General features: G+C 38.1%; 52 protein-coding genes and 1 rRNA gene (1 of these 53 only partly in view). 43 read left to right on the top strand and 10 right to left on the bottom strand.

Translation table 11 applies throughout. The features are described from left to right. Positions 1–104 (top strand): 23S ribosomal RNA (locus H8700_RS11070); the annotation flags it as partial. Between the two features lie 227 nt (positions 105–331). Here the strand turns inward: H8700_RS11070 and H8700_RS11065 are convergent. From H8700_RS11065 to H8700_RS11055, 3 genes are all read right to left on the bottom strand, one after another. Continuing rightward, on the bottom strand, positions 332–835 hold the full coding sequence (locus H8700_RS11065; RefSeq protein WP_022140801.1) for a shikimate kinase: 504 nt from the start codon (positions 833–835) through the stop codon (positions 332–334). A gap of 269 nt (positions 836–1104) precedes the next feature. Then, positions 1105–2445, bottom strand: a complete 1341-nt coding sequence (locus H8700_RS11060; protein ID WP_249305682.1) for a cytidylate kinase family protein — start codon at positions 2443–2445, stop codon at positions 1105–1107. Positions 2446–2519: 74 nt separating this feature from the next. Next, the gene (locus tag H8700_RS11055) at positions 2520–2942 is read right to left on the bottom strand and encodes a MarR family winged helix-turn-helix transcriptional regulator (protein ID WP_249305681.1); all 423 of its coding nucleotides are present in this window, start codon (positions 2940–2942) and stop codon (positions 2520–2522) included. Positions 2943–3233: 291 nt separating this feature from the next. Between H8700_RS11055 and H8700_RS11050 the strand changes: the two genes are divergently transcribed. Next, positions 3234–3632: a C-GCAxxG-C-C family protein gene (locus H8700_RS11050; RefSeq protein ID WP_249305680.1), complete on the top strand. Its 399-nt coding sequence runs from the start codon at positions 3234–3236 to the stop codon at positions 3630–3632. Positions 3633–3768: 136 nt separating this feature from the next. After that, positions 3769–4287: a peptidylprolyl isomerase gene (locus H8700_RS11045; RefSeq protein ID WP_249305679.1), complete on the top strand. Its 519-nt coding sequence runs from the start codon at positions 3769–3771 to the stop codon at positions 4285–4287. 1 nt (position 4288) lies between these two features. Here H8700_RS11045 and H8700_RS11040 read toward each other — a convergent pair whose 3' ends face one another. Next, entirely contained in the window at positions 4289–5584 is a 1296-nt protein-coding gene (locus tag H8700_RS11040; protein ID WP_249305678.1) for a ribonuclease H-like domain-containing protein, read from the bottom strand. Between the two features lie 539 nt (positions 5585–6123). Between H8700_RS11040 and cls the strand changes: the two genes are divergently transcribed. The 4 genes from cls to ruvB all read left to right on the top strand — a co-directional run bounded on the left by cls (position 6124) and on the right by ruvB (position 9829). Beyond that, positions 6124–7824, top strand: coding sequence for a cardiolipin synthase (cls, locus tag H8700_RS11035; RefSeq protein WP_249305677.1), 1701 nt, complete (start codon positions 6124–6126; stop codon positions 7822–7824). A gap of 20 nt (positions 7825–7844) precedes the next feature. After that, positions 7845–8099 carry a MerR family transcriptional regulator gene (locus H8700_RS11030; RefSeq protein ID WP_022140808.1) on the top strand — a complete coding sequence of 85 codons (255 nt, stop codon included), beginning with the start codon at positions 7845–7847 and terminating at the stop codon, positions 8097–8099. 93 nt (positions 8100–8192) lie between these two features. Further along, on the top strand, positions 8193–8813 hold the full coding sequence (gene ruvA, locus H8700_RS11025; protein WP_249305676.1) for a Holliday junction branch migration protein RuvA: 621 nt from the start codon (positions 8193–8195) through the stop codon (positions 8811–8813). A 17-nt stretch (positions 8814–8830) separates the two neighbouring features. Next, a complete protein-coding gene (gene ruvB, locus H8700_RS11020; protein ID WP_249305675.1) occupies positions 8831–9829 on the top strand; it encodes a Holliday junction branch migration DNA helicase RuvB in 999 nt (332 codons plus the stop codon). A gap of 43 nt (positions 9830–9872) precedes the next feature. On the opposite strand, the gene H8700_RS11015 is transcribed toward ruvB, so the two are convergent. Then, a complete protein-coding gene (locus tag H8700_RS11015; RefSeq protein ID WP_249305674.1) occupies positions 9873–11057 on the bottom strand; it encodes a glycosyltransferase in 1185 nt (394 codons plus the stop codon). A gap of 625 nt (positions 11058–11682) precedes the next feature. Here H8700_RS11015 and dapF point away from each other — a divergent pair. From dapF to H8700_RS10935, 16 genes are all read left to right on the top strand, one after another. Beyond that, positions 11683–12528: a diaminopimelate epimerase gene (gene dapF, locus H8700_RS11010; protein ID WP_249305673.1), complete on the top strand. Its 846-nt coding sequence runs from the start codon at positions 11683–11685 to the stop codon at positions 12526–12528. A gap of 123 nt (positions 12529–12651) precedes the next feature. Continuing rightward, positions 12652–14121, top strand: a complete 1470-nt coding sequence (locus H8700_RS11005) for a UDP-N-acetylmuramoyl-L-alanyl-D-glutamate--2,6-diaminopimelate ligase (RefSeq protein ID WP_249305672.1) — start codon at positions 12652–12654, stop codon at positions 14119–14121. 134 nt (positions 14122–14255) lie between these two features. After that, positions 14256–16496 carry a replication restart helicase PriA gene (gene priA / locus H8700_RS11000; protein WP_249305671.1) on the top strand — a complete coding sequence of 747 codons (2241 nt, stop codon included), beginning with the start codon at positions 14256–14258 and terminating at the stop codon, positions 16494–16496. A gap of 26 nt (positions 16497–16522) precedes the next feature. Then, positions 16523–17002, top strand: coding sequence for a peptide deformylase (def, locus tag H8700_RS10995; protein WP_022140815.1), 480 nt, complete (start codon positions 16523–16525; stop codon positions 17000–17002). A gap of 36 nt (positions 17003–17038) precedes the next feature. Next, positions 17039–17992, top strand: a complete 954-nt coding sequence (fmt, locus tag H8700_RS10990; RefSeq protein ID WP_249305670.1) for a methionyl-tRNA formyltransferase — start codon at positions 17039–17041, stop codon at positions 17990–17992. 25 nt (positions 17993–18017) lie between these two features. Then, complete coding sequence (rsmB, locus tag H8700_RS10985) at positions 18018–19379, top strand: 16S rRNA (cytosine(967)-C(5))-methyltransferase RsmB (RefSeq protein WP_249305669.1); 1362 nt, start codon at positions 18018–18020, stop codon at positions 19377–19379. Positions 19380–19392: 13 nt separating this feature from the next. Further along, complete coding sequence (gene rlmN, locus H8700_RS10980) at positions 19393–20475, top strand: dual-specificity RNA methyltransferase RlmN (RefSeq protein ID WP_249305685.1); 1083 nt, start codon at positions 19393–19395, stop codon at positions 20473–20475. Continuing rightward, positions 20453–21175 (top strand): Stp1/IreP family PP2C-type Ser/Thr phosphatase, encoded by a 723-nt coding sequence (locus tag H8700_RS10975; RefSeq protein WP_022140819.1) that lies wholly within the window; start codon positions 20453–20455, stop codon positions 21173–21175. The genes rlmN and H8700_RS10975 overlap by 23 nt, the downstream gene beginning before the upstream one ends. Positions 21176–21247: 72 nt before the next feature. Further along, a complete protein-coding gene (pknB, locus tag H8700_RS10970) occupies positions 21248–23329 on the top strand; it encodes a Stk1 family PASTA domain-containing Ser/Thr kinase (protein ID WP_249305668.1) in 2082 nt (693 codons plus the stop codon). Next, complete coding sequence (gene rsgA / locus H8700_RS10965; protein WP_022140821.1) at positions 23329–24207, top strand: ribosome small subunit-dependent GTPase A; 879 nt, start codon at positions 23329–23331, stop codon at positions 24205–24207. Before pknB ends, rsgA begins: the two co-directional genes overlap by 1 nt. Positions 24208–24221: 14 nt before the next feature. Continuing rightward, positions 24222–24881, top strand: coding sequence for a ribulose-phosphate 3-epimerase (gene rpe, locus H8700_RS10960; protein WP_249305667.1), 660 nt, complete (start codon positions 24222–24224; stop codon positions 24879–24881). After that, entirely contained in the window at positions 24871–25614 is a 744-nt protein-coding gene (locus H8700_RS10955; protein WP_249305666.1) for a PilZ domain-containing protein, read from the top strand. The genes rpe and H8700_RS10955 overlap by 11 nt, the downstream gene beginning before the upstream one ends. Before the next feature lie 17 nt (positions 25615–25631). Next, positions 25632–26288 (top strand): thiamine diphosphokinase, encoded by a 657-nt coding sequence (locus tag H8700_RS10950; protein ID WP_249305665.1) that lies wholly within the window; start codon positions 25632–25634, stop codon positions 26286–26288. 79 nt (positions 26289–26367) lie between these two features. Next, entirely contained in the window at positions 26368–27267 is a 900-nt protein-coding gene (locus H8700_RS10945) for a LysR family transcriptional regulator (RefSeq protein ID WP_249305664.1), read from the top strand. 261 nt (positions 27268–27528) lie between these two features. Then, the gene (gene metE / locus H8700_RS10940) at positions 27529–29793 is read left to right on the top strand and encodes a 5-methyltetrahydropteroyltriglutamate--homocysteine S-methyltransferase (protein ID WP_249305663.1); all 2265 of its coding nucleotides are present in this window, start codon (positions 27529–27531) and stop codon (positions 29791–29793) included. Positions 29794–30180: 387 nt separating this feature from the next. Then, on the top strand, positions 30181–30720 hold the full coding sequence (locus tag H8700_RS10935) for a phosphatase PAP2 family protein (RefSeq protein ID WP_249305662.1): 540 nt from the start codon (positions 30181–30183) through the stop codon (positions 30718–30720). Here the strand turns inward: H8700_RS10935 and H8700_RS10930 are convergent. Both H8700_RS10930 and H8700_RS10925 read right to left on the bottom strand, forming a co-directional pair. Then, a complete protein-coding gene (locus H8700_RS10930) occupies positions 30708–32066 on the bottom strand; it encodes a threonine/serine exporter family protein (protein WP_249305661.1) in 1359 nt (452 codons plus the stop codon). The two genes, H8700_RS10935 and H8700_RS10930, sit on opposite strands and share 13 nt — an antisense overlap. Before the next feature lie 27 nt (positions 32067–32093). After that, on the bottom strand, positions 32094–32891 hold the full coding sequence (locus tag H8700_RS10925; protein ID WP_249305660.1) for a DUF4866 domain-containing protein: 798 nt from the start codon (positions 32889–32891) through the stop codon (positions 32094–32096). 118 nt (positions 32892–33009) lie between these two features. On the opposite strand from H8700_RS10925, the gene H8700_RS10920 reads away from it, so the two are divergent. The 7 genes from H8700_RS10920 to H8700_RS10890 all read left to right on the top strand — a co-directional run bounded on the left by H8700_RS10920 (position 33010) and on the right by H8700_RS10890 (position 38200). Then, positions 33010–33900, top strand: coding sequence for a LysR family transcriptional regulator (locus H8700_RS10920; RefSeq protein WP_249305659.1), 891 nt, complete (start codon positions 33010–33012; stop codon positions 33898–33900). Positions 33901–33996: 96 nt separating this feature from the next. Then, positions 33997–34977 carry a diaminopimelate dehydrogenase gene (locus H8700_RS10915; protein ID WP_249305658.1) on the top strand — a complete coding sequence of 327 codons (981 nt, stop codon included), beginning with the start codon at positions 33997–33999 and terminating at the stop codon, positions 34975–34977. 120 nt (positions 34978–35097) lie between these two features. Continuing rightward, entirely contained in the window at positions 35098–35229 is a 132-nt protein-coding gene (locus H8700_RS10910; protein ID WP_330606366.1) for a hypothetical protein, read from the top strand. 10 nt (positions 35230–35239) lie between these two features. Next, entirely contained in the window at positions 35240–35842 is a 603-nt protein-coding gene (locus H8700_RS10905) for a CHASE domain-containing protein (RefSeq protein ID WP_249305657.1), read from the top strand. Positions 35843–35881: 39 nt separating this feature from the next. After that, on the top strand, positions 35882–37012 hold the full coding sequence (locus H8700_RS10900) for a diguanylate cyclase domain-containing protein (protein WP_249305656.1): 1131 nt from the start codon (positions 35882–35884) through the stop codon (positions 37010–37012). 283 nt (positions 37013–37295) lie between these two features. Beyond that, complete coding sequence (locus tag H8700_RS10895) at positions 37296–37538, top strand: holin (protein WP_249305655.1); 243 nt, start codon at positions 37296–37298, stop codon at positions 37536–37538. 32 nt (positions 37539–37570) lie between these two features. Then, positions 37571–38200, top strand: a complete 630-nt coding sequence (locus H8700_RS10890) for a M15 family metallopeptidase (protein WP_249305654.1) — start codon at positions 37571–37573, stop codon at positions 38198–38200. Positions 38201–38431: 231 nt separating this feature from the next. Here H8700_RS10890 and H8700_RS12600 read toward each other — a convergent pair whose 3' ends face one another. Further along, a complete protein-coding gene (locus H8700_RS12600) occupies positions 38432–38635 on the bottom strand; it encodes a LytTR family transcriptional regulator DNA-binding domain-containing protein (RefSeq protein ID WP_408610859.1) in 204 nt (67 codons plus the stop codon). Positions 38636–38787: 152 nt separating this feature from the next. Between H8700_RS12600 and H8700_RS10885 the strand changes: the two genes are divergently transcribed. The 6 genes from H8700_RS10885 (at position 38788) to H8700_RS12640 (ending at position 41253) form a co-directional block, all read left to right on the top strand. Then, the gene (locus H8700_RS10885) at positions 38788–39078 is read left to right on the top strand and encodes a nucleotidyltransferase family protein (protein ID WP_249305653.1); all 291 of its coding nucleotides are present in this window, start codon (positions 38788–38790) and stop codon (positions 39076–39078) included. Next, positions 39065–39475 (top strand): HI0074 family nucleotidyltransferase substrate-binding subunit, encoded by a 411-nt coding sequence (locus H8700_RS10880; protein WP_249305652.1) that lies wholly within the window; start codon positions 39065–39067, stop codon positions 39473–39475. The genes H8700_RS10885 and H8700_RS10880 overlap by 14 nt, the downstream gene beginning before the upstream one ends. 133 nt (positions 39476–39608) lie before the next feature. Next, positions 39609–40211 (top strand): Type 1 glutamine amidotransferase-like domain-containing protein, encoded by a 603-nt coding sequence (locus H8700_RS10875; protein ID WP_024739662.1) that lies wholly within the window; start codon positions 39609–39611, stop codon positions 40209–40211. A 54-nt stretch (positions 40212–40265) separates the two neighbouring features. Next, positions 40266–40784, top strand: coding sequence for a ClbS/DfsB family four-helix bundle protein (locus tag H8700_RS10870; RefSeq protein WP_002304342.1), 519 nt, complete (start codon positions 40266–40268; stop codon positions 40782–40784). A 50-nt stretch (positions 40785–40834) separates the two neighbouring features. Further along, positions 40835–41134 (top strand): GNAT family N-acetyltransferase, encoded by a 300-nt coding sequence (locus H8700_RS10865; protein WP_249305651.1) that lies wholly within the window; start codon positions 40835–40837, stop codon positions 41132–41134. Next, positions 41083–41253: a GNAT family N-acetyltransferase gene (locus H8700_RS12640; RefSeq protein ID WP_503588297.1), complete on the top strand. Its 171-nt coding sequence runs from the start codon at positions 41083–41085 to the stop codon at positions 41251–41253. The genes H8700_RS10865 and H8700_RS12640 overlap by 52 nt, the downstream gene beginning before the upstream one ends. 323 nt (positions 41254–41576) lie before the next feature. On the opposite strand, the gene H8700_RS10860 is transcribed toward H8700_RS12640, so the two are convergent. Together H8700_RS10860 and H8700_RS10855 are read right to left on the bottom strand one after the other, a co-directional pair. Beyond that, positions 41577–41966, bottom strand: a complete 390-nt coding sequence (locus H8700_RS10860) for a putative toxin-antitoxin system toxin component, PIN family (protein WP_249305650.1) — start codon at positions 41964–41966, stop codon at positions 41577–41579. A gap of 8 nt (positions 41967–41974) precedes the next feature. Beyond that, a complete protein-coding gene (locus H8700_RS10855; protein ID WP_249305649.1) occupies positions 41975–42148 on the bottom strand; it encodes a hypothetical protein in 174 nt (57 codons plus the stop codon). 723 nt (positions 42149–42871) lie between these two features. Here H8700_RS10855 and H8700_RS10850 point away from each other — a divergent pair. The 7 genes from H8700_RS10850 to H8700_RS10820 all read left to right on the top strand — a co-directional run. After that, positions 42872–43195 (top strand): HU family DNA-binding protein, encoded by a 324-nt coding sequence (locus H8700_RS10850; protein WP_249305648.1) that lies wholly within the window; start codon positions 42872–42874, stop codon positions 43193–43195. Between the two features lie 5 nt (positions 43196–43200). Further along, entirely contained in the window at positions 43201–43500 is a 300-nt protein-coding gene (locus H8700_RS10845; protein ID WP_249305647.1) for an HU family DNA-binding protein, read from the top strand. Next, positions 43484–43648 (top strand): hypothetical protein, encoded by a 165-nt coding sequence (locus H8700_RS10840; RefSeq protein ID WP_249305646.1) that lies wholly within the window; start codon positions 43484–43486, stop codon positions 43646–43648. Before H8700_RS10845 ends, H8700_RS10840 begins: the two co-directional genes overlap by 17 nt. Beyond that, a complete protein-coding gene (locus H8700_RS10835; RefSeq protein WP_249305645.1) occupies positions 43645–44220 on the top strand; it encodes a hypothetical protein in 576 nt (191 codons plus the stop codon). The genes H8700_RS10840 and H8700_RS10835 overlap by 4 nt, the downstream gene beginning before the upstream one ends. Before the next feature lie 392 nt (positions 44221–44612). Further along, positions 44613–44798 carry a hypothetical protein gene (locus H8700_RS10830; RefSeq protein WP_249305644.1) on the top strand — a complete coding sequence of 62 codons (186 nt, stop codon included), beginning with the start codon at positions 44613–44615 and terminating at the stop codon, positions 44796–44798. A gap of 168 nt (positions 44799–44966) precedes the next feature. Beyond that, entirely contained in the window at positions 44967–45905 is a 939-nt protein-coding gene (locus H8700_RS10825; protein ID WP_249305643.1) for a hypothetical protein, read from the top strand. Between the two features lie 326 nt (positions 45906–46231). Further along, positions 46232–46328, top strand: the beginning of a protein-coding gene (locus H8700_RS10820; protein ID WP_249305642.1) for a hypothetical protein. 980 nt of this gene lie beyond the right edge of the window; 97 of the gene's 1077 nt are visible here — the first part of the coding sequence; the start codon lies at positions 46232–46234; its stop codon lies off the right edge, out of view.

Raw genomic sequence — 46328 nt, 5'->3', positions numbered from 1 at the left:
AAATCCAGTAAGACCCCTTAAAGACTATGAGGTAGATAGGGCAGAGGTGGAAGTGCAGTAATGCATGGAGCTGACTGTCACTAATAGGTCGAGGGCTTAACCAAGAAAGCATGGAAAGCGAAACGGATGGAACAGTATGTAGTTTTGAAGATATCAGATAGATAAAGTCATTACGTTTATGTAATGGCTTTTTTTTATGGAATAGGAAACTGCTCGTACAGTAGTGGTACACCAGCAAGAATTGCTTTAGCAATTCTTGGAGTGCAAAGCGCTGGCTTTGCACTTTTTTATTGTTCTCCGTTAGTGTTTGATACTATCTGTTGAATTGTGTTTATTTGTTTAGCTTTTTTGCGATCAACCCTACAATCTCACGAATAGAAATATCAGAACAGTTGATCGTAATATCGGCATATTTTTCATATAAAGGAGTACGTTCCCGGTAAAGATCCAGAAGCGTCTGCTCGGGACGCATAGATACACCGCGTTCTTCAAGATCACCAAGTCGTTTGACCAGATCGTCAAATGGAAGACACAGATAAATTATGGTTCCGATGCTGCTTAAATGCTGCATAGCCTCTTTTCCATACACAACACTGCCTCCTGTTGCTATGATAGAATGAGAAACATCCAGCTGTGCATTGATTTTATTTTCGACTTCATTAAAGCCATCCAATCCTTTTTGTGAAATGATTTCATGAAGAAGCATATGCTCTTTTTCCTGAATCACCAGATCAGAATCGATAAAAGTATATCCAAGCTTTTTGGCTAAAACTACGCCAATCGTACTTTTCCCTGCACCGGGCATACCGATTAAAATGATATTATTTGTATTCATATGTATTTTCCTGCTATCTTGTAATTACCTGACTTATTGAGTGACTTTTACAAAAATAGATTTTCCTTTCTGTCAATTTTATTTTGTTGATTTTGTTATCCGTGATAGATTCTATTACGGTGTTGTACATGCGTATGATATCAATAATAAAAATATTTGCTCGTAAATATAGATAAGCCTGAAAAACCAAATGACGGGTTTGTTTTCGTCCGGTTTTCCAGGCTCATTATAGCAAAAATCACGGATGGATTCTATCTTTATTTATTATATTATTTTATTTCTCTTCGTTCTATCATATCGGAAAGTAGATTGATACTTGCATCAATTCCGAGAAAATCAGATTTTAAATAAAAGTCATAGTTATCCATATCTTTCCAATGCTTGTGTGTAAAATAATAACAATGATTAGAACGTTCATGTTCGACTTTTTTGATTTTTTCTTTTGCTTCTTTGGCATTTAACCGATCACGCTTCATAACACGTTCTATTTTTGCTTCTTTGGTTGCACCGACAAAAATTCGGAAAACAGGATAGTCTTTTTGCAAGATAAAGTTTGCCAAACGTCCAACGATCACACAGGATTCTTTGCTTGCAATGTCACGAATGATTTTAGATTGCACTTCAAAAACCTGTTCCACAAGTGGTAATTCTTCCTGTGGCATGGGTTGGATATACCAGAAATAGAGAGAATGAGCAGCAGTATTTTTGACTTTTTGTTCATTTTCGGAAATGACTTTCTCTGATAAACCGCTTTCCTGTGCTGCTTTGTGGATCATGTCAAGATCATAATAGGGGATATGTAACCGCTTGGCAAGCTGTTTTCCGATTTCACGTCCGCCACTGCCATATTCTCTTGCAATTGTTACAACAAGATGTTGCTTAGAAGTATTCTGTGGTGCACTGGTAAGATCCTGAACCAAAGAATCTGCTGTCTGACCGACCGGAGTCATTGTTTCTTTGGTTTGTAAGATGGAATCCAAAGGTGCTTTTAAATACTTGGTAAATGCTTTTACTATCATACCTGTTAAAAGAGCTGAAAGAACAGTACCTTCTCTTGTTCCTACGATCTTAAGATCAAAGAAGAAGAGAGAAAGAAGAATTGATAAAATAACACATAAAATATCAAAACCGATCTTGATATTTCCGAAGTTCTTTTTGGTCGTATCGGATACAGCTTTTACAAAAGCTTCACCGGAATTCATGATTACATTGGCGATAACAGAAAGAGAAATTCCGAAACCAAGGATGATAATTCCAAGCAATACCATAATAAGCCGTAAAAAATAGTTCGTTACGGGAAACGATGCTACCAGATACATTCCAAGGTCTGTAAACCAGCCAAAAAGGAAGGAAAGCGGTATTTGCAAAAGCTGGATCAGTTGAAAATTTTTTTGTAATAGAAGGATCTGTCCTAAGATCAAAACGCAGTTCCAGACAATCAGCAACGTACCAAGTGAAAATGCAGGAAACTTGCAATTCACAACATTTGCTACAGAAGAAATAGGTGATACACCGAGTTCTCCATGTTTTGTAAATGCGACACCGAGTGCCGAGAAAAACAGACTGATAATAAATAAAATATATCGTTTTGTTTGTTCTTTATAATTCATGATGCATCCTCTTTTCTTTGTATAAAATAATATGATTTCTTTTGGTGAGTAATTAATAGGAGATAAAATACCTTTTAGGAAGTTTCTTTCATGTTGTAATGAATTTTTTGCAACAGATCCATCAATTGCTTCTGCTCCTGTCTGGTGAAATTTTGCAAAGCTTTTTCTTCAAGGGATGCAAAAGCTTTGTTTACTTCCTGCGCTTGGGTTCTGCCCTTGGGAGTCAGATAGACATGCAGGCTTCGACGATTCTGATTTTCTGTCTTACGCTGGATCAGGCCTTTCTTTTCCATACCATTCAGGACGGAAGTGAGCGTGGCTGGCTCGATATAGCAGGCTGTAGCCAGTTCTTTTTGTACGGAACCGTCATGTGAGAGAAGATATTCTAAGACTTTTGGCTGACCGGATGTTAATCCTGTATTACGGATTCTGCCAAGCAGATCTTTTTGAAAAAGCATATGATCTGCCATGATCATATGATGTAAGGAATTGTTCATAAGGAAACCTCTTTTCTGCATTTTTGAATGGAAAATAAAATAGTGCATGATCATCAGTTTATCAGAACATGCATTTCCTTTTTGCAATTGTAAAAAGTATTTGATTTACAGATAGGAATAAATAATTAGAAATCAAATAATTAGAGAACTAACTTTTATATTATCTTGAATATTTTGGCAATTGTCAAGTGGAGAATAAAACAAAGGACAAAAAATGTGTTATACTTAACAGGAAAAAAGTCTTAGCAGACAAAAGAAAATAATTACAATACATAGAAAAGAGGAAATCGTATGGCTATGAATATACAGGAAAGAGCAGATCAGGCAGCAAAGTTAAAGGCAACAGGAGTCTGTAATTGTACACAATCAGTTTTAAAAGTATTTGAAGACAAGATTCCAATGGAGGAACAGGAAATTATGAAACTGACAGCCGGTTTTGCAGCAGGAATGGGGTGCCTTGAAAGTACATGTGGTGCGTTAATCGGTGCTGTCATGGTATCTGGAATGTTGACAGATGGTCAGGGAACTATGCTTTATGCAAAAGAACTTGTGAATCGCTTTCAGGCAAAGAGTGGCGCAACAATCTGTAAAGATCTAAAAGGACTCGAGAGTGGAAAGCCTTTATGTGAATGTCCGGATTGTGTCCGCAATGCTGTTATGGCATTAGGGGAGATTTTAGAGGAACAGTAAAAGAAAGTAGAAAGTAGATCAAAGAAGTGGTAGACAGTAAACAGAGACAGCACTTGTTTACAGAATACATTCTGATTTGCTATAATAAAAAAATAAAAAGAATAGCTTTACTATTCTAAGTGATATGGAGGTAGTTATGGTACAAAATCCAATTGTAACATTTGAAACAACAGAAGGTGTGATCAAAGCGGAATTATATCCTGAAATCGCACCAAACTCTGTCAACAATTTTATTTCATTGGTTCAAAAAGGTTTTTATGATGGTGTGATCTTTCATCGTGTGATTGCTGGTTTTATGATCCAGGGCGGTGATCCTGACGGAGTAGGAACCGGAGGACCCGGATATTCGATCAAGGGAGAATTTGCACAGAACGGCTTTGAAAATAATCTTCGTCATACAGAAGGAGTTCTTTCTATGGCACGTTCCCAAATGCCGGATTCAGCAGGATCGCAATTCTTTATCATGCATAAAGATGCACCACATCTTGATGGTGCTTATGCAGCATTTGGTAAAGTAACAGAAGGAATGGATGTCGTAGATAAGATCGCAATGACGGAAACCGATTACATGGATGCACCGGTTGTACCAAAAGTAATGAATAAAGTAACCGTTGAGACCTTTGGTGTAGAATATCCGGAACCTGAAAAATTATAATTTAAATGCATTCTGCTTTTGCAAAGAATGGAAGTTCATGAAGCAGCAAAGAATGCCAGAAAGTATCGCTTTCTTTTTCTTCCGGTAAGCGAAAGAACGCAAGCTTATCCTGATATTCTTTTTGAAAAAGGGGAGAGAAGTTATTTGAACTCTCTTCTTTTTTTGATTTTTTTTGAACCGCCAGACTTGGTATAAAAATACCGTTTTGATGAGTATAACAGGTTGCTTTTGTTGCTCTTTTACGGAAAGACGGATCGACGAATTTCGCTACACTCTTGTGAATTGCCATATCTTCTTTGATCAGGTAATAATATTCTTTGTAGTTCGGAAAGAAGAATTTTAACGAATCTGTTATAATAGGTATTGTGAGGCTTAATTGATCGTTATTTATGAGCAGATTTGCCTGTTGTTGTAAAGAGAGTACATTACTTTCAGGATAACACACAGACATACTTACTTTTTTAGGAAAAGAAAATTTCAGTAAAAAGGTAAGTGTAACCGTTGTGTCAGTCTGCTCAAGCTGGTAACCGGTCTTTTGTAAATTAGAATTGTTTTGATCGTTTTGGGAATCAGAGAATGTCGTTGGTATTGGCAGGTCTCTGTCAGAATGTCTTTTACAAACGAGGATATCAGTATATTTTTCCGGATCAAAAAGATCGGAATAAAGAAGCAGGCTGCATACATTTAACATCATTGCAATATCATCATGATTATGTAATAGAAGCAGTTCTTTTAAGGAATCTGCTTTTTGTGGGTTTAAGATTTTTTTTTGCATATACTCGGAATAAACCGATATCAGGTCGCCACCGGAAAAAGTATCTTCTCTTTGAATCCCCAGCCATTTTTCAACAGAAGTCTGATTACAGCGAGCCAGTCCGAGACATTTTTTGAGAGGACGGATCTTTTTTAATAAGTCGATTGAAAAAAGAGATGCGGTATCAGAAAGAATCTGCATACAATGATCGCTTGGTGTGATCGAATGCTTTTCACACTTTTTTAATATATAAGGAATATCAAATGTCTGACCATTAAAATGATACAGATAAGAATATTGTTCGAGTTTCTGAAAGAAGCTTTCTAATAGCAAAGGCTCACTTTGATAATCGTCAGCAAACCATTGGCAAAGTTCCCAGTGTTCCTCTTCCTGATTAAAATACATCATACCGATCAGGTAAAGAGAAGAAGCTTTTGGAGACAGTCCGGTCGTTTCAATATCAAAAAAGGCAGTCTTTTGGGTATTGTGAAAGAATGGATAGGAAAAGACCGGATCCGGAATGGGGCTGATAATTGTCTGCATAGTGTTCTCCTTTTTTTTTGTGCTGGTCAGACTCGCAAAATCGCTCTTGCAGAGCTTCTCTTTCTGCTTCGCAGAAATTTTGCTCGTTGAAACATGCATGAAAAGGAAATGCCTGCTTTGTTGTCACTTGCTTTTCTTTTGCCACAGTCAGACTCGCAAAATCGCTCTTGCAGAGCTTCTCTTTCTGCTTCGCAGAAATTTTGCTCGTTGAAACATGCATGAAAAGGAAATGCCTGCTTCGCAGTCGCTTCCTTTTCTTTTGCATGTTTCATTATATCATGAATTCGAAACACAAGAAAGCTTGTTTTCTTGTGCAGAATTCATGAACAACAAAATCATTAAGCACGAAGTGCGTCAAGCATGTAATGCTTGGATTTTGGAGTTATTATATCGTCAAGTCGAAATCCAGGAAAGCTTGCTTTACCGGAAACAATGAGATATAATTTGTACTAGTGCTTTGAATACGGGAGTATTCCAAACAACCGAAAAAAGTGGATAAAAAGAAGAAATCCATGATTTGATATTGAAAGGATGATTGGATGGAAAAAAAGATGGTAGTGGATTATGCACATGAAAAGTGGGAGAAAAAGTTCGGAACAGATGCTGCATATGAAAAATGGGATAAAAAGAATAAAAGCAAAGGAACGGATAATTATTTTGATACGGAGTCCAGAGCAAAGAAAAGCTATTTGAAAGGTTTAAAAGGACGTGTACAAAATAATCTGAGTGGTTTATTGCGTGTAGTCGTTACCGCATTGATCGTTCTGTTACAGATTTTATTGATTCTTATTCTGCCGTTTCTGCTAAGGAGCATTACGGTTTATTTTTATTTTATATTGGAATTGTGTTCAATTATTGCAATTGTTACACTGGTAAATAAAAAGCAAAGTCCATCATTTCGGATCGCATGGATATCGATCGTATTACTTTTGCCAATCTCAGGTTTTGTACTTTATTATCTGTGGGGACGTGAAGGCGGTAAGAAAAAGCAGCTTGATGAACACATATTGCGCCAGATCTCATATGGACAGAATTTTCTGATACAGGATGGAAAGATAGCAGAAGAATATGTTGAGAAACATCCGGTAGCCGGAAGAATGGTCAAATATATGATAAGCGAGGGCTTCCCTTTAACAGCAGGAAATGATGTAAAATACTATCCTATGGGGGAAGATGCGTTTGAAGATATAATAGGAGCTTTAGAACAGGCGAAAGAATATATTTTTATTGATTTTTTTATTGTAGCAGAAGGTGCTTTATGGGATCAGATCCACAAGATCTTAAAAAGAAAACTGGAAGAAGGAGTGGAAGTTAAGTTTTTATATGATGACTTTGGCGCTGCAATCCGTACGCAAAAGTTTTTTAAGCAGATTCTTGAACATGAAGGAATGGAAGTACGTGTGTTTAATCCGATCCATAAATATACCGGTGAATTATATATGAATTATCGTTCGCACCAGAAAATACTGGTCGTGGATGGCGAAGTTGGTTTTACCGGTGGATTTAATCTTGCAGATGAATATGCAAATCTTATCGAACGCTTTGGAGTCTGGAAAGATACCGGCGTACGGTTAAAAGGAGAAGCTGTATGGAATCTTACGGTTGTTTTTTTGCAAATGTGGGAAGCAAGTGCATTTGAGAAAGAACATATTGATTATTTGCGATATAAGAAACTGCCTGACAAAGCCGGTGACACATATTGTCAGGTGATTGCAGACGGGCCGGCGTTCAATCCGAATAATTCGATTGAAAGTGTCTATAACCAGATGATCACATTTGCAGACGAATATCTCTATATTACAACACCTTATCTGGTATTAGAAGATTATATGCAGCAAAGTCTGATTGAGGCAGTTCATCGCGGGGTGGATGTGCGTATTCTGACACCATATATTCCTGATAAAAAATATGCGAAATTATTAACAAACTATAATTACGGTATTTTGCTCAGAGAAGGTATTCGTATTTATGAATATACACCGGGATTTATCCATGCAAAGCAGATTTTGTCGGAAAATGCTGCAATCGTTGGAACAATCAACATGGATTACCGCAGTTTCTATCTGCATTACGAAAACGGTGTATGGATGTCAGGTAAGAAGATACAAGAGGATATCCGTCAGGACTTTGCCTATTTATTTGAAACCTGTGAAGAGATCAGTTATGAAAGCTGGAAGCACAGACCAAGACGCTGGAAGCTGATCCAGCCAATCTTAAATCTTTTTTCAACGTTATTCTGATATAGGAGGAGAGTCTTATTATGTATACCAATGTCTGTAAACACTGTCATAAAGTATTCAAATCAAAGATCAGAACCATGTGTTGCAATGATTGTAGAAAAGAAGATGAAAACCAGTTAGATGATATCGTGCAATATTTGAAGCTGTATCCAAACAGCAACGCATTACAGATTGCGGAAGAACTGGGGATTCATCCATATATTGTGGTAAAATTTATTGATGAAGGATGGCTTGGCAAAGTGAACGGAACGTTTAGCCGGCTTCCTGATGAATAGAATGTACTTGTGGTATCTTCTTGAACCGAATTTTTTGGCAGGATTATGAATCAGAAGATTTTAGGAGTACATTAGAAACAACTGGAGGAAAAGATGATTCGTTTTATCAAAGGAACCTTAGCACAGATATCAGAAGGAGAGATTGTATTAGAACATCAGGGAATGGGATTTGCTATTTTTATCCCGGGTTCTTTTATGCAGGAACTACCTTCGATCGGAGAAGAACTGACGGTTTATACCTATCTGAATGTTAGAGAAGATGCGATGCAGCTTTTTGGTTTTTTGACGCAGGAAGATCTCGAAGTCTTTAAACTGTTGATCACAGTAAATGGAATCGGACCAAAAGCAGCACTGTCAATACTTGGTGTGATGGGTGCGTATGATCTGAAATATGCCGTGATGGCAGATGATGCGAAAGCAATTTCAAAAGTACCCGGAATCGGTCCTAAAACTGCCGGAAAACTGATTCTGGAATTAAAAGATAAGCTTAGTCTGGATGATCTGTTTACCGGAGATATTGGAAATGACAGTGGTGATGTGATTATTTCAGCAGATACATCAAAAGAACAAAACAGTGTAATAAAAGATGCGATAGAAGCTTTGGTGGTTCTCGGCTATCCAAAGACGGATGCGACCAAAGCAGTACGTGCTGTCGATATGACAATACCTTTGGAAGTGGATGAATTATTGAAACAAAGCTTAAAGAATTTATAAGATTTGAGGAATCATAGATGGCAAAAAGAATGATAACAACAGAATTTACACAGGAAGATGAAAAGATAGAGACAGGACTCAGACCACAATATCTAAAAGATTATATTGGTCAGAAGAAAGTAAAAGACAATCTGAAAGTGTATATTGAAGCAGCAAAACAAAGACAGGAATCGTTAGATCATGTTCTTTTATATGGTCCTCCGGGACTTGGAAAGACAACCCTTGCCGGGATCATAGCAAATGAAATGGGTGTTAATTTGAAAGTGACAGCCGGACCGGCTATTGAAAAACCAGGAGAGATGGCTGCTATTTTAAATAATTTAAAAGATGGTGATATCCTTTTTGTGGATGAAATACATCGTCTGCCAAGACAGGTAGAAGAAGTATTGTATCCTGCAATGGAAGATTATGTGATCGATGTTGTGATCGGAAAAGGAACAGCAGCACGTTCGATTCGTTTTGATCTGCCACATTTTACACTGGTTGGAGCAACAACAAGAGCCGGTATGCTTTCCGCACCGTTAAGAGACCGTTTTGGGGTTGTCAACCGGTTAGAGTTCTACAGCCCGGAAGAGTTGTGTTGTATCATTGAGAATTCCGCTAAGATTTTACAGGTGGATATTGATAAAGAAGGAGCAATGGAAATGGCACGTCGTTCCAGAGGAACACCTCGTCTAGCCAATCGTTTCTTAAAAAGAGTACGTGATTTTGCACAGATCAAGTATGATGGAAAGATTACAAAAGAAGTAGCTGATTTCGCATTAAATTTGTTAGAAGTAGACCGTCTTGGTTTAGACAGGACCGACCGCAAGATCATTACAACGATGATCGAAAGCTATGGCGGTGGTCCGGTTGGTATCGAATCGCTTGCTGTTGCGATCGGTGAAGATGCAGGAACATTAGAAGATGTATATGAACCATATCTTGTTCAAAATGGATTACTCCTTAGAACACCAAGAGGACGAATGGTATCGGACGCAGCCTATCATCATTTTGGACTGCAGCCACAAGAATAAAATACTATAAAAAGGTTGTTTTTTGTGGATTTTGCATCGGCTTTCAGGAAAGCGTGTGGATAAAGCGAAGCAGATCATTAGCACGGTTTGCCCAGGTGTGCTTTCGCATTGTTAATGTGTAAGCATTCCGGGCGATTTTTTTTGCCCTTTTTGGGTTTTGCAGGATGGAATTTACAAGATCCGGTAATGCCTCTATGTTACTCAGATCATAAAAAATGACATTTTCCCGATCAGTCAGTTCGCAGCAAAGATAGCGGTTTGTATCTGTAACACAGACAGCACCGTTTGCCATAGAATTAAAAACACGGTCATGTGCACCGTCTTTAAACCATGGCATGATGTTAAGCGAAATCTTTGCATTTGCGATCCGTTCCAGACATCCTTTTGATAATTGCCCTTCTTCAAATGTCAGATATTCGGGATGTTTGCATTGTAAACGATTCCAGCCTTTACCGACACAATGTACGTTGATCTTATGATCGACTAAGGTTTTTATGATTTTTTCACGAAAATAAAAGCGGATGTAAGCGTCAATAAAGATCATATTGGCGATTGTTTTCCGGATTTCTTCGTTGGAAGCATCCGGAAATTCCCGATGCAGATGTGCTTCCATAACCGCATCATCTGCTAATTGAGGATTTTGTATCAATTCTGTCAGCATACTGCGGTAAAAGACAGCATATTCTTCTCCAAGGCGGTCGATATACTGGTCGAATTCTTCTTTCGGAGTGAAATTGCCGGTAAAGACAACATCGTATGTTCTGTCTTCAAAAGAAGGGTAAGAACCATCCGGATAAAGAGAAGTACCTGCAAGTGGCAGGAAAAGATCACTGTGGATCTGTGGATAATAATTTTTCAGATACGCACGATGCAATCTGTCGATCGATACCTGATAGAAACGGTTTGGATGAATCTCGATCACTTCAGGATAATAAAAAGGATGGTCAACAGCAATATTAATACAGATTACATCATGGGAATCCCAAAAGAGTCGGTTGAGTGGATCGTACAGACAGGGACTCATTTGTAATCCTTCAAAATTGAATGTGATCAGGACTGTATCGGATATTCCGGCAAAAGAAGCTAGTTTTTGGGCACTTTCTTCTTCATAACGCTGGTCAAAAAGAAAGATTTTATATCCTGCCTGAACGAATGTATTTTGCATTTGTCGTGAAAAGAAATCCAGAGTTTCCGTACCTCCGGTCATAAGTACAATTTTTGAACGCATAAATCGAACCTCCCATATGTATCTATTGTAAAAGGGAAAAGAGCAAAATGCAATGACAGGGTATCAAAGATTATTGGGATATGGTATAATAACTCCAAAATCCAGATGCTTCGCATCTGACGCACTTTGTGCTTGAAGATTTTGTCGTTCATGAATTCTGCACAAGAAAGCAAGCTCTCTTGTGTTGCGAATTCATGATATAATGAAACATGCAAAAGAAAAGGGAGCGACTGCGAAGCAGGCATTTCCTTTTCATGCATGTTTCAACGAGCAAATGTTTTTGCGAAGCAAAAACGAGAGCTCTGTAAGAGCGGATTTGCGAGTCTGATTGTGGCAAAAGAAAAGGGAGCGACTGCGAAGCAGGCATTTCCTTTTCATGCATGTTTCAACGAGCAAATGTTTTTGCGAAGCAAAAACGAGAGCTCTGGAAGAGCGAATTTGCGAGTCTGATTGTGGCAAAAGAAAAGGGAGCGACTGCGAAGCAGGCATTTCCTTTTCATGCATGTTTCAACGAGCAAATGTTTTTGCGAAGCAAAAACGAGAGCTCTGGAAGAGCGGATTTGCGAGTCTGATTATTTAAAAATTAATTAAAAATAAAATATAAACAGCAAAAAGGAGGCAGCATATGAAATTTACAAAAATGCATGGTTGTGGAAATGATTATATTTATGTAAATTGTATGGAAAAGATGGTAAAAAATCCTGAGAAGGTTGCAATATATGTAAGTGACAGACATTTTGGCATCGGATCGGATGGTTTGATCCTGATCTGTCCGTCCAAAGTAGCAGATTTCCGAATGGCAATGTATAATGCAGATGGTTCGGAAGGAAAAATGTGTGGCAATGGTGTCCGTTGCATTGCAAAATATGTATACGAGTATGGATTGACCGATAAAGACAAGATTTCAATCGAGACAAAAGGCGGGATCAAGTATCTGGATCTTACGATCGAAGATGGAAAAGTGGTATTGGTAAAAGTTAATATGGGAGCACCGATTCTTGAACCAAAGCAGATTCCGGTAACGATCGGAACAGACCGCTGTGTCAATGAAGCGATCACTGTGGATGGAAAAGAATATTATATTACCTGTGTTTCAATGGGAAATCCACATGCCGTTACCTTTGTGGACGATACCGATTCGCTGCCATTAGAACAACTTGGACCGCATTTTGAAAAGCATGAAGCATTCCCGGACAGAGTCAATACAGAGTTTGTTCAGGTTTTGAACCGTAAAGAAGTTAAGATGCGTGTATGGGAACGTGGTTCCGGTGAAACGCTTGCCTGTGGAACGGGAACCTGTGCAACGGTTGTAGCTTGTGTATTAAATGATCTGACCGATCATGAGATCACAGTCCATCTGCTTGGCGGAGATCTGTATCTGAATTATGATGAAAATGAAGATACCGTCTGGATGACCGGACCGGCAGCAGTCATCTGCGATGGCGAGATTGACATTTCCGGTTTGGAATAAAATGTAATAGAATACAGAGATCAAAAAGATGATGATCAAATGTATTCTCGGAAATCAAATCGAAAGAATTCGGTTTGAGAAAATACCGGGAGTACATTCAACTGGATTGGAGGAAAGAGCAGGATGAAATTAAGTTGTTTGTTAGAAGAAATGGAATATGAATGTGTGCAGGGAACATTAGACAGAGAGATTACTACTTTAGTATATGATTCCAGAAAAGTAGAAAAAGATTCTGCTTTTGTCTGCATCAGCGGAGCAGTTTGTGATGGACATGATTTTGCACAGGAAGTTGCGGAAAAAGGAGCAGCAGTTCTTTTTGTTGAAAAAGATGTAGAGGTACCGGAGGAGGTTACGGTGATCCGGGTTCAGAATACAAGACTTGCACTTGCACAGACATCGGCAGCTTATTTTAAACATCCGGCAAAAGAATTGATAACGATTGGAATTACCGGTACAAAAGGTAAGACCACAGCAACGTATATGGTGCGCTCAATCTTAGAAGCATCCGGTTTTAAGACCGGATTGATCGGAACGATTGAAACGATCATCGGAGAAGAAAAAATCCCATCAGCGAATACAACACCGGAATCGTATGTTGTACAGGAATCGTTCCGTAAAATGGCAGATGCAGGATGCAAATGTGTTGTGATGGAAGTCTCTTCACAGGGCCTGATGTTACATCGTGTCGGTGGTTTTATCTTTGATTATGGTATCTTTACAAACTTAGAACCGGATCATATCGGTCCGAATGAGCATAAAGATCTACAGGATTATATTCATTGCAAGAGCCTTCTGTTCAGACAATGCAAGCAGGGAATCTTTAATGCAGATGACAGCCATTTAGAAGAGATTTTAAAAGGACACACTTGTGAAGTGGAAACGTATGGTTTTAGTGCCAATGCAGATATGTGTGCGTCCGATGTTCATTTGTTTGATAAAGGCGGAAGCTTAGGGGTTGCATATCATATGAGCGGGCTTTTGGATATGGATGTAGAAATTGATATTCCGGGCAAATTCAGTGTATATAATTCAATGACAGCAATCGCAATCTGCCGTCATTTTGGCGTTTCAAAAGAAACGATCTTAGAATCCTTAAAGAGTATTCGTGTTAAAGGCAGAGTAGAGATCGTGCCGGTTTCTTCAAAGTTTACATTAATGATTGATTATGCGCACAATGCAATGAGCTTAAATAGTCTTTTAACCACATTAAAAGAATACGATCCAAAACGTCTGGTATGTTTGTTTGGATGTGGAGGCAATCGTTCCCGTGACAGAAGATTTGAGATGGGAGAAGTTTCTTCCCGTCTTGCCGATCTGACGATTGTTACTTCCGATAATCCAAGAAATGAGGAGCCGGAAGCGATTATCGAAGATATCATTACCGGTGTGAAAAAAGCAGATGGAGAATATATTGCGATTACAGATCGTCATGAAGCGATCCGTTATGCCATCGAAAATGCAAAAGAAGGCGATGTGATCGTTCTGGCAGGCAAAGGCCATGAGGATTATCAGGAGATCAAAGGAAAGAAATATCATATGGATGAGAGAGAACTGATCGCTGATGTCGTAGCGGATGGGAATTTTATTTCATAACAGACTGATACAACGAATATTTAAAAGATGGAAATCCCGCTGTATGAAAAGATGAAAAACTTTGCATGATCAGAAAATTCGATAGAAAAGATAAAATATTTTTTATATAAGCTGTTTTAGAAAAGAGGAGATACATGATATTTGCAGACATCATAGTTGATGTGTCCGTAAAAAGCCTTGACCGTCCGTTTCAATATCTGGTTCCCGAAGAAATGGTAGCAGATGCTGTGATCGGTGCGAGTGTTATCATTCCTTTTGGAAAAGGAAACCGTGAAATGAAAGGCTATATCATAGGTTTGTCGGGGACAGCCAAATATGATATTCATAAAACAAAAAGTATCCTACGAGTAGAAAAGCAGGGAGTGGTTGCAGAATCACACCTGCTTTCACTTGCTTACTGGATCAAGGAAAATTTTGGCGGAACGATGAATGATGCGATCAAGGCTGTTATGCCGGTTCGAAAAGAAGTAAAGGAAAAGGTCGCACGCCACATTATTCCCGCTCTTTCAAGGAAAGAAATGGAACAAAAAAAGGTTTATTTCGAACAAAAACACAATACAGCACGCGCCCGTATCTTACAGGGACTTTTAGAGCAGAAGGACTATGAAAAAGGCGCACCCTATGAAACGTTTCTTCACCGGTTTAAAGCGACAGCCGCCCTGTTAAAAGGACTCGAAGAAAAAGGAATTCTTAAAATTGTATCAAAACAGATCTACCGGGATCCGCTTTCTGATAACAGAGTCGTCACAAAAGCAAAAGTCTTAAACGAAGAGCAAAGAACGATCGTAGAGCAGTTTATAACGGACTTTGACGCAGGAATCCGAAAGGATTATCTGATCCATGGTGTGACAGGAAGCGGCAAGACAGAAGTCTATATGAATCTGATCGATCATGTACTCCAAAAAGGAAAGCAGGCGATCGTATTGATCCCTGAGATTGCATTGACCTTTCAGACCGTACAGCGTTTCTATGGCAGATTTGGTTCAAAGGTTTCAATCATGCATTCCCGTCTGTCTGCCGGAGAACGTTATGATCAGTTCGTTCGGGCAAAAAGAGGTGAGATACAGATTATGATCGGGCCACGGTCAGCGTTGTTTACGCCATTTTCCAATCTTGGATTGATCGTGATCGATGAAGAGCATGAAAGCAGTTATCAAAGCGACAGTCCACCAAAGTATCATGCCAGAGAAGTAGCAGTACAACGGGCAAAAATGCTGCATGCCAGTGTTGTAATGGGATCAGCAACTCCTTCGCTTGAAGCATATTACCGTTGCCAGACGGGGGAATATTCCCTTATGACTTTGACAAAACGTGCCGGAAATGCACAGATGGCAGAAGTAGAAATTGCCGATCTGCGTGCGGAATTAAAAGCAAGAAATTTTTCGATCTTTAGCCGTAGACTACAGGAAGAGATTAAAGTGCGGCTACAAAAAAGAGAGCAGATCATTCTGTTTATTAACCGGAGAGGTTATGCAGGATTTGTATCCTGCCGGGAATGTGGAGAAGTGATACAATGTGACAGCTGCTCGGTAGCAATGAAACCACATGAATATAAAGGGAAGGTCAGTATATTAAAATGCCATTATTGCGGGGCACAAAAACAAATGCCAAAAGTCTGTCCGGCATGCGGTTCTAAATATATCGGAACCTTCGGTCTGGGAACGCAACAGGTGGAAGAAATGATCCATAAACATTTCCCGGAGGCCCGTGTGCTTCGTATGGATGCAGATACCACAAGCGGAAAAGAAGGACATAGCAGGATCTTACAGCAGTTTGCACAGCAAAAAGCAGATATTTTGGTTGGTACACAGATGATCGTAAAAGGACATGATTTTGAAAATGTTACTTTAGTAGGCATTCTGGCAGCCGATCTGTCATTAAATACCGGAAGTTACCGTGCAGCCGAACGTACTTTTGCATTGCTCGCACAGGCTTGTGGACGTGCCGGAAGAGGGAAAAAAGCAGGTAAAGTGATCTTACAAACTTATCAGCCGGATCATTACAGTATTCAATGTGCGGCTGCACAGGATTATAAAGCATTTTACAGGCAGGAGATCGCCAAAAGACAAATGTTGCAATATCCGCCGATTTCCAATATACTAGAAGTGTTGGTGTTTTCTGAAAAAGAAGAAAAAGCGGCCATGTTAGCAGAAGTATTAAAGAGTAAAACCATATCGTATCATGATATGATCGTACTGGGGCCGAATGATGCACCGATTGCAAAGCTTCGGGATGTTTATCGCAAGATTTTATATATTCGTTCCAAAGATTATCAAATGCTTTGCAATGTGAAAGATCATTTTGAGAAATTTATGCAGACAAGCCATATGTATAATGACTGCAGGATCACATTCACGTTTAACAATGAATCTTAAATATTATATAGAAATGAGGATGAAACATGGCAATTAGAAATATCAGAATAATAGGTGACGAAATATTAGAAAAGAAATGCAGACCGGTGACAGAGATGAAGCCACGTATCAAAGAACTGATAGAAGATATGTTAGATACGATGTATGATGCACAGGGCGTTGGTCTTGCAGCTCCGCAGGTTGGTGTATTAAAAAGAATCGTTGTGATCGACGTAACACCGGAAGGAGATGATCCAATCGTATTGATCAATCCGGAGATCATTGAGTTGGCAGGAGAGCAGGAAGGACAGGAAGGCTGTCTTAGTGTTCCAAACAAAGTAGGTATTGTAAAAAGAGCAAATTATGCAAAAGTAAAAGCATTGAATGAAAATATGGAAGAAATCGTGGTAGAAGGCGAAGAACTTCTTGCCAGGGCGATCCAGCATGAAGTTGATCATCTGGATGGTACACTATATGTATCAAAAGTAGAAGGGGAGCTTCTTAATGTTACCGAAGAGCAGGAATAAGGTACATTGGAAACAGTGGGAAAGGAGAGAGAACCTATGAGAATTTTATTTATGGGAACACCGGATTTTGCTGTGGAGACATTAGAGACACTGATCCATAGCGAACATGAAGTGATTGGTGTTGTAACACAACCGGATAAGCCCAAGGGCAGAGGCGGTAAAGTACAGTTTTCTCCGGTAAAAGAAGCTGCGATCGAGGCAGGAATCCCTGTTTTTCAGCCAAACCGTGTCAGAGATGGTGCATTTATTGAACAGCTTAGAAGCATTTTACCAGACGTGATCGTCGTAGTTGCTTTCGGTCAGATTTTGACAAAAGAAATTCTGGAGCTTCCAAGATATGGCTGTCTGAATGTACATGCCTCTCTTTTACCAAAGCTTCGTGGAGCTGCTCCGATCCAATGGTCTGTCATTGATGGAGATAAAGAAAGCGGTGTGACGATCCAGCAGATGGATGAAGGGCTGGATACCGGAGACATTCTTTTAGTGGAAAAATACACATTGGATCCGAAAGAAACAGGTGGAAGTCTTTTTGATAAGCTTGCCAAGCTCGGTGGACCGATGATCCTTAAAGTCTTACAAATGGCAGAGGAAGGCTCGTTACAGCCACAAAAGCAGGATGATGCACAGCATACCTATGCAAAACGTCTTTCTAAGGCAACCGGACAGATGGATTTTACAAAGCCTGCAAACGAGTTGGAACGACTGATTCGCGGATTGAATCCATGGCCGAGTGCATTTTGCTTTTTAAATGGTAAGATGTTAAAGATATGGGAAGCAGATGTGATAGAAGATACGGTATCATCTGATCAGGATATAGAAGCCGGAATGATCGTAGACGTTGCAAAAGATTCTTTTGATGTTAAGACAAAGGACGGACTTTTAAGAGTGTATGAGGTGCAATTAGAAGGCAAAAAAAGGATGCGCTGTGATGCATTTTTAAGAGGATTTTCATTAGAAAAAGGGCAGCAGTTAAAAAGCAGCAGAGAATAAAGTTTGAAAAAGAGGTGAACTTTACATGACACAAAAAAAAGAAGCGTTCTATTCGGTTCGAAAGATTGCTTTGGATCTTTTGATCGAAATTATGGAAAAAGAAGCATTTTGTGACAAATGTCTGCATCAGGCATTAGACACATATGACTTAGAACAACGCGACAAAGGCTTTTTGATGCGTCTTGTAGAGGGAACGGTAGAACGTTGTATAGAATTAGATTATGTGATTGATCAGTTTTCAAAAGTCAAAGTCAAAAAGATGAAACCTGTGATCCGTAACATTTTAAGAATGGCATGCTACCAGATCTTTTATATGGATCAGATCCCGGATTCCGCAGCCTGTAATGAGGCAGTAAAATTGACAATCAAAAGAAAGATGCACAATCTGAAAGGCTTTATCAATGGTGTATTGCGAACGATCATCCGGCAAAAAGACAGGATCGTTTATCCGAAAGAAGGAACAAAAGAATATCTGCATATCCGTTATTCGATGCCGGAATGGATCGTAGTATTGTTTATAGAACAATATGGAATTAATGAAACAGAACAGATCTTACAAAGTTTTTTAACAGAGAAAAAAGCATTGGCAGTTCGACTGACGACAAGCCGTTATTCAAAAGAAGAGATCATTCAGACCTTGTTGCAGGATCACGTGACGGTAAAAGAAGCCTCTTTTGCAAAAGAAGCCGTGCTTTTACAGGATTATAAGGATATGACAAAGCTTGCAGCGTTTCAAAAAGGAATGTTTCAGGTGCAGGATGAAAGTTCTATGCTTGTCGGTATGATCTCGGGTATAAAAAAAAGCGATACCGTGATTGATATCTGTGCTGCTCCGGGTGGCAAAACATTACATGCAGCCGATCTGTTAGCAGGAAGCGGACAGGTGCTTAGTGCAGACCTGACAAAAGAAAAGACAGATCTGATACAGCAAAACTGCCAAAGGCTTGGCTATCAAAATGTTTCCGTTTTTCAAAATGATGCATTGGTATACAAAGAGGAATGGAAAGAAAAGGCAGATGTTTTGATCGCAGATCTTCCATGCTCCGGTCTTGGTGTGATCGGAAAGAAATGCGATATCAAATATAAGACAAAACCCGAAGATATTAAGGTACTTGCATCGCTTCAGAAAGAAATTTTAAAAAATGCCGTATCTTATGTCAAACCGGGTGGAAGACTTCTTTTTAGTACCTGTACGATCGCACAGGAAGAAAATGAAAAAAATGTTGCATGGATACAGGAAAATCTTCCGCTTAGGCTTGTATCAATAGAAGAAGATCTTCCTGAAAAATTGCAACAAAAGACAGGAGAAAAAGGATATTTACAGGTTTTACCTACGATGGCACAAACCGATGGCTTCTTTATTTCTTGCTTTGAAAAAACAATCTGACAAAAGCTTAAAAATGACACAGGATGGTGATAGATTGGACGAAAAGATAGACATTAAAAGTCTGAATTTTGAAGAGATGAAAGCGTTTGTACAAAGTATCGGTGTACAGGCCTTTCGCAGTAAACAGCTTTATCAGTGGATCCATCAAAGACTGGTAACATCTTTTGATGAAATGACAAATCTGTCAAAGGATCTGCGTAAAAAATTAGAAGAGACATGTACGATCCATAGTGCAAAGATCGTACAAAGACAGACTTCGAGTGATGGTACCAACAAGTTCCTGATGGAACTCTCAGATGGAAACTTTGTGGAAAGCGTTTTAATGAAATATAAGCATGGAAACAGCGTATGCATTTCAACACAAGTTGGTTGTCGTATGGGTTGCCGCTTTTGTGCGTCTACGGTAGGCGGTCTGATAAGAAGTTTAAAAACCTCGGAAATGCTAGATCAGATCTATGAGATCCAGCGGACAACAGGAGAACGCGTTTCGAATGTTATCTTGATGGGAATTGGAGAACCGCTTGATAATTATGATAATGTCGTTCGTTTTATACGTATGTTGTCAGATGAGCATGGTCTAAATATCAGCCAGAGAAATATCACATTATCAACCTGTGGTCTGGTTGACCGGTTAAAAGACTTGGTAAAAGAAGATTTAACGATCACGGTAGCAATCTCACTTCATGCACCGAATGATACATTGCGACGTGAAATGATGCCGATCGCAAATAAATATTCGATACAGGAAATCATGGATGCCTGCCGTTATTATATTGATAAGACGAAAAGAAGAATTACATTTGAGTATAGTATGGTCGAGGGAAAAAATGATTCGAAAGAGCATGCGATCGAATTGGCAAATCTTTTAAAGGGAATGAATTGTCATGTGAATCTCATTCCGTTAAATCCGGTAGAGGGAAGAATGGGACAGCGTTCTAAGCGCAATAATATTGAAGAATTCAAATTTACCCTTGAAAAATATCACACAAATGTTACTATTAGAAGAGAGATGGGCAGAGATATTGATGCTGCCTGTGGACAATTACGAAATAAGAACAAAGGAGGGAAACTACATGAAAGCAGTTGCAAAGACTGATGTTGGAAAGAAGAGAAGTATGAATCAGGACTTCTTCTACTGTAATGAAAACAATGTCGGTAGTTTCCATAACCTGTTGATCGTAGCAGATGGAATGGGGGGGCATAAAGCAGGAGATCAGGCATCTAAGCTTTGTGTAAAAAGTATAGTAGAGACGATTGAACAGTCGGAGCATACAACACCGGTATCTATTTTTGAAGAAGCGGTAAACAACGCGAATAAAAGCATTTACGATGCTGCGAGAGAAAATATTGCATTTGAAGGAATGGGAACCACAATGGTAGCATGCACATTAGTAGATGGAAAAATGTATGTTGCTAATATTGGTGATTCCCGTTTGTATTTAATAAGAGAAAGTATCCATCAGATTACAGATGATCATTCTTTGGTAGAAGAACTTGTAAAACAGGGGAATCTGACGGAAAGCGAAGCACGCGTTCATCCACAGAAGAATATTATTACAAGGGCGTTAGGAATCGATCAGGAAGTCAGAGCGGATTATTTTGAGATAGAAATGCATAAAGATGACATTATATTATTGTGTAGTGATGGTCTGTCTAACATGATCGAAGATGATGATATGGAATATATCATTAAAAACAGTGCTACGTTAGAGGAAGCAGGCGACAAGCTGATTGAAAGCGCAAACCGGAATGGCGGCGATGACAATATTACAGCAGTGCTTGCAAAGATTGAATAGAAGATACATAAGCATAAAACAGGTAAATGATGAATAGTATAGAGGAATGTTTATAGAGAATGGAGGAAAAGAATGATTAGTCCGGGTATGATAATAAGTGAAAGATATGAGATAATAGATAAAGTCGGTTCCGGTGGAATGGCAGATGTGTACAATGCAAAAGATCTGCGATTGAATCGAAATGTAGCGATCAAGGTTTTAAAGCAGGAATACAGCAATGATGCTAAGTTTGTCGCTAAATTTCGCGCAGAGGCACAGTCTGTTGCAGGATTATCACATCCTAATATTGTCAATGTATATGATGTAGGGGAAGACGATAACCTGCATTATATTGTGATGGAATTAGTAGAAGGAATTACATTAAAGAAGTTTATTGAGCGCAAAGGCAAGTTAGAGATCAATGAGGCAATCGGTATTGGTATCCAGATCGCACAGGGAATTGATGAAGCACATAAGAACCATATCATACACAGAGATATTAAGCCGCAGAATATCATTATTTCCCGTGAAGGAAAAGTCAAGGTGACTGACTTTGGTATTGCAAAAGCAGCCACTTCAAACACGATCACTTCCAATGCCATGGGATCAGTGCATTATATCAGTCCGGAGCAGGCAAGAGGCGGATATAGCGATGAAAAAAGTGATATCTATTCTTTAGGTGTTACCTTGTATGAGATGCTTGCAGGTCATGTTCCTTTTGAAGGTGAAAGTACGGTATCGGTGGCATATGCTCATGTACATGAAGAAGCTGTTCCGTTAGAAGAAGTGGATGCAGAGATTCCAAGAAGCCTTTCACGCATTGTACAAAAATGTATGCAGAAAAAGCCGGATCTTCGTTATGAAAATGCATCGGCACTTGTTTTAGATCTTCGTCGTGCCGTATCGGATCCGGATGGCGATTATGTTGTTTTAGAAGAGGAGACAGATGATTCTCCGACAATTATGCTCGGAGATGATGTTGTGCAGGCTGTTAAAGATAATAAAAAACATCTTGGAACGGAAGAAGGACGTAGAGTGGCAGACAATGATAAAGCAGCAGAAGATGCATTAGATCCAAAGCTGGAAAGAATCTTAAAGATTTGTAGTGGTGTAGTCGCTGTGATCATTGTGATCGTGATTTTTCTGATCATCGGTAAAGTTGCCGGCTGGTGGGGTGGCGGCTCAAAGGACAATTCTGCGAAGAAAGTAGCAGAAGCGAGTGCAACTCCGGACGCATCTTCTGATGTATCAGATGGAGACCAGGTGGAAGTACCTTCACTGGTAGGAAAAACACTGGAAGAAGCACAGCAATTGCTAGAAGACAAGAATTTAAAATACAAATTAGAGGCAGTAGAATCTGATGAAGAGGCAAATACAGTTGTCAGTCAGAGCCCGGAAGCAGATGAAAAAGTAGATGAATACACAGAGGTAACAATCTCTTATAGTAAAGGTGATAGTGGAATTACTATTCCTGATCTGAAGAACAAATCGGTATCAGATGCAATGTCTGCGATTCAGGATCTGGGGCTTACAGTAGCAAAGACAACGAAAGAATATAGTGATTCAGTAAGTGAAGGAAAGGTCTGTGGAACAGATCCTGTTGTCGGAACCAGTGTTAAGAAAGGAACTGCCGTTACGATCCTAGTCAGTAAAGGGGCAGAAAGTGATATGGTTCCGGTACCTAACCTTGTAGGCAAGAAAGAAGAAGTGGCATTGGAAAAACTTGCTGATGTCGGACTTTCTACAAAAGAATCAAGAGTAACTTATGTATACTCAAACACATATGCAAAAGGAAAAGTTGTATCACAGAATGTAAAAGCCGGTAAGAAGGTAGCAGTAGGTACGGTTATTGGATATTCTGTCAGCAAAGGACCTAAGAAGGCAACACCAACTCCGGCGCCGACAAGCAATAAGAATTACAAGTATGTTGGTAGTGTATCAATCAGTTCGAATCCATTTGATTATCCGGAAGATGATCCGGCTGTAATCGAACTTGTATTGAACCAGGATGGTAAAAAGAAGACTGTATTCTCAGGAACATTAAGTTATAACGATTTCCCTAGAAAATTTACTGTCAACGGATGGAGTGAGAACAATGGTACGATCTCCATTGTCAAAGATGGTGAAGTGTTAGGTGGAGAATATAATATCGCATTTAGTAAGGTTTCGGAATAATGCAGGGAAAGATCATACGTGGTATAGCAGGATTTTATTATGTGAATATAGAACAAAAAGGCATTATAGAATGTAAAGCAAAGGGGATTTTTCGTAATAGAAAAGAAAAACCTCTTGTGGGAGATGATGTCGAGATTGAGATTTTGGATGAAGAGAAGAAAGCGGGTAATATTATTACAATTCTTCCAAGAAAGAATCGTTTGATCCGCCCGGCGGTTGCAAATGTGGATCAGGCAGTTGTGATATTTGCATTGTCTTATCCGAAACCGAATTTAAACCTTTTAGATCGTTTCTGGCTTTCCATGGAACAGCAGGAGATTCCGACGATCATCTGTTTTAACAAATCAGATGACTGTCCGCCAAAAGAAGCGGCAGCATTAGCAGCTAATTATGAGAAGAGTGGGATCACTGTTTTCATAACCAGTACCAAAACCGGAGATGGCATTGCAGATTTTCGAAAGGCTCTTTCTGGAAAAACAACGGTATTTGCCGGACCATCCGGTGTTGGTAAGTCATCGGTCATGAATACACTTTTCCCGGAAGCGAAGATGGAAACCGGAGAGATCAGCGAAAAGATCAAACGAGGCAAGCATACAACCAGGCATTCTGAGCTTTTTTATCTGGGAGAAGACACATATGTTATGGATACTCCGGGATTCACTTCATTAGAACTTCCTAAAATTGAAAAAGAAGAGATTAAAGATTATTATCCGGAGTTTATGGAATACCGGGATCAATGCAGGTTTTTAGGCTGTGTCCATATTCATGAACCGGATTGTTGTGTCAAGGAAGCATTAGAACAAGGCATGATTTCAAAAGCAAGATATGAAAATTATAAGCAGTTTTATGAAGAAATCAGTACACGGAGAAAATATTAGATAGGGGAAATGATATGATTCAGATAGCACCATCCATATTATCAGCAGATTTTAATCATTTGGGCAGGCAGATCAGTCAGGTAGAGGCATTAGACGTAAAGATCCTTCACATTGATGTGATGGATGGCATGTTTGTTCCTTCTATCTCATTTGGTATGCCGGTAATTGCTTCTATTCGAAAAAATACAAAATTATTTTTTGATGTTCATATGATGGTGCAGGATCCACAGCGATATGTGGAGGCACTTGCAAAATCAGGTGCGGATATGATGACAATTCACGCAGAAGCATGTCATTGTATTGCAGATACGATTCAAAAAATTCATGATCATAATATGAAATGCGGGATTGCTATCAATCCGGATACACCCATATCGGCTGTTGAGTCATATCTGCAGGATGCAGATATGATCCTTGTTATGTCAGTACAGCCCGGATTTGGAGGACAGAAGCTAATACCGGAAACATTAGACAAGATAACGGCATTGCATCGGTTAAGACAGGAAAATGGATGGAAGTATCTGATCGAAGTGGACGGCGGTGTGAATGCAGACACTTTAGAAAGTGTTGCCAGGACAGGTGTTGATATTGCAGTAGCGGGTACCGCTGTTTTTGGGGGAGATATTGAATCGAATTTAAAGAAATTGAGAGGAGTGATTGCAGATGCTTCTTGAAAAGATTCCATTAGGAAAGACGTTAGAGATTATAGTAGAACGAGAGGATTATCGTTACCGCCTGGTCAGTAAGGTAGAAGATACGAATGATAGGAGAGTTTGTGTAACAGCCATTGCATCGAATGGGCGTTTTTTCCATTTTGAACCACAAGACCGGATCACATTGATCTATCGAAGTTCAGAAGTGATGTGGATGTGGGATCATGTAGAATCAGGGCTTGCTAAGTTAGATGGCTATCCGGTACATTATTTTCAAATTAAAGATAAAGGAAGAACATTTAATAGGAGAAATGCGTATCGTGTTAACCTTTTTGAAGAAGTTCTCTTTGGATATTATCTTGATCCGGATACCGGACTGTGCTATTCGGATGTTCCGTTAGTGCCGGAGCATACAGGAATGACAAATGAAGAAGTAGATAACTGGCTTTTTGAAGCTTCTAAGAAACATAAAGTAAAAGGTATGATCAAAGATGTCAGTGAAACCGGTGTCGGTATTTACTGCGATGCTGAATTTGGGATTAATGACAGTATCTTTTTTGATATCCCATCTGCATATGGTAATCTGTCTGTGCAGGCTCTGATTGTTCGCAAGAATAAAGTGGATTCCAGATCGAACCGTTATGATTTTTATTATGGCTGTGTGCTGACACAGTCAGACAGAAGACTGACACGTTATATATTTGAGATGCAAAGAGAATTTTTAAAGAAGCAAAAAGCATCAGAGGGCAGATAAAGTTTGGAGAGCTTATTATGTTAGGAAATACATTATTGATCGGTGGCGGTCAGGTCGATCTGGCTTTTGCAAAGGAATATATCAGAAAGCAGGACTTTGATACGGTTGTATGTGCGGATTCAGGCTTAGATACAGCAGATCGGCTGGCATTGGAAGTGGATTATGCGATGGGAGATTTTGATAGTGTCAGCACTAAGATCTATCAAAAGTATCATCAGATGCAGACGGCATTTGTATCGTATCCCCCCGAAAAAGATGCGACAGACATGCAGATCGTATTGGACTGGGCGGTAGAGCAGGGAGCCAAAGAAATCCATATTCTTGGTGCAACCGGAAAGCGGCTGGATCATTTCCTTGGTAATGTCAATATATTGATGATCCCATTACAAAAAGGAATCCGGACGTATATTGTTGATCCGTATAACCGATTGTATTTAGTCAAAAAGAAAGCATCTTTTGAGCAGGATCATGTATTTGGAAAATATATTTCATTACTTCCCTTGACAGAAAAAGTAACGAATGTATATATAAGAGGTTTGAAGTACGAACTGCAAGGAGCCAATCTTGCAATCGGAAACAGTCTCGGTGTCAGCAATGAACTGGCAATGGAGTGTACAAAAGCAGAACTTACTTTTGACGATGGAATTTTAATCGTAATCGAATCAAAAGATTAAGATATGGTGTATTAAAACCGGATCATCAAATATGTTTTCCTTTGTGTGTGCATGAAGATAGAAGGGAAAGAAGGAGACAATGACACTTCAGCAGTTAAGATACGTCGTTATGGTAGCAGAGACCGGAACGATCACGGAAGCCGCGAATAAATTATATATTTCTCAGCCGAGTCTGACCAATGCAATCCATGAATTAGAAAAAGAGATGAATCTGGTGATCTTTCACCGCACCAATAAAGGGATCAGTTTGTCAAAAGAAGGGGATGATTTCCTGGGATATGCAAGGCAGGTTTTAGAACAGGCATCAATCTTAGAAGACCATTATAAAGGAAACAAAGGTGGCAAGAAGCAGTTTTGTGTATCGACGCAACATTATTCTTTTGCAGTCAATGCGTTTGTTGATCTGATCAAGAAATATGGGCAGGAAGAATATGATTTCAGTCTGCGGGAGACACAGACCTATGAGATCATAGAAGATGTTGCAAAGATGCGAAGTGAGATCGGACTTCTTTTTTTGAATGATTTTAATGAAGCGGTTCTTCGTAAGCTTTTAAAGTCCCATGATCTGGAATTTCATCCGCTATTTACTGCCAAGCCACATGTATTTATCAGCAGCAGACATCCTTTAGCAAAAAAGGAAGTGATCACGAATAAAGAATTAGAAGAATATCCATACCTGTCCTTTGAACAGGGCGAACACAATTCTTTTTATTTTTCAGAAGAGATTTTTTCTACCTCTGAGCGAAAGAAGAATATCCGTGTCAGAGATAGGGCGACCTTGTTTAATCTTTTGATCGGATTAAATGGTTATACGGTATGTAGTGGCGTGATCGATAAGAAATTAAATGGAAAAAATATCATTGCCGTTCCGTTAGCTGATGAAGGAGATATGCGGATCGGCTATATCAGGCACCGAAAGGGAATGACAAGCCGGTTAGGTGTTACTTATTTAGAAGCGATCCGAAAATATCTGGAATAAGAAAAGGAAATGTACCGTCAAAGATTTGAGAAAGTAAGGTTGTTCATAGTTTAAAACTATGAACAACCTTTATTTATTCGTATTATACAATGGCACGCCTCTCTTTTATAATGAATCTTGTCAATGAAAAGCAAAAAAACAGTTGAATGACGATGAGATTTAAAAATGTACTTCCGGTATCGTCTGAGTGAAAAATTCAGCCGAAAGAATTCATTTTGTGAAGATGTCGAGAGTACATAACAGAAGAAATGGGGGCTATTTATGAAAACATCAGTTATTGGATATCCAAGAATCGGTATATTACGCGAATTAAAATTTGCTTCTGAAAAATATTTTCGTTCGGAGATCGGAGCAGAAGAGTTGCTTCAAACAGCAAAAGAACTTAGAAAGACACATTGGTTGACACAGAAAAATGCAGGGATTGATTATATTTCCAGTAATGATTTTTCCCATTATGATCTGGTATTGGATACAGCTGTTATGCTTGGTATTATTCCAAAGAGATATCAGGAATTGCAACTGTCAGAATTAGATACCTATTTTGCAATGGCAAGAGGATACCAGGGAGATTCCGGTGATGTAAAAGCCCTGGCAATGAAAAAATGGTTCAATACAAATTATCACTATATTGTTCCGGAAGTAGAGGATGATACAAAGATTCGTTTGTCAAATGACAAATTATGGAAAGAATATGAGCAGGCAGGAGCACTTGGTATAGAAACCAAACCGGTTGTGATCGGAGCATATACGATGCTTAAATTATGCCGTTATACAGGCGTAAAGAATGAAACAAACTTTATCGAAGATATGGTTGCTGCATACAAAGCATTGCTTGACCGGTGCCAAAAGGAAGCGATCAACTGGATACAGATTGAGGAGCCGGCATTGGTACAGGACATGACAAAGGAAGATATTGAAGTATTTCATGCGGTGTATGATGCTCTTTTACCATATAAAAAGGATGTACATATTTTATTACAGACATATTTTGGAGATGTCAGAGATATTTATGAAGATCTGCTCGCAATGCCTTTTGATGGAATTGGTCTGGATTTCTTAGAAGGAAAAGAAACAGTTGCATTGATCGAAAAGTATGGTTTTGCCAAAGATAAGATCTTATTTGCAGGACTTGTAAACGGAAAGAATATCTGGAAGAATCACTATGATAAAACGTTACAGGTTTTGGAAGGATTAAGACAAAAAGAGATTCAGGTAGTCTTATCGACTTCCTGCTCACTGCTTCATGTACCATATACATTGGAAAATGAAGAAAAGCTTGCAAAAGAATATCTTGATCACTTTGCATTTGCAAAAGAAAAATTAACAGAGTTACAAGAAATCGGTACATTAGCAGAAGTTAAAAATTATCAGGATGAAGAAGCCTATCGTAAGAATCAGAAGTTTTTTACCCGGAAAAGAGATTGTGATCATGATGAAGTGAAAGAAAGACTTTCTAAAGTAACTAAGAAGGATTATGTCCGTGTGCCAAAGCGCAGCAGCCGCCAGCAATTGCAAAAAGAAGTATTGGGACTGGGGGATTTTCCGACGACAACAATCGGATCTTTCCCGCAGACAAAAGATGTAAAAGCAAATCGTTCTGCTTACCGCAGAGGGGAGATAACCAGACAGGAATATGTGGATTTCAATAAGAAAAAAATAGCCGATTGTGTAAAATGGCAGGAAGATATCGGGTTGGATGTGCTTGTCCATGGTGAATACGAACGAAACGACATGGTTGAATATTTTGGAGAAGCATTAGGCGGTTTCCTCTTTACACAGAAAGCATGGGTACAGTCTTATGGAACGCGTTGTGTGAAACCACCGATCATCTGGGGAGATGTTTATCGTAAAAGTCCGATCACGGTAGAATGGTCTGTCTATGCACAATCTCTGACAAAAAAGCCGATGAAGGGAATGCTGACAGGACCGGTTACTATTTTGAACTGGTCATTTCCAAGAGAAGATATTTCCATCAAAGAGTCAATCTCACAGATTGCACTTGCGATCCGGGATGAAGTGCTTGATCTTGAAGAAAACGGAATCCGTGTGATCCAGATTGATGAAGCGGCATTGCGTGAAAAGCTCCCACTTCGTAAATCAGACTGGTATCGTGAATATCTTGATTTTGCAATTCCGGCATTCCGTCTGACACATAGCGGTGTGAAACCGGAAACACAGATCCACACACATATGTGCTATAGTGAGTTTACGGATATTATTCCGGCAATTGACGATATGGATGCGGATGTAATTACCTTTGAGGCATCACGTTCCGATCTTTTGATCTTAGATTCACTGCGTGAAAACCATTTTGAGACAGAAGTCGGTCCGGGTGTTTATGATATTCATTCGCCAAGAGTTCCGTCTGTTAAAGAGATTGTCAAAGCAGTCCGTATCATGTTGCAAAAGATTGAGAAAGAAAAATTATGGATCAATCCTGACTGTGGCTTAAAAACCAGAGGCGTCGCCGAAACAGATGCAAGTCTGCGCAATATGGTACAGGCAGCAAAAGAGATCCGGTCTTAACAGCAAAAAACGAAATACAAAGGAAGAGAGCTGGGCATATCAACGATATGTCGTAGTTCTCTTCCTTTTTTGCATATGTAGATGATGTTTATGCAGTTAGAGGATAACAAACTATTTCTGTTTTACAATCAGAAAGCACATATATCATTTGTTTGAAAGATTAATTTACAATAGAAAAACATTGTGTCATAATGACAACAGCAAAAGACATAATTGTATGAGATGGAAATAGAGCATATGACAGGAAAACAAATTCAGGAAAAATAACTTACAGAAAAAGCAGCAAAAAAGTTCAAACAGTTTAGAAAATCTTTTCAAAAAGCTGTTCTGTTTGTTTAGAATTACAATGTATTCTCTTTGATAAGAAAAATAAAGGAAGTGAAAGATATGGAATTACAGATTTTAGATGCCATACAGACAATACGGACACCGATACTGGATCGGTTGATGTGTTTTATTACAAGTTTAGGTTCTGCCGGCAGAGTGTGGATATTGCTGGCGGTTATTTTACTGATATTTCCAAAGTTAAGAAAGAGTGGCGTGATCATCTTAGCAGCATTAGTCGTTGATCTTATACTTTGTAATGGAATTTTGAAAAATCTGGTGGGAAGAACACGTCCCTTTGATGTCAATACTTCGGTTTCAATCCTGATCAATAAACCAAGAGATTTCTCTTTTCCATCCGGTCATACAGCCGTATCTTTTGCGGTAGTAGCAGCACTCTTCTTTTCAGGAGAGAAAAAGCTTTGGAAGATATCACTTGTGGCAGCTGTTTTGATTGCGTTTTCAAGATTGTATCTTTATGTGCATTATCCAACCGATATCCTTGGTGGAATTGTGGTTGGTATTCTGGCAGGTTACATCGGATATCGGGTTGTAGATTGGTTTCAGACATCCATATTGCATCGTGCCGATCAGGTACAATAACGAAATGTCTTATCTGTCATGATCCGGGCAAAGATCAATCCTAAAGGCAAAGCTAAAATGATCAATAAAGCAGAAGCCAGCCAGGATGCTGCGGAAGTAAGGTTCATGATGCCGAGATTATAAAAACCTTTATATAAATATAATCCGGGGATCATAATAACAATAGATGGAACCGTGATCGATATACGGGGATATCCGGCAACACCTTTTAATGTCGATGCAAGAATACCGGCAAGAAAAGCACCAATAGCGGCGGCAGCAGCCGGTGGCAGAGCACACAGATCGATCAGTTCAAGACGCAGAGTATTAGAAATCGCACCGATAATACTGGCTGCTGTAGCGAGACGGGCAGGACTGTTAAACATGATCGAAAAACCAAAGACTCCACAAAAACCCGCTATAAGACGAAACAGGATCCGCTGCCATAAAGCCAGATTAAGCGGAAGGAAAGGGATGGGCCTTAATCCAAGTAACATGGCCAGAATCCATGCTGTCATAGTTGATACGGTTACAATGATCAATGCGTAGGCAAGACGTTCTGTTCCGGAACGCATATCCAGTTTAGCAAGGTCAATGCCACTGGTAATAAATGGAAAACCAGGAATGATAAAAAGCATAGAACAAATATAACCGGCTTCATGTTGCAATTTGACAGAAAAGATCAGCTCTAAAAGCTTTAATAATGCAGTGTAGCTAAGACAGGCAGCCGATACAGAGGAAATAATGCATAAAAATAAAGTCAGGTGTTTTCTGGAAAGTTTTCCGCGAATATAATTTCCGATACCGGCACCTGCAAAAGCACAAAGCATTTCAACGATTCCACCACCAAGCAGAAAAGTAAAAGCACTACATGCTAAAGCAGCAGCAAAAGCTAATGTTGTTGGAGAATATAATCCATGCACTTTCTCAATATCGTCTAAAGCAGAATGGATAGCTTCACAGCTTTGAACGAGTTCTTTTTCATGAAAATGCGTAACAAATTTTTCTAAACGGTTTAACTGTGAAGTATTTACACCGGTATTTGTCAGGCATAAAGATTGATTGAAACTGTCATTTCCATCAAAACAGGTATAATTAATCGACATCAGCCCGATATCTACAGTACATGTCATGTTCATCAATTCAGAAAGCGTATTCATAGAACTGCGGACACGCCAGGCACCGGTTCCACAGGCAAGCATCATAATGCCAACTCTGCCGACAATAGATGCTTTTGCCGGTAAAGGTGCACGTAAGATCGGTGTTTTGTCTTTTTTGTCTGTATAATTGTGCCAGAGAATATCCATATGATTTTTTTTGACCGTAACCGGTTCGGTTTGATTCGTTTTGTATGTTATACTTTTCATAATAATCCCCATTTCTGTCTGTTCTATCTAGAGATCAAAACTGTTGCTTCCGGCTGTTTTAAGCATTTTTTCACGACAGGAAAGAACGAGTCCATCGATGATACCAAGATGTTGAAGCATTTTTGCTTCAAATTGATGGATTGGAAGAAGAACCCCCAGTTCATCAAACGATTTTCCGAATTTTGATCCGGTTTCCTGCCCGTAGAACACAACAGCAGAATATGCTTCCTTTTGTATTTCGTGAAAAGTAGACCAGATCACATCATATGCCTGTGCTTCTGTAAGATGAAGCTTTTTCGTATCCGGGAGAGCATATAGGATCAGAATACCTCTTTCTTTTTTCTCTTTACGCTCGGCAATTTCCATATCATGTGTATAATACCGAACAAGATCATAACCATCTGCTAAATATAATTTTGAACGAGGAGCAGCAGGATGAGTCAGATAGATCTCATGAAATTTTTTATATTCGTGCTTTGTAACAAATTTCTTCTGGCTGTCAAGTAAATTACCGGAAGCATCTGTTAAAAGAACCGGGTTTTCTCCGGCTTTTCCATGAAAACGCTTTGGAATCAGATATGCTTCTTTTAAAAGATCAAACATACTGCGATTACAAATTTCAAGTAGCAGTGCACTGACATCTCCGTTTTTATAAGCGTTTAATAAAACCTGTGCAAAGTGTTTTGAGTCAGGATCAACATAAAGCGGATTGTCTCCAAGATGATTATAAAAGGTATCCAGTAATCTTTCGCAGGAACTTTCTGAAGATAGGATCCTTGTAAATATTTTTTCTACTTCCTCTTCTTTTGGTAATACGAGTGACATGCTATCATCTCCTTGTACTTTCTTTTGATTCTTATTATAATAAGGTAAGAAACATATGTGAAAAGTATTTTTGATATAATAGATATATTATTTTGATATGTTTATATGGAGCAAAAGAATGGATATAAATTTTGAATATTATAAGATTTTTTATTATGTCGCAAAATATGGAAATTTTACAAAAGCCGCGGGTGTAATGAAGAACAGCCAGCCTAATATCACAAGAATGATAAATAGTCTGGAACATGAATTACAATGTACTTTATTTATCAGAACGAACAGAGGAGTAAAACTAACAACGGAGGGAGAAAAGCTTTATAACAGAGTATCTGCAGCAATGATGCAATTTCGGCTTGCAGAAGAGGAATTGTCGGATCATACAGGAATAGAACATGGCAGTATTGCTATTGGAGTCAGTGAGATTGCATTAAATCTGTATCTGTTAGAACATTTAAAAAAGTTTCATGCCAATTATCCGGGAGTCCGTTTAAAAATATGGAATCATACTACACCACAGGCAATTCAGGCTGTGAAGACCGGAGAAGTAGATCTTGCTGTTGTGACTTCTCCGGTCAGACTGGAAAATTCATTGCGACAGGTATGTTTACAAACATTTCATGAAATTTTAGTAGCAGGAAAAACATTTCAGGCATTGAAAGATCAGAGTCATTCAATTGCAATCTTAGAAAACTATCCATGGATCAGTATGGGGAAAAATACAGCGACACATACCTTTTATCAAAAAATATTTTATCAAAACGGACTGGCAATCGAACCGGAAATCGAAGCTGCAACAGCAGATCAGATCCTTTCTTTGGTAGAAAGTGAATTAGGTCTGGGTTTTTTGCCGGAAGAGATGGTAAAAGCCGGTCTGAAAAAGGGGAAAATCTTTCATGTGCCCATAAAAGAAGAAATACCGGATCGCTATATCAGCTTAGTATATGATCCGAAGTACCCGATGAGTACTGCTGCATACAAATTTAAGAAACAGTTGCATTCTGCATCCTGATTTTATGGCAGTTGACAGGTACCGGGGAAAAAAGTAAACTGACTATGTATATTTTTGAATAACAAAAGTTAAATGTGTAAATTGGGAGGAACTGTTATGAAAATTGGAATTTTAGGATATGGAAATTTGGGAAGAGGGGTTGAGTGTGCGATCAGACAGAATCCTGATATGGAGCTTGTCGCAGTATTTACAAGACGTGCACCTGAAAGTGTTTCTATTCTTACAAAAGATGCAAAAGTGTGTTCAGTAGCAGATGTAGAAGAATGGAAAGATAAGATTGATGTCATGATCTTATGTGGCGGAAGTGCTACGGATCTTCCGGAGCAGACACCAAAATATGCACAGATGTTTAATGTTGTAGACAGTTTTGATACACATGCAAAAATTCCAGAGCATTTTGAAAAGGTAGATGCAGCAGCGAAAAAAAGCGGCCATGTCGGCATTATTTCAGTTGGCTGGGATCCGGGAATGTTCTCTTTAAACAGAATGTATGCAAATGCGATCCTGCCGGAAGGAAAGGATTATACGTTCTGGGGAAAAGGAGTCAGTCAGGGACATTCTGATGCGATCCGTCGTGTGGAAGGAGTCAAAGATGGAAAGCAATATACGATTCCGGTAGAAGCAGCATTAGAAGCAGTCAGAAATGGAGAAAATCCGGAACTGACAACAAGACAGAAGCATACAAGAGAGTGTTTTGTGGTACTTGAAGAAGGAGCTGATCCTGCTAAAGTGGAAGAAACGATCAAAACTATGCCGAATTATTTTGCTGACTATGATACAACCGTTCATTTTATCAGCGAAGACGAATTAAAAGAAAAGCATAGTGGAATCCCACATGGTGGTTTTGTAATCCGTTCCGGTAAGACAGGCTGGGATCAGGAGAACAGTCATGTGATCGAGTACAGCTTAAAGCTTGATTCTAACCCTGAGTTTACTTCCTGTGTGATAGTGGCATATGCAAGAGCAGCCTATCGTCTGTATCAGGAAGGACAAAAAGGCTGCAAGACTGTTTTTGATATCGCACCGGCTTATCTGAGTGCAAAGGATGGAGCCCAATTACGAAAAACACTTCTGTAACAGACAAATAATGATTAGACAGATCCTTTTTTGGTGCATTAGTCGGAAGATGACAGGATACCGGGAACGGATTTTCATGAAGGAGAAAATGCCGATGCACTTGTTTATGAATTGCAAGATATGGAAAAAGCCATCGCAGGAGACAGAAAACGAATGCATTTGGATTATACGAAAGATGTCATGGACTTGATGACAGAATTCAGAGGTACATGGGGAATGAAATATCCTGAGGAAGAAAAAACAGATAGTTAAAGGAGTAAAAATGTATAAGAGATTCAGAAAGAAAAAAATCATATTGCCTCTTTTGGTGTTTTTATCAGGTATGAGCATTCTTGGTTTGACAACCTATCACATGATAAAAGAACAGCAAAAACATGATCGGACGCTGGCCGATCTGAATGCAATGATATATGCGGAACGTATGAAAGCAGATATAGAGGAAGGAATTCGTGCGACCGACACATTAAAGCAGATTTTGATCAGTGAAGAGGGGCGGATCAATAAATTTGAACAGGTTGCAAAAAATATGATGACGGATTATATCCAAAGTATTCAGATTGCCCCAAAAGGTGTCGTAACAGAGATTTATCCGATAAAAGGCAACGAGCTCGGGAAAATCGATCTGATCAATGACAAGGATCGGGGGCAGATTTCGCGTTATGCCATAGATAATCAAATGATTGTGATGCAGGGACCTTTTAAAATGAAGCAGGATGGATGTGGTATTGCTGTCAGAAATCCGGTGTATCTGAAAAATAAGAAAGGACACAGATCATTTTGGGGATTTACGATTGTGATCATTCGTGTGCCGGATATTTTTTCGGATACGATAAATGCGTTGATGGATTTTGGATACCAATATTGACTATCAAAAACAGTCTCTCCATGGGAAACAGACTATGAGGTGATTGATCATTCGAAGGGAAAAATCAGTGATCCGGTTTCTTATGTATTTGAAATGGGCGGAGTTCAATGGAAACTTGAGGTTATGCCAAAGACCGGTTGGTTAAGAGGAGAGGATCTGCCAGGTGTGGTTGGTGGCGGACTGCTGATTGTTTTTCTTTTGACAGGTTTTACAGGGGCTCTTCTGATCCTGGATGAACACCGGAAAAGGTTTAAATTGCTTGCTGTTACAGATGCATTGACCGGCATTTATAACCGACATGGATTTGATGAACAGGTAAGTCTGTATTTAACGCAACATCCTAGGGAAAATTGTGTTGATATTCAATTTGATGTGGATGATTTTAAGATGATAAATGATATGTATGGTCACGTTTCCGGGGACAAAGCATTACAGATCTTGGCGAAGCAGATGAAAGAAACATTACCGGAGAATGCGATACTTGGACGTAGTGGTGGAGATGAGTTTTGTGCCTTTCTCCCGAATAGTAATTGCAAAGAGGCAAAATCGTGTATTGAACAATTTGCAAAGATGAAAAGAACGTTTCTATATGAGGGAAAAGAAAGAAATTTTAGCATTTCACTGGGATATGCAGAATATCCGTTACATGCAGATAATTATACAAAACTTAAGAGTTGTGCCGATGCAGCTCTTTATGAAGTTAAGCTGAGGGGAAAACAAGGTTGTCTGGCATACCAGACAGATTTTCGCTTGGAAGTCCGTACACAGCTTGGATTTGCATTGAATGACATATCGGAAAATTTACCGGGAGCATTTATTATTTATAAGGCAGATAAAGAAGATGATGAAATCTTATATGCGAATCGTGAATTACTCCGCATATTAAAGTGTGACAGTCTGGATATGTTATTAAAGTATACAAACGGAAGTTTTCGTAATCTGATTCGTGAGCAGGAAAGAGAAGATATTGAACAAAGGATCTGGGAACAGATCGAAGATGGTCATAGTAATGATTATGTTTATTATCATATGAAAAAAGAGGATGGAAGCTTTATACATGTGCTTGACCATGGCAGGATTGTCGAAAATGGACGTTATGGAAAAGTATTTTATGTTTTGATCATGGATTTTGACTCAATGAACAGACATTTTAAAGATCCGTTTCTATAGAAAAACAAGGCAGCATGGCTAATGCTGCCTTGTTTTTTTGAAATCTCCAAGTTGTATCGTATTACGAAGGATTAACCTGGTTGGTATCATTTTGTAGTTAATTGAAATCAGAGTTTGGTGGAGAGAGGTGTGGGTATTTTAGAAAATATTTGCCCTGTCAATAACCACATGGTCTGATATGCATATTTTAATAATAAGAAGATAATTTCTTCTGGTACTCTTCTCAAAATGCAAACGAGAATGATAGGGAAAATCAAGGGGAATGAGAGAAAGGAAGGCTTTTATGTTTAAAAATTGTGTGTTTAAAGTAAGTGTCAGCACTTGTGAATGGGCAAAAAAAGCCGGATTCAGAGCAATAAAGACTATGGCGCAGACTGCATTATCATTGATTGCTGTTGGCAGTACGATTGCAACAGTAGACTGGAAAGTGGCTTTTTCCTCTGCGATTGTTGCAGGTGTGATCAGTCTGCTTACTTCGATTGCCGGACTGCCGGAAGTAAAAAGCAGCGAAGAAAGCACCAAATGATGTAAGAAGGTACAAAAAAGGAGGCAGAAATAATGAAAAAAGAACATGATATCCGGATTGACAGAACTATGCTGCATCCATGGCTTGACTATCGGCTTGGAATCTTATTAAAGAAATGTGCAAAAAAGAGAATTTATCTGATCATTACGGAAGGATATCGAAGCAAAGCCTATCAGGACGCTCTTTATGCCAAAGGCAGGACAAAACCCGGTAAAGTTGTAACAAATGCCAAAGGCAGCACCTATTCCAGCCAGCATATGTGGGGGATCGCTTTTGATATTGCGATCAATGACAGCAGGCTTTTATATGATCATGCCATGTTAAAAAAAGTAGCCAAAATCGCAAAAAAGATTGGCCTTGGCTGGGGTGGTGACTGGAGATCCATTGTTGATACACCGCATTTTTACCTGACAAAATGGGGAAGTACGACAGCAACATTAAAAACAATATACACTACACCGGATGTTTTTCGAAAGACATGGAAAAAGAAAGTAAAACGAAGCAAAGGACTTCTTCTTTGGAAGGCACAGTCTAAACTGACCGGATGTTATTTAAGAATTCCGAATGGTGCAACTGTTGATGTTTTATATGCAAAAGGATGGTATATGAAAGTACGGTATCGTGGAAAAGTAGGATATGTAAATCGAAAATTTGTAAAATAAGCAGAATGATTATGACAAATAACCGGTAACCGGTCCGGCGTTCTAAAGGTTGTTATTTTGAAAATAAGAATAGAGGGTGCTGTAAAAAACTTTTTTGTGGCACCTTTTCGGTATTTAACAATTTACGTTATCTTGCAATATAGTTTTTATAATGATAGTGCAATGAAAAATTGCGAAATATAACAATTTTATTGGAGGACGAGTAGAGGAAATGCTCCTACAGATAGTGCTCTAATACTTTTTGATTCTAGAATACTGTGCAGCGGGAATTGGAAGTGTATCATTTGTTTGTAGCACAACTTCAAAGCGGCGAATAGAAAGAATATATTTTGTATTTACCAAATAACAGCGGTGCAATGGATAAAATTCTTCCGGTAAGACTTCCAAAAGTTTATGAATGGAAATGTTGCAGGTAATGATTTTATCAAAGCACACAAGTTCTTAAAACTCTCCTGGAGCTGGTCTGCTCATATTTTTCCGAAGAACAGTTTACACTATCGGTGTGTTTCGAATGCTTGTTAATCAAATAGAAATATGCTATGCTAAAATTAATTATGATTTGATTAATTTTAAGGGGGGTACAGAATATGAAATATAATCTGTCAGATCGAATATTGAGGGAACTTTCTTTTTTGGCACACAAATATTCTGTCACCAAAATTGTACTATTTGGTTCCCGCGCGCGGGGCACAAATACAGAACGAAGTGATATAGATATTGCGGTATATGGTGGAGAGTTTGATCGGTTTTATTGGGATGTTAAAGAAAAAATACATTCGCTTCTAATGTTTGATATTGTACAGGCAGATGTGGCGATTTCAGATGAATTGAAACAAGAAATAGAAAAGGATGGTGTTACAATTTATGAAAAAGCTTGATAACTTTACAAATTGTTTGTCGATATTAGAAAATGCAGATTTTAAACTTGCAGAAACGAATGATATATATCGAACAGGGATTATTGGACAATTTAATCTAACCTTTGAACTTGCTTGGAAAGCTTTACAGGCAATTATGAGAATGCACAGTGTAGAAGGGGCTTTTACAGGATCTCCTCGTGAAATTTTACAGCTTGGTTATCGAATTGGATTTATCAATGATTCTGAAGTATGGCTGCTTATGTTAAAAAAACGGAATACTTCTGTTCATATATATAATGAAGATGAAGTTGATGAAATGATTATGCTGATACGTGACAGTTTTATTCCGGCTTTTATTGCTCTTAAGGATATGTTGGTAAAAAAGCTTGATGAGGCTGAAAGTGATTGGAGGTAAGATAGACGCAGGCCGTGTTTTATGGCTTGCGTTTATTTGGTTCATCCACGGAGACTTTTTAGAAAGTTTTGGGAAAACATTTTTATGACAATGGAAAATATAGGAAAATCGGAATTTATAAAGGAGAATATTGATGAAATTATTTTTATGTTCGCACTTTTCAAGTGTAGGAAGTCTGATAAAGGAAGAAATTGAAAATAAGAAAGTCGCATTTATTCCAACAGCTTCACTGCGTGAAGGCTACACCGGTTATGTCGGCTCGGCTCGAAAATTATTCAAAAAGTTGGGAGCGATCGTAACTGAAATTGATATTTCAACGGAGGCTTATTCAACGATACAGTCTGTTTTTGAAGAAGCAGATGTGATATATTTTACCGGCGGAAATTCTTTCTTTCTTATGGACCAGCTCCGTAAAACGGGAACTGATGGACTGCTGAAAAAGGAATTGGCAAATGGAAAATTGATGATCGGCGAGTCGGCAGGCGCAATTATATGCGCTCCAAGCATCCAATATATCGAGCAAATGGATGAAAAGCCGGAGGACTACTCACAAGAAGATGATGCAGGGATTGATTTGATTGATTTCTATGTTCTTCCGCATTATCTTACAGCACCATTTAAGAAAGTTACCGAGAAAATAATGACTGAGTTTTCGGATTTGAATCTATGCCCGATTAACAACCGTCAGGGAATTGTAATTGATGGTGAAGGTTCAAAGGTTATTTGCAAAGACTAATTTGAAAATTCCTGTTTTTGAAACTGGAAAATCGGAAGCTGAGGAGATAGACTATTGAGAACATATGAGAATAAAGACGAGCTTAAAAACGAGATAAATAAAAGCTTTGCAAAATATATTTCAGAATTTAATGATATTCCGGAGCATTTAAAAGATAAGAGAATTGATGAGATCGATCGAACTCCGGCAGAAAATCTTGCTTATCAGGTTGGCTGGACAACTCTTGTTATTAAATGGGAATCAGACGAAAGAAAGGGTATTCCTGTTAAAACTCCTTCGGATAATTTTAAGTGGAATCAGCTTGGCGAATTATATCAATGGTTCACAGATACATATGCTCAGCTGTCACTGCAAGAATTGAAAGACAGATTGAATGAGAATATCAACTCTATTTATGCAATGATTGATTCTCTGAGTGAGGAAGAATTATTTAAACCACATATGAGAAAATGGGCTGACGAAGCAACTAAAACAGCTGTCTGGGAAGTATACAAATTCATACATGTTAATACAGTTGCTCCGTTCGGAACCTTTAGAACCAAGATTAGAAAATGGAAAAAGATTGCACTATAACTTCAAGTTTGTCTGGGAATTGCTGTAAATAACTATATAAGAGGATAACAATGCTTATAAAGATTTATGATAAAATACCAGAGGAAGCAAAGATGATACGGGAAGCAGTATTCATGAAAGAACAGGGATTTAAGGGCGAATTTGATGAGATAGATCACCTGGCAAAACACGTGTTACTTTTTTGTGGTGACACCCCGGTAGCAACCTGCAGATTCTTTTTTTCTCATGAGAGGGAATGCTATGTTATTGGAAGAATTGCAATGCGTAAAGAATTCCGGGGAAAACGATATGGGGAAAGGTGTTACAAGGTGCAGAAAAAGCAGTTAGTGATCTCGGAGGTGAAAAGGTAGAATTGTCTGCACAATGTCGTGTGGCAGATTTTTATAAAAAACAGGGATATATGGAGTTGAATGATATTCATATGGACGAAGAATGTCCACATACATGGATGCGGAAAGAACTACAATAATTATCAGAGGGGGGCGAAGATCAAAATATAAAGCGCAAGGGAATGGATAAAAGAAAATTATGAAACTAGAAGTGACATCACGAATCTCGGTATTCAAAAAATCTGAATCACATAGATTGTGTGACGGATGCATGTCAATTATTGAAAAAACTCAAATGGGTTAGTATTGGCAAAACTGCCTGTTTTGGGTTAGAATAGATTATGTTATTAATTTTCATTGCAAGTTAATTATAACAGAAAGAAGGACCTTGTGGGTTATAATAACTCCCTGGTCCTTCTTTTTTTTCGGAACTATTCTTTTTTCACAGTCCCTGAAAAGATGTTTATGCTTCGAGAATGGTTAAAAATTCTCTGGCAGTTACAATGTTTGATTTGTCAGGAAAATGTTTGATATTTCCGGTAATCAGGTAAGCATTATCCGCTTCTTTTTCAAAAACAACTTCGTAAAAGGGAAGATCTTTTATGTCTGGAAGAACTTCACCGGATGGAGAAGGAGTGATATTTTCTCCGATGGATGTGATGGTATCGAGTAGAGTACGAACGACATCTTCAGAAAAGTGAAATTTTTTTCTGCGAAGAACTTCATTATATTCTGCAAGAATACCATCGTTGGAGAAAAGCCTGCTTACAACTTGAACAGTTGCGGCATTTTCGTGACTGGATAATAAAGCGGAAACAAGGATATTTGTGTCAATAACGGCATAATAAGTCATACATCATCCTACCCATAGCGGGCTTTTTGTATTTCTGCGTTGATCTCGTCAAGAGACATATACTGAATGCTATTTTGTTTTGCTTCCTGGCAGAGTGTCATAAAAGCATTGCGTCCCTGCTCGCGGTCGGTAAATGCGGAAGAAGCCTGAATTTCAAAAGGTATTTTTTTGATATCATACAAAAAATCAACGACCTTTTAAAGCATCAGTTGGGTTTGGGAGAGTGATGAGATTGGAATCAGATAATATAAGCATTCCAATATGGGAAAAAGCGATGGTGGCACAGATCGTAATATAAGATTTTACATTTCCCCCCTTTTATGCTATGATTAAATTTGAGTTTTGTGACTTATTTATAAAGAAATCGACCAGATTGTGGATGCTTTGAAAGTGGTTTAATTTTTTTTGCTCTCAAAAAATTGGTACATGATTGGTACATAAACGAGATGCCAAAACCCGCAAGCTCCGTAAAATCAAGGTTTACAAGAAAGGAAAGATAGAAAATGAAACTAGGAATCGTAATTTCAGTACCAATTTCACGTATCTTTACATATCTCTATAAAAGCCTATAAAGCCTTATATTATCAGTGTTTGAGCAATTTGAAAGTAACATATATCTCTATGCAAATTTATGTATCTTAATGGCAAAATTGTGTAGTGATTGTGTAGTAACTGTGTAAGTAAGTTTGGTACAAAAATAGAATATTAGGACATCTAAATAAGCCCACATACTTGTATTTATTATGAGTATGTGGGCTTATTTTAGTGCCTTAAAATTCAAGGTAAGGAAATATGCATAAAAGTCATTTGAAGCCGAATATGAGCCATATAAGCACATTTAAGCCATTATATAACGTGGTATAAGAAATAGTGATTTCATTTGAAGAATTGGAGGAAGAAACATATTGAAAGAAGAAATTATTAAGCCTGGTATTGTAAGACGGATTATTGAAAGAGTTGAAAATGAGAATGGATTGGTTATATCGCCAGAGACAACAGATATTATTCTGACAGCATTTTTAGATACTGTAGCAGATATTTTATCTGAAGGTGATAGCATCAAATTAAAAGGTTATATGACTATCTATCCACAGCTATATAAATCAAAGCAGATTAAGAATGTAGCGGATCAATCAATAGTCAATATTCCAGCACGATATAAGGCGAAAATTAAGACAGGTACAAAACTGAATAATGCGTGTAAAAATCTATCAAAGGAAGGAAAATAGAATATATGGTAAATCAGAGAGATATTGTAAACAGAATTGCCGATAAGACAGGTCTTTATAAGAAGGATATAAAAGAAATGTTGCTTGCTTTTAAGGAAGTTATGGTTAATGTAATTGAAGAGGATGAATCAATGTTTCTGAAAGAAATATTCACACTTAAAACCATAACAAAGAAGCCACGAAAAAGATATATAGCACCTTATGGAAAAACTATTATGGAAAAAGAACATAAGATAGTGAAGATATTACCAGGTTCAAGACTTACAGAGATTGTGAGGGATAACCAGAATGATACAGAGGATTGATTTAAAAGATAGAATTGCAATTTTGACAGAAGAAAATATTTGTGATTTATTGAATCTATATGGAGAATTAAATATAGATAGGTTATCTCAGATAGTAAATAACCATATCAGAGTTGCAATAGATGAAATAAAGGAGGATTCAAAATGATTAAGGATTTAGAGGAGAAGAAAAAGATAATTGAAACATTAACGGTTTCTATGTGTTCTGCACCAATGACACCGAATAAGAGTTTTATTCTGACTGAATGGTATAAAAAATGGGGAGATTTCAGTAGAGAAACTAAAAAGGATATGCGTTTAAGGTTGTATAAAGGACATTTAGTTAAATCCACAACGCAAGCAAAATTAGATGGTGAAAATTGTGTATGGGAATATCTTGAACTTGATGAAATTTTGCAAAAAACTATTGATGAATACACTAATAAGTATGCAATTATGAAATCACACAAAGGAACAGTTAGAAAAAATATATCAGTTTTTGTTAAAGATTTAGAAGCATACAGAACATCATGTGTAAATAATCTTAATGCAATATTAGAGGAACGTGAAAGTAGCTATTTTGCGGTAAATACAAGTTCATATTTGAAACATTATAAGAGTGGCAAGCTAACCAAAGGATTGCTTGATCTTGCTAAATATTCTTTGATTTATAACAACAAGAAACTTTATAGCGGTACATATGATGATATATTGTGGTTTCTTGGAAAGGGTAACAAGTGAATTACAATCGGCAGACATATACCGATTCTAAACAAATGTATGGATATTTCCCAACAGGCAGGAAGTAAAAGAAAGTCTGTATCAGAGTTCAAGAATATCTAACGTGCAATTCTGCACATTTCTCAATGAGAAATTGAATAAATTTGACTGCTGCACATAGCGGTCTATTAAGGTGCGTCATTTATGCCGTACCTTTTTCTTGACCTCTGATTCGATAAAAAGGAGGAAAATGTATAATGCAATTTATAGATGTGTGGAGGAAACACACAGAATAGGACAACATATAATCGTTGAGCCTTTTATCTGCTTATCAGTAAAGCATAAATCATCTGCATAGCATTATCAGAGAATATTATATAAATATTATTTAAAAGTAAGCGGAGGATTTATAGATGTCAAAAGGAATTTACTATAACTATGACTTAGATGAATGTAATTGGTTATTTAAGCATGGAATCAAACCTATTGGCTGTGGTAAGCATGAGAAAACAGGAAATACATTTATTATATTTCTGATAAACAAAAAGTACAATGAATTAGACCAACAGTACAAAGAAGAAAGAAATAATACAAAGTAGATGTTATTACCCCATTAGGGGTATAAAAAGGATCTCTTTTAGTAAATGTATCTCCTTTAATAGCAGTACCGAAATCGTCAAATTTTGACGTTTTGAACACTTAGGTTTTTACATAAAAGGGCAATTTTTGCCGTTTTTGGTACTTAGGAGAAAGGACAACGTATTATTATGTTAAAGATTTTTATAAGTAAGGAAATTGATTTAGATTCAAAAGAGTTATCTGTGATAGCTGCCTTGAATGGATTATATAGCAACAAGCAAGATTATCTGATTACTTCTGTTAGTGGTATTGGATATTTTCTGTCTGGTAGTTTTTTGAAAAGAACAGTAAGACGAGATAGAAGTATTGCTGATAATATCAAGGGTGCTTTGCAGTCTCTTAATGATAGAAAGATAATTGAAATAATTGAACAGGATGGAGATAATTATATTATTTCTAATAACGGATTAGAGGTCGATACTGAAAATCAGAAATTTGTTGTAGTGGAATTATGGGAAATGCAACATATTTTCACTAATGCAAAAATGCCTTTTAATCTGTTTACATTCTTTGTAGATTTGGTTGGAACAATCAATAATAAGACGAAAGAATGGCATATGTCACAAGACGATATGGCTTCACAATGGGGATGCAGTAAACGTACTGTGAATGATTACTTGGAGCAATTAGAAGAAATGAAGCTGATATATCTTTACAGGCATAGGAAACGTAGGACTGACGGAACATACCATAAAGTCAACAATTCCTATGGAAGATATGCGGATGCTTCACTTGTCATACAAGAAGCTGAAAAATATGTGGAATCAGTTGAGTGTGAAGATGATTATGAGAAGATTGATAGAAGGTCAATTAAACTTAGATACAATGCTTTTTGTAATGGTGCGAAAAGGTATCAAAATAATCCTGCTGCAATCGTGCAGTTATTAGAAGAATGTCGCAAATATAATAAGTCGTTGGATTACAAGCCGATAGAAACATTGGATTCAGATGGTAAATTTAAGGAAGCTGATAAATTGGATTTATCTGTATTTGATAACATTCCGCAAGATTTTGTAGAATGTTCAGATGAATGGGGCGAGGCTGATCCATTGACACATAAAAAATAATATAGAGTTTGTAAATCAAACTGTTTGTGAGAAGAGTGTAGGTTAATACTTGCACTCTTTTATTATGTCCAGAATCAAATCTGATTCTGAAAATTCTTACTGCTTCCGATGGGAGCAAGTCTATTATCGAAAGGAAAAATCAAATTATGAACAATACAGCAAAAATATGTAAGAAATGTGGGAGAGAACTCCCAATAGAAAGGTTTGGAATAAACCATAATTATACAAGATGTGTATGTAAAGAGTGCTTCAATGAAGGAATGCGAGAAAAGCGTTATCAACAAAGACTGTCGGATGGCTTGGAAATATATCATAAAGATAAGTCTATGAGGATAAAACGAAAATATAAGAAACCATACCATTTTCAGATATTGTATAGGTCGGAATCGGGTATTCCGAATATTGCAAAAGATGAAGTGTTTG

Source organism: Jutongia hominis, from assembly GCF_014384965.1.
Taxonomy (GTDB): Bacteria; Bacillota; Clostridia; order Lachnospirales; family Lachnospiraceae; genus Butyribacter; species Butyribacter hominis.
This window is presented reverse-complemented; position numbering and strand designations above follow the sequence as displayed.

What these genes read in the sequence shown, in the direction of transcription:
- pknB (WP_249305668.1), top strand. Translation starts at nt 21,248, where the DNA reads ATGATTAGTCCGGGTATGATAATAAGTGAAAGATATGAGATAATAGAT.
- rpe (WP_249305667.1), top strand. Translation starts at nt 24,222, where the DNA reads ATGATTCAGATAGCACCATCCATATTATCAGCAGATTTTAATCATTTG.
- rlmN (WP_249305685.1), top strand. Translation starts at nt 19,393, where the DNA reads ATGACACAGGATGGTGATAGATTGGACGAAAAGATAGACATTAAAAGT.
- H8700_RS11040 (WP_249305678.1), bottom strand. Translation starts at nt 5,584, where the DNA reads ATGCAGACAATTATCAGCCCCATTCCGGATCCGGTCTTTTCCTATCCA.
- H8700_RS11055 (WP_249305681.1), bottom strand. Translation starts at nt 2,942, where the DNA reads ATGAACAATTCCTTACATCATATGATCATGGCAGATCATATGCTTTTT.
- H8700_RS10975 (WP_022140819.1), top strand. Translation starts at nt 20,453, where the DNA reads ATGAAAGCAGTTGCAAAGACTGATGTTGGAAAGAAGAGAAGTATGAAT.
- H8700_RS10925 (WP_249305660.1), bottom strand. Translation starts at nt 32,891, where the DNA reads ATGTCACTCGTATTACCAAAAGAAGAGGAAGTAGAAAAAATATTTACA.
- dapF (WP_249305673.1), top strand. Translation starts at nt 11,683, where the DNA reads ATGAAATTTACAAAAATGCATGGTTGTGGAAATGATTATATTTATGTA.
- H8700_RS10920 (WP_249305659.1), top strand. Translation starts at nt 33,010, where the DNA reads ATGGATATAAATTTTGAATATTATAAGATTTTTTATTATGTCGCAAAA.
- H8700_RS11030 (WP_022140808.1), top strand. Translation starts at nt 7,845, where the DNA reads ATGTATACCAATGTCTGTAAACACTGTCATAAAGTATTCAAATCAAAG.
- H8700_RS10935 (WP_249305662.1), top strand. Translation starts at nt 30,181, where the DNA reads ATGGAATTACAGATTTTAGATGCCATACAGACAATACGGACACCGATA.
- H8700_RS10890 (WP_249305654.1), top strand. Translation starts at nt 37,571, where the DNA reads ATGAAAAAAGAACATGATATCCGGATTGACAGAACTATGCTGCATCCA.
- H8700_RS11005 (WP_249305672.1), top strand. Translation starts at nt 12,652, where the DNA reads ATGAAATTAAGTTGTTTGTTAGAAGAAATGGAATATGAATGTGTGCAG.
- cls (WP_249305677.1), top strand. Translation starts at nt 6,124, where the DNA reads ATGGAAAAAAAGATGGTAGTGGATTATGCACATGAAAAGTGGGAGAAA.
- H8700_RS10895 (WP_249305655.1), top strand. Translation starts at nt 37,296, where the DNA reads ATGTTTAAAAATTGTGTGTTTAAAGTAAGTGTCAGCACTTGTGAATGG.
- H8700_RS10885 (WP_249305653.1), top strand. Translation starts at nt 38,788, where the DNA reads ATGAAATATAATCTGTCAGATCGAATATTGAGGGAACTTTCTTTTTTG.
- ruvB (WP_249305675.1), top strand. Translation starts at nt 8,831, where the DNA reads ATGGCAAAAAGAATGATAACAACAGAATTTACACAGGAAGATGAAAAG.
- H8700_RS10835 (WP_249305645.1), top strand. Translation starts at nt 43,645, where the DNA reads ATGATTAAGGATTTAGAGGAGAAGAAAAAGATAATTGAAACATTAACG.
- H8700_RS10865 (WP_249305651.1), top strand. Translation starts at nt 40,835, where the DNA reads ATGCTTATAAAGATTTATGATAAAATACCAGAGGAAGCAAAGATGATA.
- H8700_RS10875 (WP_024739662.1), top strand. Translation starts at nt 39,609, where the DNA reads ATGAAATTATTTTTATGTTCGCACTTTTCAAGTGTAGGAAGTCTGATA.
- ruvA (WP_249305676.1), top strand. Translation starts at nt 8,193, where the DNA reads ATGATTCGTTTTATCAAAGGAACCTTAGCACAGATATCAGAAGGAGAG.
- rsgA (WP_022140821.1), top strand. Translation starts at nt 23,329, where the DNA reads ATGCAGGGAAAGATCATACGTGGTATAGCAGGATTTTATTATGTGAAT.
- H8700_RS10915 (WP_249305658.1), top strand. Translation starts at nt 33,997, where the DNA reads ATGAAAATTGGAATTTTAGGATATGGAAATTTGGGAAGAGGGGTTGAG.
- H8700_RS10950 (WP_249305665.1), top strand. Translation starts at nt 25,632, where the DNA reads ATGTTAGGAAATACATTATTGATCGGTGGCGGTCAGGTCGATCTGGCT.
- priA (WP_249305671.1), top strand. Translation starts at nt 14,256, where the DNA reads ATGATATTTGCAGACATCATAGTTGATGTGTCCGTAAAAAGCCTTGAC.
- H8700_RS10860 (WP_249305650.1), bottom strand. Translation starts at nt 41,966, where the DNA reads ATGACTTATTATGCCGTTATTGACACAAATATCCTTGTTTCCGCTTTA.
- H8700_RS11045 (WP_249305679.1), top strand. Translation starts at nt 3,769, where the DNA reads ATGGTACAAAATCCAATTGTAACATTTGAAACAACAGAAGGTGTGATC.
- H8700_RS10955 (WP_249305666.1), top strand. Translation starts at nt 24,871, where the DNA reads ATGCTTCTTGAAAAGATTCCATTAGGAAAGACGTTAGAGATTATAGTA.
- H8700_RS10880 (WP_249305652.1), top strand. Translation starts at nt 39,065, where the DNA reads ATGAAAAAGCTTGATAACTTTACAAATTGTTTGTCGATATTAGAAAAT.
- def (WP_022140815.1), top strand. Translation starts at nt 16,523, where the DNA reads ATGGCAATTAGAAATATCAGAATAATAGGTGACGAAATATTAGAAAAG.
- H8700_RS11015 (WP_249305674.1), bottom strand. Translation starts at nt 11,057, where the DNA reads ATGCGTTCAAAAATTGTACTTATGACCGGAGGTACGGAAACTCTGGAT.
- H8700_RS10930 (WP_249305661.1), bottom strand. Translation starts at nt 32,066, where the DNA reads ATGAAAAGTATAACATACAAAACGAATCAAACCGAACCGGTTACGGTC.
- H8700_RS10840 (WP_249305646.1), top strand. Translation starts at nt 43,484, where the DNA reads ATGATACAGAGGATTGATTTAAAAGATAGAATTGCAATTTTGACAGAA.
- H8700_RS10945 (WP_249305664.1), top strand. Translation starts at nt 26,368, where the DNA reads ATGACACTTCAGCAGTTAAGATACGTCGTTATGGTAGCAGAGACCGGA.
- H8700_RS10830 (WP_249305644.1), top strand. Translation starts at nt 44,613, where the DNA reads ATGTCAAAAGGAATTTACTATAACTATGACTTAGATGAATGTAATTGG.
- H8700_RS11060 (WP_249305682.1), bottom strand. Translation starts at nt 2,445, where the DNA reads ATGAATTATAAAGAACAAACAAAACGATATATTTTATTTATTATCAGT.
- fmt (WP_249305670.1), top strand. Translation starts at nt 17,039, where the DNA reads ATGAGAATTTTATTTATGGGAACACCGGATTTTGCTGTGGAGACATTA.
- H8700_RS10905 (WP_249305657.1), top strand. Translation starts at nt 35,240, where the DNA reads ATGTATAAGAGATTCAGAAAGAAAAAAATCATATTGCCTCTTTTGGTG.
- H8700_RS11065 (WP_022140801.1), bottom strand. Translation starts at nt 835, where the DNA reads ATGAATACAAATAATATCATTTTAATCGGTATGCCCGGTGCAGGGAAA.
- H8700_RS10845 (WP_249305647.1), top strand. Translation starts at nt 43,201, where the DNA reads ATGGTAAATCAGAGAGATATTGTAAACAGAATTGCCGATAAGACAGGT.
- H8700_RS11050 (WP_249305680.1), top strand. Translation starts at nt 3,234, where the DNA reads ATGGCTATGAATATACAGGAAAGAGCAGATCAGGCAGCAAAGTTAAAG.
- rsmB (WP_249305669.1), top strand. Translation starts at nt 18,018, where the DNA reads ATGACACAAAAAAAAGAAGCGTTCTATTCGGTTCGAAAGATTGCTTTG.
- H8700_RS10910 (WP_330606366.1), top strand. Translation starts at nt 35,098, where the DNA reads ATGGAAAAAGCCATCGCAGGAGACAGAAAACGAATGCATTTGGATTAT.
- H8700_RS10825 (WP_249305643.1), top strand. Translation starts at nt 44,967, where the DNA reads ATGTTAAAGATTTTTATAAGTAAGGAAATTGATTTAGATTCAAAAGAG.
- metE (WP_249305663.1), top strand. Translation starts at nt 27,529, where the DNA reads ATGAAAACATCAGTTATTGGATATCCAAGAATCGGTATATTACGCGAA.